The organism is Streptomyces sp. NPDC025273, assembly GCF_040638585.1.
Lineage (GTDB): Bacteria > Actinomycetota > Actinomycetes > Streptomycetales > Streptomycetaceae > Streptomyces > Streptomyces cinereorectus.
The window spans coordinates 171,883-228,286 of record NZ_JBEZYP010000009.1 but is presented as its reverse complement, the minus strand read 5'-3'; the positions used below and the strand labels follow the sequence as shown (position 1 = coordinate 228,286).

Annotated in this window: 51 protein-coding genes and 5 pseudogenes (2 of these 56 running past the window's edge); 38 read left to right on the top strand and 18 right to left on the bottom strand. The window is 71.7% G+C overall.

Features of this window, described 5'->3' with window-relative positions; genetic code table 11:
• Positions 1-994 carry the 5' portion of an amino acid deaminase/aldolase gene (locus AB0F38_RS17585; protein ID WP_361893445.1) on the bottom strand. Its footprint begins 209 nt before the window's first position, so the window shows 994 of its 1,203 coding nt (coding positions 1-994); its start codon is at positions 992-994; its stop codon lies beyond the left edge, outside the window.
• A 301-nt stretch (positions 995-1,295) separates the two neighbouring features.
• Here AB0F38_RS17585 and AB0F38_RS17580 point away from each other — a divergent pair, with 301 nt between their 5' ends.
• Entirely contained in the window at positions 1,296-2,159 is an 864-nt protein-coding gene (locus tag AB0F38_RS17580; RefSeq protein WP_361893636.1) for a hypothetical protein, read from the top strand.
• Positions 2,156-3,376, top strand: a complete 1,221-nt coding sequence (mycP, locus tag AB0F38_RS17575) for a type VII secretion-associated serine protease mycosin (RefSeq protein WP_361893442.1) — start codon at positions 2,156-2,158, stop codon at positions 3,374-3,376. Before AB0F38_RS17580 ends, mycP begins: the two co-directional genes overlap by 4 nt.
• A 62-nt stretch (positions 3,377-3,438) precedes the next feature.
• Here mycP and AB0F38_RS17570 read toward each other — a convergent pair.
• A pseudogene (locus AB0F38_RS17570) lies at positions 3,439-4,342 on the bottom strand (serine hydrolase).
• Positions 4,343-4,428: 86 nt separating this feature from the next.
• Here AB0F38_RS17570 and AB0F38_RS17565 point away from each other — a divergent pair.
• Positions 4,429-5,157 carry an SseB family protein gene (locus tag AB0F38_RS17565; protein WP_361893439.1) on the top strand — a complete coding sequence of 243 codons (729 nt, stop codon included), beginning with the start codon at positions 4,429-4,431 and terminating at the stop codon, positions 5,155-5,157.
• Between the two features lie 47 nt (positions 5,158-5,204).
• Here the strand turns inward: AB0F38_RS17565 and AB0F38_RS17560 are convergent, their stop codons facing one another.
• Positions 5,205-5,570: a DUF1844 domain-containing protein gene (locus tag AB0F38_RS17560; protein WP_361893436.1), complete on the bottom strand. Its 366-nt coding sequence runs from the start codon at positions 5,568-5,570 to the stop codon at positions 5,205-5,207.
• A 364-nt stretch (positions 5,571-5,934) separates the two neighbouring features.
• Between AB0F38_RS17560 and infC the strand changes: the two genes are divergently transcribed.
• The 9 genes from infC to AB0F38_RS17515 all read left to right on the top strand — a co-directional run bounded on the left by infC (position 5,935) and on the right by AB0F38_RS17515 (position 15,897).
• Positions 5,935-6,642, top strand: a complete 708-nt coding sequence (gene infC, locus AB0F38_RS17555; RefSeq protein ID WP_361893433.1) for a translation initiation factor IF-3 — start codon at positions 5,935-5,937, stop codon at positions 6,640-6,642.
• Between the two features lie 120 nt (positions 6,643-6,762).
• A complete protein-coding gene (gene rpmI / locus AB0F38_RS17550) occupies positions 6,763-6,957 on the top strand; it encodes a 50S ribosomal protein L35 (RefSeq protein WP_031097481.1) in 195 nt (64 codons plus the stop codon).
• A 114-nt stretch (positions 6,958-7,071) separates the two neighbouring features.
• Positions 7,072-7,455 (top strand): 50S ribosomal protein L20, encoded by a 384-nt coding sequence (gene rplT / locus AB0F38_RS17545; protein ID WP_007457565.1) that lies wholly within the window; start codon positions 7,072-7,074, stop codon positions 7,453-7,455.
• Positions 7,456-7,610: 155 nt separating this feature from the next.
• Complete coding sequence (locus AB0F38_RS17540; RefSeq protein ID WP_361893430.1) at positions 7,611-8,450, top strand: RNA methyltransferase; 840 nt, start codon at positions 7,611-7,613, stop codon at positions 8,448-8,450.
• A gap of 143 nt (positions 8,451-8,593) precedes the next feature.
• The gene (locus AB0F38_RS17535; RefSeq protein WP_361893428.1) at positions 8,594-9,751 is read left to right on the top strand and encodes an ATP-binding protein; all 1,158 of its coding nucleotides are present in this window, start codon (positions 8,594-8,596) and stop codon (positions 9,749-9,751) included.
• 113 nt (positions 9,752-9,864) lie between these two features.
• Entirely contained in the window at positions 9,865-11,004 is a 1,140-nt protein-coding gene (gene pheS / locus AB0F38_RS17530; protein ID WP_361893425.1) for a phenylalanine--tRNA ligase subunit alpha, read from the top strand.
• Positions 11,004-13,517, top strand: coding sequence for a phenylalanine--tRNA ligase subunit beta (gene pheT / locus AB0F38_RS17525; RefSeq protein WP_361893422.1), 2,514 nt, complete (start codon positions 11,004-11,006; stop codon positions 13,515-13,517). Before pheS ends, pheT begins: the two co-directional genes overlap by 1 nt.
• A 421-nt stretch (positions 13,518-13,938) precedes the next feature.
• Positions 13,939-15,279, top strand: coding sequence for a transcriptional regulator (locus tag AB0F38_RS17520; RefSeq protein WP_361893419.1), 1,341 nt, complete (start codon positions 13,939-13,941; stop codon positions 15,277-15,279).
• Positions 15,280-15,366: 87 nt separating this feature from the next.
• Positions 15,367-15,897 carry an NUDIX domain-containing protein gene (locus AB0F38_RS17515; RefSeq protein ID WP_361893416.1) on the top strand — a complete coding sequence of 177 codons (531 nt, stop codon included), beginning with the start codon at positions 15,367-15,369 and terminating at the stop codon, positions 15,895-15,897.
• A 60-nt stretch (positions 15,898-15,957) separates the two neighbouring features.
• Here AB0F38_RS17515 and AB0F38_RS17510 read toward each other — a convergent pair.
• Positions 15,958-16,062: pseudogene (locus AB0F38_RS17510) on the bottom strand (3-hydroxyacyl-CoA dehydrogenase family protein); the annotation flags it as partial.
• A 511-nt stretch (positions 16,063-16,573) separates the two neighbouring features.
• Here AB0F38_RS17510 and AB0F38_RS17505 point away from each other — a divergent pair.
• From AB0F38_RS17505 to AB0F38_RS17490, 4 genes are read left to right on the top strand one after another with little or no spacing between them, the layout of a single operon-like run.
• Positions 16,574-16,978: an SseB family protein gene (locus tag AB0F38_RS17505; protein WP_361893414.1), complete on the top strand. Its 405-nt coding sequence runs from the start codon at positions 16,574-16,576 to the stop codon at positions 16,976-16,978.
• Positions 16,968-17,633 (top strand): hypothetical protein, encoded by a 666-nt coding sequence (locus AB0F38_RS17500; RefSeq protein ID WP_361893411.1) that lies wholly within the window; start codon positions 16,968-16,970, stop codon positions 17,631-17,633. Before AB0F38_RS17505 ends, AB0F38_RS17500 begins: the two co-directional genes overlap by 11 nt.
• Positions 17,634-17,635: 2 nt before the next feature.
• The gene (locus tag AB0F38_RS17495) at positions 17,636-22,432 is read left to right on the top strand and encodes a putative T7SS-secreted protein (protein ID WP_361893409.1); all 4,797 of its coding nucleotides are present in this window, start codon (positions 17,636-17,638) and stop codon (positions 22,430-22,432) included.
• Entirely contained in the window at positions 22,420-22,896 is a 477-nt protein-coding gene (locus tag AB0F38_RS17490; protein WP_361893406.1) for a hypothetical protein, read from the top strand. Before AB0F38_RS17495 ends, AB0F38_RS17490 begins: the two co-directional genes overlap by 13 nt.
• Positions 22,897-23,113: 217 nt before the next feature.
• On the opposite strand, the pseudogene AB0F38_RS17485 reads toward AB0F38_RS17490, so the two are convergent.
• A pseudogene (locus AB0F38_RS17485) lies at positions 23,114-23,605 on the bottom strand (3'-5' exonuclease); the annotation flags it as partial.
• Positions 23,603-23,892, bottom strand: a pseudogene (locus AB0F38_RS17480) (IS630 family transposase); the annotation flags it as partial. The pseudogenes AB0F38_RS17480 and AB0F38_RS17485, both read right to left, overlap by 3 nt.
• Positions 23,893-24,255: 363 nt before the next feature.
• Between AB0F38_RS17480 and AB0F38_RS17475 the strand changes: the two are divergent.
• Positions 24,256-25,584, top strand: a complete 1,329-nt coding sequence (locus AB0F38_RS17475) for a PQQ-binding-like beta-propeller repeat protein (protein WP_361893404.1) — start codon at positions 24,256-24,258, stop codon at positions 25,582-25,584.
• Between the two features lie 184 nt (positions 25,585-25,768).
• Here the strand turns inward: AB0F38_RS17475 and AB0F38_RS17470 are convergent.
• A pseudogene (locus AB0F38_RS17470) lies at positions 25,769-26,145 on the bottom strand (hypothetical protein); the annotation flags it as partial.
• Positions 26,146-26,744: 599 nt separating this feature from the next.
• Complete coding sequence (locus tag AB0F38_RS17465) at positions 26,745-27,602, bottom strand: 3-hydroxybutyryl-CoA dehydrogenase (RefSeq protein WP_361893401.1); 858 nt, start codon at positions 27,600-27,602, stop codon at positions 26,745-26,747.
• A 228-nt stretch (positions 27,603-27,830) separates the two neighbouring features.
• On the opposite strand from AB0F38_RS17465, the gene AB0F38_RS17460 reads away from it, so the two are divergent.
• A complete protein-coding gene (locus AB0F38_RS17460) occupies positions 27,831-29,054 on the top strand; it encodes a family 10 glycosylhydrolase (protein ID WP_361893398.1) in 1,224 nt (407 codons plus the stop codon).
• Positions 29,055-29,104: 50 nt separating this feature from the next.
• Here the strand turns inward: AB0F38_RS17460 and AB0F38_RS17455 are convergent, their stop codons facing one another.
• Together AB0F38_RS17455 and AB0F38_RS17450 are read right to left on the bottom strand one after the other, a co-directional pair.
• Positions 29,105-29,308, bottom strand: a complete 204-nt coding sequence (locus AB0F38_RS17455) for a DUF1918 domain-containing protein (protein WP_361893395.1) — start codon at positions 29,306-29,308, stop codon at positions 29,105-29,107.
• A 42-nt stretch (positions 29,309-29,350) separates the two neighbouring features.
• Complete coding sequence (locus AB0F38_RS17450; RefSeq protein ID WP_361893392.1) at positions 29,351-30,310, bottom strand: DMT family transporter; 960 nt, start codon at positions 30,308-30,310, stop codon at positions 29,351-29,353.
• On the opposite strand from AB0F38_RS17450, the gene AB0F38_RS17445 reads away from it, so the two are divergent.
• From AB0F38_RS17445 to AB0F38_RS17430, 4 genes are all read left to right on the top strand, one after another.
• Positions 30,309-31,778 (top strand): PLP-dependent aminotransferase family protein, encoded by a 1,470-nt coding sequence (locus tag AB0F38_RS17445; RefSeq protein WP_361893389.1) that lies wholly within the window; start codon positions 30,309-30,311, stop codon positions 31,776-31,778. The genes AB0F38_RS17450 and AB0F38_RS17445 overlap by 2 nt on opposite strands.
• Positions 31,775-32,212 (top strand): GNAT family N-acetyltransferase, encoded by a 438-nt coding sequence (locus AB0F38_RS17440; RefSeq protein ID WP_361893386.1) that lies wholly within the window; start codon positions 31,775-31,777, stop codon positions 32,210-32,212. The genes AB0F38_RS17445 and AB0F38_RS17440 overlap by 4 nt, the downstream gene beginning before the upstream one ends.
• Before the next feature lie 64 nt (positions 32,213-32,276).
• Entirely contained in the window at positions 32,277-32,852 is a 576-nt protein-coding gene (locus AB0F38_RS17435; RefSeq protein WP_361893383.1) for a histidine phosphatase family protein, read from the top strand.
• Positions 32,853-32,951: 99 nt separating this feature from the next.
• Entirely contained in the window at positions 32,952-34,115 is a 1,164-nt protein-coding gene (locus tag AB0F38_RS17430; protein ID WP_361893380.1) for a serine hydrolase domain-containing protein, read from the top strand.
• A gap of 69 nt (positions 34,116-34,184) precedes the next feature.
• Here the strand turns inward: AB0F38_RS17430 and AB0F38_RS17425 are convergent, their stop codons facing one another.
• Positions 34,185-34,943 carry a LysR family substrate-binding domain-containing protein gene (locus AB0F38_RS17425; protein ID WP_361893377.1) on the bottom strand — a complete coding sequence of 253 codons (759 nt, stop codon included), beginning with the start codon at positions 34,941-34,943 and terminating at the stop codon, positions 34,185-34,187.
• A 58-nt stretch (positions 34,944-35,001) separates the two neighbouring features.
• On the opposite strand from AB0F38_RS17425, the gene AB0F38_RS17420 reads away from it, so the two are divergent.
• The 6 genes from AB0F38_RS17420 (at position 35,002) to AB0F38_RS17395 (ending at position 40,756) form a co-directional block, all read left to right on the top strand.
• On the top strand, positions 35,002-35,406 hold the full coding sequence (locus tag AB0F38_RS17420; protein WP_361893374.1) for a DUF5997 family protein: 405 nt from the start codon (positions 35,002-35,004) through the stop codon (positions 35,404-35,406).
• A gap of 507 nt (positions 35,407-35,913) precedes the next feature.
• Positions 35,914-36,942 carry an N-acetyl-gamma-glutamyl-phosphate reductase gene (gene argC / locus AB0F38_RS17415; RefSeq protein ID WP_361893372.1) on the top strand — a complete coding sequence of 343 codons (1,029 nt, stop codon included), beginning with the start codon at positions 35,914-35,916 and terminating at the stop codon, positions 36,940-36,942.
• Complete coding sequence (gene argJ / locus AB0F38_RS17410) at positions 36,939-38,093, top strand: bifunctional glutamate N-acetyltransferase/amino-acid acetyltransferase ArgJ (protein ID WP_361893369.1); 1,155 nt, start codon at positions 36,939-36,941, stop codon at positions 38,091-38,093. Before argC ends, argJ begins: the two co-directional genes overlap by 4 nt.
• Entirely contained in the window at positions 38,090-39,001 is a 912-nt protein-coding gene (gene argB, locus AB0F38_RS17405; protein ID WP_361893366.1) for an acetylglutamate kinase, read from the top strand. Before argJ ends, argB begins: the two co-directional genes overlap by 4 nt.
• The gene (locus tag AB0F38_RS17400) at positions 38,998-40,194 is read left to right on the top strand and encodes an acetylornithine transaminase (protein WP_361893363.1); all 1,197 of its coding nucleotides are present in this window, start codon (positions 38,998-39,000) and stop codon (positions 40,192-40,194) included. Before argB ends, AB0F38_RS17400 begins: the two co-directional genes overlap by 4 nt.
• Positions 40,195-40,219: 25 nt before the next feature.
• Positions 40,220-40,756: an arginine repressor gene (locus AB0F38_RS17395; RefSeq protein ID WP_056786755.1), complete on the top strand. Its 537-nt coding sequence runs from the start codon at positions 40,220-40,222 to the stop codon at positions 40,754-40,756.
• A 9-nt stretch (positions 40,757-40,765) separates the two neighbouring features.
• Here AB0F38_RS17395 and AB0F38_RS17390 read toward each other — a convergent pair whose 3' ends face one another.
• The 3 genes from AB0F38_RS17390 to AB0F38_RS17380 all read right to left on the bottom strand — a co-directional run bounded on the left by AB0F38_RS17390 (position 40,766) and on the right by AB0F38_RS17380 (position 43,585).
• Positions 40,766-41,464 (bottom strand): L,D-transpeptidase family protein, encoded by a 699-nt coding sequence (locus AB0F38_RS17390; RefSeq protein WP_361893360.1) that lies wholly within the window; start codon positions 41,462-41,464, stop codon positions 40,766-40,768.
• Between the two features lie 64 nt (positions 41,465-41,528).
• Positions 41,529-42,131: a pyridoxamine 5'-phosphate oxidase family protein gene (locus AB0F38_RS17385; RefSeq protein WP_361893357.1), complete on the bottom strand. Its 603-nt coding sequence runs from the start codon at positions 42,129-42,131 to the stop codon at positions 41,529-41,531.
• 44 nt (positions 42,132-42,175) lie between these two features.
• The gene (locus AB0F38_RS17380; RefSeq protein ID WP_361893354.1) at positions 42,176-43,585 is read right to left on the bottom strand and encodes a HEAT repeat domain-containing protein; all 1,410 of its coding nucleotides are present in this window, start codon (positions 43,583-43,585) and stop codon (positions 42,176-42,178) included.
• Positions 43,586-43,785: 200 nt separating this feature from the next.
• Here AB0F38_RS17380 and argH point away from each other — a divergent pair, with 200 nt between their 5' ends.
• Both argH and AB0F38_RS17370 read left to right on the top strand, forming a co-directional pair.
• On the top strand, positions 43,786-45,219 hold the full coding sequence (gene argH, locus AB0F38_RS17375) for an argininosuccinate lyase (protein WP_361893352.1): 1,434 nt from the start codon (positions 43,786-43,788) through the stop codon (positions 45,217-45,219).
• A gap of 63 nt (positions 45,220-45,282) precedes the next feature.
• Complete coding sequence (locus tag AB0F38_RS17370; RefSeq protein WP_361893349.1) at positions 45,283-46,263, top strand: aldo/keto reductase; 981 nt, start codon at positions 45,283-45,285, stop codon at positions 46,261-46,263.
• 7 nt (positions 46,264-46,270) lie between these two features.
• On the opposite strand, the gene AB0F38_RS17365 is transcribed toward AB0F38_RS17370, so the two are convergent.
• Positions 46,271-46,771 (bottom strand): hypothetical protein, encoded by a 501-nt coding sequence (locus AB0F38_RS17365; RefSeq protein WP_361893347.1) that lies wholly within the window; start codon positions 46,769-46,771, stop codon positions 46,271-46,273.
• 124 nt (positions 46,772-46,895) lie between these two features.
• On the opposite strand from AB0F38_RS17365, the gene AB0F38_RS17360 reads away from it, so the two are divergent.
• Both AB0F38_RS17360 and AB0F38_RS17355 read left to right on the top strand, forming a co-directional pair.
• Complete coding sequence (locus tag AB0F38_RS17360) at positions 46,896-47,447, top strand: helix-turn-helix domain-containing protein (protein WP_361893345.1); 552 nt, start codon at positions 46,896-46,898, stop codon at positions 47,445-47,447.
• Complete coding sequence (locus tag AB0F38_RS17355) at positions 47,444-48,988, top strand: MFS transporter (protein WP_361893342.1); 1,545 nt, start codon at positions 47,444-47,446, stop codon at positions 48,986-48,988. Before AB0F38_RS17360 ends, AB0F38_RS17355 begins: the two co-directional genes overlap by 4 nt.
• A gap of 85 nt (positions 48,989-49,073) precedes the next feature.
• Here the strand turns inward: AB0F38_RS17355 and AB0F38_RS17350 are convergent, their stop codons facing one another.
• Entirely contained in the window at positions 49,074-49,745 is a 672-nt protein-coding gene (locus AB0F38_RS17350; protein ID WP_361893339.1) for a lysophospholipid acyltransferase family protein, read from the bottom strand.
• Between the two features lie 392 nt (positions 49,746-50,137).
• On the opposite strand from AB0F38_RS17350, the gene AB0F38_RS17345 reads away from it, so the two are divergent.
• The 3 genes from AB0F38_RS17345 (at position 50,138) to AB0F38_RS17335 (ending at position 52,484) form a co-directional block, all read left to right on the top strand.
• Positions 50,138-51,292, top strand: coding sequence for a glycerophosphodiester phosphodiesterase (locus AB0F38_RS17345; protein WP_361893336.1), 1,155 nt, complete (start codon positions 50,138-50,140; stop codon positions 51,290-51,292).
• 93 nt (positions 51,293-51,385) lie between these two features.
• A complete protein-coding gene (locus AB0F38_RS17340) occupies positions 51,386-51,943 on the top strand; it encodes a sigma-70 family RNA polymerase sigma factor (protein WP_361893334.1) in 558 nt (185 codons plus the stop codon).
• A gap of 37 nt (positions 51,944-51,980) precedes the next feature.
• Positions 51,981-52,484, top strand: a complete 504-nt coding sequence (locus AB0F38_RS17335; RefSeq protein ID WP_361893331.1) for a GNAT family N-acetyltransferase — start codon at positions 51,981-51,983, stop codon at positions 52,482-52,484.
• A 22-nt stretch (positions 52,485-52,506) separates the two neighbouring features.
• On the opposite strand, the gene AB0F38_RS17330 is transcribed toward AB0F38_RS17335, so the two are convergent.
• Together AB0F38_RS17330 and AB0F38_RS17325 are read right to left on the bottom strand one after the other, a co-directional pair.
• Complete coding sequence (locus AB0F38_RS17330) at positions 52,507-52,950, bottom strand: hypothetical protein (protein ID WP_361893328.1); 444 nt, start codon at positions 52,948-52,950, stop codon at positions 52,507-52,509.
• Between the two features lie 2 nt (positions 52,951-52,952).
• Positions 52,953-53,312, bottom strand: coding sequence for a hypothetical protein (locus AB0F38_RS17325; RefSeq protein ID WP_361893325.1), 360 nt, complete (start codon positions 53,310-53,312; stop codon positions 52,953-52,955).
• 612 nt (positions 53,313-53,924) lie between these two features.
• Here AB0F38_RS17325 and AB0F38_RS17320 point away from each other — a divergent pair.
• From AB0F38_RS17320 to AB0F38_RS17310, 3 genes are all read left to right on the top strand, one after another.
• Complete coding sequence (locus tag AB0F38_RS17320) at positions 53,925-54,995, top strand: ATP-binding cassette domain-containing protein (RefSeq protein ID WP_361893323.1); 1,071 nt, start codon at positions 53,925-53,927, stop codon at positions 54,993-54,995.
• The gene (locus AB0F38_RS17315) at positions 54,992-55,663 is read left to right on the top strand and encodes a methionine ABC transporter permease (protein ID WP_361893320.1); all 672 of its coding nucleotides are present in this window, start codon (positions 54,992-54,994) and stop codon (positions 55,661-55,663) included. The genes AB0F38_RS17320 and AB0F38_RS17315 overlap by 4 nt, the downstream gene beginning before the upstream one ends.
• A 72-nt stretch (positions 55,664-55,735) precedes the next feature.
• Positions 55,736-56,404, top strand: the 5' portion of a protein-coding gene (locus AB0F38_RS17310) for a MetQ/NlpA family ABC transporter substrate-binding protein (protein WP_361893317.1). 195 nt of this gene lie beyond the right edge of the window; 669 of the gene's 864 nt are visible here — the first part of the coding sequence; it begins with the start codon at positions 55,736-55,738; its stop codon lies off the right edge, out of view.

Sequence of the window (56,404 nt, the reverse complement as noted above, 5' to 3'; positions counted from 1 at the left end):
GCAGTCCCTCGGGCAGGTACGGGACCGGCAGCCGGTCCGGACCCGCCGCCCCGGACGCCGGATACCCGCCGCCCAGCACCGTCACCACGCCCACGCCCGGCCGCCGGACCACGGGCTGCGCGAACAGGGCGGCCGGACGGCCCGCGAACGAGGTGTAGTTGTCGAACAGCCGCGGGACGTACAGTCCGGACCCGGCCGCGATCTCGGTCACCGCGGCCTCCGCCGCCGTGTGCTGCACACTGCCGGTGCCGCCCCCGTTCACGAACTCCAGATCCGGCGTCACCGCCCGGACCGCGCGCACGACTTCCGCCCGCCGGACCGCCAGCTCCCTGCGGGCCGTCGCCTGCATCAGCCGGACCGCCCGCGACCTCAGCGGCCGGCCGGCCACCGAGTCGCCCACACCGGCGACATGGCCCTCGTACGCCATCAGCCCCACCAGCCGGAAGCCCGGCCTGCGGGCCACCGAGCGGGCCAGGTCGGCCAGCTGGGCGGGGGAGCGCAGCGGAGAGCGCAGCGCGCCGATCCTGACCCGGCCGCCGAACAGTCGCAGCGAGGTGTCCAGCTCCAGGCAGACCCGGATCTCCTCCGTCCCGCCGGCCCGCGCCGCGTCGATCAGCTCCAGCTGCGCGTGGTCGTCCACCATCACGGTCACGGACGCCGCCGACCCGGGATCGGCCGCCAGCTCGGCGTACGCGGCCCGGTCGGCCGACGGATAGGCCAGCAGGACGTCATCGAAACCGGCCCTGGCCAGCCACAGCGACTCCGCCAGGGTGAACGACATGATCCCGGCGAACCCCGGGCGTGCGAGGACCCGCTCCAGCAGGGCACGGCAGCGTACCGACTTGCTCGCCACCCGGACCGGCTTTCCGCCCGCCCGGCGTACGAGGTCGTCGGCGTTGGCGTCGAAAGCCTCCAGATCGACCACCGCCACAGGGGCGTCGAGATGGGCGGTGGCCCGGTCGTACCGGGTCCGGTCAGCGGCGCGGGCAGTCATGGCCGCAGCCTGCCAGACGGCCGTACCGCTGGGTAGGGGGACGTTCGGTGCAGATCCCCCGAGGCCCTCCGTCCGTTCCCACGGGGCGCCCCCCACCCCGTAGAGTGACGGTCACGCGGATGACCGGCGGCCTGTCCGGGACGGTGATCCGCAGGTGGTACGGGGACGTGGACCAGGGGGCCGGATGAGTACCGAAGCGCAGCGCGCTCCCGTGCCGCCCCGCCCGGCCACCCCACCGCCCGTCCCCGCCCTCCCCCTCGCACCTCCGCCGCCCGCCACCCGGCGCAGGCCCGTCGGCGCGGTGGACCTCACCCCGCGCCCCGGTGCGGCCCCCGCCCCTCCAGGCGCGTACTACGCGTACGCCGAGACGCCCGCGGAGACCACCACCCGCCTGCGCCCCGTGAAGACCCGGCACCCGGCCAGGACGGCGGCCGCGGCGGCCTGCGTCGTGCTCGGCCTCGGGCTGATCGGCGGCGCCGTCACCGGCAGCTGGCTCACCGGGAACTCCGCCGCCGAGCCCGGCGCCGAGGACGCGTACGCCGTGGGCCGATCCGCCTGGCACAGCGTTCCGGTCGACACCCTCTTCCCCCGCGCCCTCAAGGGCGAGGGAGCGGGACCCGGAGCCACCGACCGGGCCTGGACCCGGGTCGCCGTCGCCCCCGACAGCGGTTGCGCGGCGGGCCTGGATCCCCTGCTGCTCAGGACGCTCCGCCCGGTCGGCTGCGCCCGCATGGTGCGGGCCACCTACACCGACGCCACGCGCAGCAGCGTCACCACCGTCGGCCTGGTCTTCACCGAGGCGGACGCCGCGAAGACGACCGCGCTCAGCACCCGGTTCACCGAACAGCGTCTGGGCGCGCGGGCCGACCTCATGCCCCGTACCTACCCGGCCGAGGGCACCGTCGCCGAGGGCTTCGGTGACCGGCAGCGCGCCAGCTGGACGGTCCACGTACTGACCGAGGTGCCCGTCATCGTGGTCGCCGTCTCCGGTTTTGCCGACGGACGCGGCGTCGCCGAGCCGCAGCCCGCCGCCGCGGCCATGGCTCCCGGTGCGACGACGACCCCCGCCCAGGCCGGACTCGGACACGAGGCCGAGGGGGTCGCCGACCGGGTGGAACGCACACTGCGCAGGACGGTCACCGACCTCACGGAGAAGCCGGAGTGACCCGGCCCCGCCGCTACCGCGCCCTCGTCGCGGCGGCCATGGCCGCCGCCTTCACCCTGCTGCCCGCCGTACCCGCCCACGCGGACGCCATCCGCGACCAGCAGTGGGGCCTGGAGGCCCTCCACACCGACCGGGCCTGGCAGACCACGAGGGGCGAGGGCATCACCGTCGCCGTCCTGGACACCGGGGTCGACGGCAGCCATCCCGACCTCGAAGGCCAGGTGCTCCCCGGCAAGGACCTCATCGGCTTCGGCGCCGGACGCGGCGACCGGTCCTGGGCCCTGCACGGCACCGCGATGGCCGGAATCATCGCGGGCCGCGGCAGCGGCCCCGGGCGGGGCGACGGCGTGCTCGGCGTGGCACCGGGAGCGAAGATCCTGCCGGGCCGGGTGATCCTCGAGTCCAACGACCCGTCCCGCACCAAGGCCCGCGCTTCGCGCGGCACCGCCCTGGCCGAGGGCATCCGCTGGGCCACCGACCAGGGCGCCGACGTCATCAACCTCTCCCTCGGCGACGACAGCAAGTCCGCCCACCCCGAGCCCGGCGAGGACGCCGCCGTCCAGTACGCCCTGGCCAAGGGCGTGTCCGTCGTCGCCTCGGCGGGCAACAGCGGGGAGAAGGGCGACCGTGTCTCGTACCCCGCCGCCTACCCCGGTGTGATCGCGGTCGCCGCCGTCGACAAGTACGGCACGCACGCCGCGTTCTCCACCCGCCGCTGGTACGCCACGGTCAGCGCGCCCGGCGTCGACATCGTCGTCGCCAACCCCGACCGCAACTACTACATCGAGTGGGGTACCTCCGCCGCCGCGGCGTTCGTCTCCGGAGCCGTCGCCCTCGTCCGCGCCGCCCACCCGGACCTGTCTCCCGCGCAGATCAAGGCCCTGCTCGCGGACACCGCCCGCAACTCCCCCCCGAGCGGCCGGGACGACGCCCGGGGCTACGGACTGGCCGACCCCGCCGCCGCGATCGAGGCCGGGGCGGACCTGCCTCCCGACGGCCCGGGCGCCACGTCCGCCACGGCGGGTCACCGCAAGCAGTACTTCGGTCCCGGCCCCGCGCCGGAGCGGCAGGACGAGGACCCGGCCGGCTGGCTGGCCCCGGCGGCCGGTGGACTCGGTGCGGTGCTGCTCGCCCTGGCCGTGGTGCTGTGGCGCGGCGGGAACACCACCGGACGCCGGAACAGCGCCTTCGCGACGGGCGTCACCGGACGTCGCTGAACGCCTCGCCGGCCAGGCCCGGCGGCGTCACAGCTCTTCGCCCGGCACGTCCGGCGCGGGCATCAGCGGGTACCGCTCAACGCCTCGCCGGCCACGTCCACAGCGGCCTTCGCCACCGATTCCACCAGCGCGACGCCCGCCTCCTTGGTCGCGTGCCCGCGCGACAGCACCGCCACCAGGTACGCGTGCCCACCGCTCTCCACCCGCCCGATGCTGTTGATGTCCCACAGCCCGGTCGTCGTCCGGGGCATCCAGCCGTTCTTCAGTGCCCAGCCGCCGCCCGCCGCGGACACCCCCCACCGCTGGTCCGCCTCGATCCGCCCCATCAGGTCCGTCAGATACCTGCGGGAGGCCTCCGACAGCTCCGACTCCGCACCGAACACGGCCTGCAGCAGACGCACCTGGTCCACGGCCGTGGTCTGCGTCAGCCCCCACGCGTGCGCGGCCGTCGTCGCGGTCAGCCCCAGCCGTCCGTTCGCCGCGTCCAGCCCCTGCTCGCCGCCCACCACCTTCAGGAGCTCGGTGGCCGAGGTGTTGTCGCTGCGCCTGATCATGGCGTCCGCCCGGGCGTGCTCGGCGCCGCTCAGCTCCCGCCCCTCGTCCTGGGCCAGGAGCAGCAGCGCCGCCAGGATGTCGACCTTGACGATGCTCGCGGTGTCGTACGCCCCGTCCCCGTAGGCCGCGCCCTCCCCGCTCTCCGCGTCCAGCACCGCCACCGACACATCGGCGTCGCCGGCCAGGGGCGCCAGCGCGTCGGCCAGCTCCGCGTCGAGATCCACCTCGGGCTCCTCGCTCGTAGCCGCCGGGACCGGCGGGCTCGATGCGGAGGATACGGATGCCGCGGCGGCGGGCGCGGGATCCGGCGGGCGACCCACCAGGCTTCCGCCGCCGGCGGCGGAAGCCCAGCAGTGCGACGGCCGTCACCGAGGCGGACAGCGCGGAACCGCTCGTTCTGTGCCGGGGCATGCTCCGGAGGCCAGGAACCGCAGCCGGCAGCGGCCTGTGCCCGACCTGTCGCCCGGACGGGAGAACCGGTCCACTACGCTCCTCGTGTGGCGCTCAAGAACATTCCGGACCCCGGTTACTCCGACGACGACGGCACGGCCGCTCCCGAACTGACGGCGGCACTCGCCGCGTGGTCCGGGGACCGCACGGCCGTCGGCCCCGTCCTGGCGGCGCTGCGCGGCGCCAGGCTGCTGGTCCCGGTCGTCGCCGTCCTCGGCGAGGTGGAGGAGGACGAGAACGGGCTGCGCCGTGAGAAGACCAGCGACATGGCGGTGCCGACCCTGCAGGCCGGTGACCGGCGTGCGCTGCCCGCCTTCACCTCCACCGCCTCGCTGGCCAGGTGGGACCCGCAGGCCCGCCCCGTCGCCGTACCCCTGCATCAGGCCCTGCAGGCCGCCGCGCACGAGAAGGCCGACACCGTGGTGCTCGACCTCGCGGGGCCGGTGGCCTTCGAGCTGACCGGTCCGGTGCTGCTGGCCCTGGCCGAGAACCGCACCAGCGCCGACCCGCTCGACGACCCTGCCGTGGTCGCGGCCGTCCGGGAGGCCGTCGCCGCGGAACCCGCGGTGCTCCGCGCCCACCTCGGCCCCGGCCGGGCCGACGGCACGCTGGCCCTGGTCCTCGCCCCGGACGCGGTGGTGGCCGAGGCCGCCCGCCGGGTCGCCGGCGCCCTGTCGGCCAGCGAGGTGCTCCGCGCCAGACTTGTGCGCGGCATCGACCTCGCACTGCTGCCCGCCGACGCCGAAGCCCCGGGCGAGCCGGTCTTCACCCGCTGAGACATGCGGGAGCCCGCCGCCTGTGGCAGGCGGCGGGCTCGGGGGCACTAGCCGTAGACGGGCCCCGTGTACTTCTCGCCGGGGCCCTGGCCGGGCTCGTCCGGTACGAGGGAGGCCTCACGGAAGGCCAGCTGGAGCGACTTCAGACCGTCGCGCAGCGGCGAGGCGTGGAAGGTGCTGATCTCGGTGGTGCTCGCGTCGAGCAGGCCGGCCAGGGCCTGGACCAGCTTGCGGGCCTCGTCCAGGTCCTTGTGCTGCTCGCCCTCCTCGGTCAGGCCGAGCTTCACGGCGGCGGCGCTCATCAGATTGACGGCGACGGTCACGATCACCTCGACCGCGGGGACCTCCGCGATGTCGCGGGCCATGTCGTCGAAGCCGGGGGTCTCGGGGCTGGGGGTGGTCGCGTCACTCATGCCCCACACGATAAGGCCACGTCCGGACGCCTCCGTGTGCGGGAGCGGGCAAGGGGCGGGCCTGGATCGCGGTGGGACGGCGCGTTGGCCGCCGGTCTCCGGAGCTGCTAACCTTGTGTAACGACCGGCCGGACACCTATGTGCTCGGCCCGCAAGTGGAGGCTCCGATCTCCCACCTGACTGTCCTCACGGACGGCAGGTCACCGGTCAGGTGGCGACCATCGTTCCGTACGGACGATGGAGCCGCTCGATGCGCCCCGCGGTTGACCGCGGCGGTGTTCCGGTATTTCCAGGAGCCCCGCCTGTGTCCCGTCCGGGGCTTTTTCCGTTCCCGGCTCGGTTGGTCATTCGAAACAGACGTTACGTGGCTGCCCGCCAGGCGGTCGCGTGGTGCTACCGAGGAGGATCCATCAGCGCCGAGCCCCGCATCAACGACCGGATTCGCGTTCCCGAGGTGCGACTTGTCGGTCCCAGCGGCGAGCAGGTCGGGATTGTTCCGCTTGCCAAGGCCCTGGAGCTCGCACAGGAGTACGACCTCGACCTGGTCGAGGTGGCGGCGACAGCCCGTCCCCCCGTGTGCAAGCTCATGGACTACGGGAAGTTCAAGTACGAGTCGGCCATGAAGGCCCGTGAGGCGCGCAAGAACCAGGCGCACACGGTCATCAAGGAAATGAAGCTCCGGCCGAAGATCGACCCGCACGACTACGACACCAAGAAGGGTCACGTCGTCCGGTTCCTCAAGCAGGGGGACAAGGTCAAGATCACGATCATGTTCCGTGGCCGTGAGCAGTCCCGCCCCGAGCTGGGCTTCCGACTGCTCCAGCGTCTCGCTTCGGACGTCGAGGACCTCGGCTTCATCGAGTCGAACCCGAAGCAGGACGGCCGGAACATGATCATGGTTCTGGGCCCGCACAAGAAGAAGACCGAAGCCATGGCCGAAGCCCGCGAGGCACAGGCCGCCCGCAAGGCGGAGCGTCAGGGGCTCACCCCGGACGCCGAGTCCGAGGGTGACACCGCTGAGGCCCCGGCCGCAGCGGCCGAGGCTCCGGCCGAGACACCTTCCGAGGCGTGACCTCCGGGGGCTGCCATCCAGGCGCCCCCAGGTCCCCCGGGAACCACCCAAAGATCTGACGCCCCTGCAGTCCGGTGCCCGCACCGAGAGGGGCGCCACTGACGAGGAGAGAACGGCGCGATGCCGAAGAACAAGACGCACAGCGGTGCCAGCAAGCGCTTCAAGATCACCGGCTCCGGCAAGGTGCTCCGCGAGAAGGCGGGCAAGCGCCACCTGCTCGAGCACAAGTCGTCCAAGAAGACCCGCTCGCTGACCGGCACGGTCGTCGTGGCTCCGGCCGACGTCAAGAAGGTCAAGAAGCTTCTCGGCAAGTGAGGCGCGGCCTCCGGTGAACCCGGAGGCGCGACCTCGATCCGACCGGGACCAATTCGTTTCCGGGTCGGGTGAGTCTGAACTGCGACCACCCGCCCCCGCTGCAAGGAGTCAAAAGTGGCACGCGTCAAGCGGGCAGTAAACGCACACAAGAAGCGCCGGGCGATCCTCGAGGCCGCCAAGGGCTACCGCGGTCAGCGTTCGCGCCTGTACCGCAAGGCCAAGGAGCAGGTCACCCACTCCCTGGTCTACAACTACAACGACCGCAAGAAGCGCAAGGGCGACTTCCGTCAGCTCTGGATCCAGCGCATCAACGCGGCTGCCCGCCAGAACGGCATGACGTACAACCGCCTCATCCAGGGTCTGAAGGCCGCCAACATCGAGGTGGACCGCAAGATCCTGGCCGAGCTCGCGGTCAACGACGCCAACGCGTTCGCCGCTCTCGTCGAGGTCGCTCAGAAGGCCCTCCCGAGCGACGTCAACGCCCCGAAGGCCGCCTGATCCGGGCAGCTCTTCCCCAGGTAGTCAGCCGGACCCGCAGGCGCAAGCCGTCTGCGGGTCCGGTGCGTTGCAGGACGCTCTGCGTACGTGGCCACCCGTACGCAGAGAAACGTACGCAGAGAAGCAGAGTTACGCAGAGAGGCTCGCCGCCGACCATGGGCACCCCCGAAGTGATCTCCGCGCGGTCGCCGCGCGTCGCCGCCGCACGACGGCTGGCCAGGCGCAACTTCCGCGGCAAGGAGCGCAGGTTCCTCGCCGAGGGGCCGCAGGCCGTGCGGGAGGCCGCGGGACACCGGGGGAGCGACGGCGAGCCCACGCTGATCGAGCTGTTCACCACCGCCGAAGCGGCCGACCGGTACGCCGACATCATCGACACCGCACAGGCGGCGGGCGCCCGGGTGCATCTCGCGGACGGCGACGTGCTCGCCGACGTCTCGCAGACCGTGACCCCACAGGGTCTGATCGGTGTCTGCCGCTTCCTGGACGCGCCCTTCGAGCAGATCCTCGCGGCGAAGCCCAGGCTGGTCGCCGTGCTCGCCCACGTCCGGGACCCGGGGAACGCCGGCACGGTGCTGCGCTGCGCCGATGCCGCGGGCGCCGACGCGGTCGTGCTCACCGACGCGTCCGTGGACCTCTACAACCCCAAGTCGGTCCGCGCCTCGGTCGGTTCGCTGTTCCATCTGCCGGTGGCCGTCGGGGTGCCCGTCGAACAGGCCGTGCGGGGACTGCGCGACGCCGGTGTGCGCATCCTGGCGGCGGACGGCGCGGGCACCGACGACCTCGACGACGAACTCGACGCGGGCACCATGGGCGGGCCCACCGCCTGGGTGTTCGGCAACGAGGCCTGGGGCCTGCCCGAGGAGACGCGGGCGCTGGCCGACGCCGTCGTCCGGGTTCCGATCCACGGCAAGGCGGAGAGTCTCAACCTCGCCACCGCGGCTGCCGTGTGCCTCTACGCCTCCGCACGGGCCCAGCGCCCGCGGCGCACCGGCTGAGACACCCTCCCGGGCCGCCGGCCGATCGATACCGGCCACACCGCCCGGTGCGCTCCCGCAGGGTGTCGCTCGCCGTCCGACGCCTAGTAGGGTGGCGAACTCGGGGGCCCACTGCACCGGTTCGAGAGGTGGGGTACGGGAATATGGCTGTCAGCATGAGCAGGCCGGGCGGGACACACACGGCCGCTGTGCGCGCCATCGAAGACGCGGCCCGCACGAGCCCGGTCATCGGCCCGGACCCGGCCACGGGCCTCGACCCTGACGACCTGCCCGACGGACTCGTCGTGGCCGACGAGACCGGCCGCGTCATCTGCTTCAACAGGGCCGCGGCCAGGATCACCGCAACCCCCCGGGCCGCCGCCCTCGGCCGGTCCCTGGAACACGCGCTGCCCCTCGAAGACCTCAAGGGCCGCCGCTGGTGGGACCTGACCGACCCGTACGGCGGGCTCGCCACCCGCGTCGGCCAGCCCGAGCGGAATCTGCTGCTTCCCGGCGGCCGTGAGGTCCTGGTCTCCGCACGCTACGTACGCGACACCCCGGCCGGCCCGGTCCGCCGGCTCGTCGTCTCTCTGCGTGGCACCGAGGCACGCCGCCGTACCGAGCGCAGTCACGCCGAGCTGATCGCCATCGTCGCCCACGAGCTGCGCTCCCCGCTGACCTCCGTCAAGGGGTTCACCGCGACGCTGCTGGCCAAATGGGAGCGGTTCACGGACGACCAGAAGCGGCTCATGCTGGAGACCGTCGACGCCGACGCGAACCGCGTCAACCGGCTCATCGCCGAGCTCCTCGACATCTCCCGCATCGACTCCGGCCGGCTGGAACTGCGCCGCCAGCCCGTGGACGTGTCCGCCGCCGTCGAACGCCACGTCCAGGCCCTCACCGCGAACGGCCAGGCACCCGACCGCTTCCTCGTACGCACCCGGCAGCCGCTGCCCGACCTGTGGGCCGACCCCGACAAGGTCGACCAGGTCCTCGGCAACCTCCTGGAAAACGCGGTGCGCCACGGCGAGGGAACCGTCACCATCGAGGTGGCCCCCGCGCCCGCGCCGGGCAAGAGCGACGAGATCGGAACGGCAGTCACCGTGAGCGACGAAGGTCCTGGCATCCCCGAGGAGTCGATGGGCCGTGTCTTCACCCGCTTCTGGCGGGGGAGCAAGCGCGGCGGTACCGGCCTGGGCCTCTACATCGTCAAGGGCATCGTCGAGGCGCACGGCGGCACGATCACCGTGGACCGGGGGCCCGCCGGCGGCGCCGAGTTCCGATTTATCCTGCCCGTGAGCGCCCCGGCCTACCTGGTCTGAGCGGCCCACGGGCTTCTTCGCCTCCCGGCGGCCCGTAGACTCGACTTTTGGCACCTTTGCGTCCTCAGTCGTCGAGCCAGGTCGCCACCAGCCAATCGGAAGCACGGGAAGAGATGTCGGCACCGAACAAGTCGTACGACCCAGTCGAGGTCGAGGCACTGAAACCGGAAGAGATCGAGCGCATGCGGGACGAGGCGTTCGCCGCCTTCGCCGCCGCGGGCGACCTCGACGCGCTCGCCCAGGCGAAGACCGCGCACACCGGTGGTACCTCGCCCCTGTCGCTCGCCAACCGCGAGATCGGCGCCCTGCCGCCGCAGGCCAAGGCCGAGGCGGGTAAGCGCGTGGGCCAGGCCCGCGGCGCCGTCTCCAAGGCCCTGGCCGCCCGCCAGACGGAGCTGGAGGCCGAGCGGGACGCCCGCGTGCTGGTCGAGGAGGCGGTGGACGTCACGCTGCCCTACGACCGCACCCCGGCAGGTGCGCGCCACCCCCTGACGACCATCATGGAGCGCGTCGCCGACGTCTTCGTCGCCATGGGCTACGAGATCGCGGAAGGCCCCGAGGCCGAGGCGGAGTGGTTCAACTTCGACGCCCTGAACTTCGTGCCCGACCACCCGGCCCGGCAGATGCAGGACACCTTCTTCGTCCAGGGCACCACCCCCGACGGGAAGCCCACCACGGGCGACGAGTCCGGCATCGTGCTGCGTACGCACACCTCGCCGGTCCAGGCCCGCTCCCTGCTCAGCCGCAGGCCCCCCGTCTACGTGGTGTGCCCCGGTCGGGTCTACCGCACCGACGAGCTCGACGCCACACACACCCCGGTCTTCCACCAGATCGAGCTGCTCGCCGTCGACGAGGGCCTCACCATGGCCGACCTCAAGGGCACCCTCGACCACATGGTCCAGGCACTCTTCGGCCCGGACATGAAGACCCGGCTGCGGCCGAACTTCTTCCCGTTCACCGAGCCGTCCGCCGAGATGGACATGGTCTGCTACGTCTGCCGCGGCGAGTCCGTCGGCAACCCCGACCGCCCCTGTCGCACCTGCGGCAGCGAGGGCTGGATCGAGCTCGGCGGCTGCGGCATGGTCAACCCCAAGGTGCTCGTCGCCTGCGGCGTCGACCCCGAGAAGTACAGCGGATTCGCCTTCGGGTTCGGCATCGAGCGGATGCTGATGTTCCGCCACAACGTCGAAGACATGCGAGACATGGTCGAGGGTGACGTCCGGTTCACCCGGCCGTTCGGGATGGAGATCTGATGCGCGTCCCGCTTTCCTGGCTGCGGGAATACGTCGACCTGCCGGCGGGTGAGACCGGCCGTGACGTACAGGCCAAGCTCGTCGCCGTGGGCCTCGAGGTCGAGACCGTCGAGCGGACCGGCGCGGGCCTCAAGGGTCCCTTGGTCGTCGGACAGGTCCTGACCATCGAGGAGCTGGAGGGCTTCAAGAAGCCCATCCGCTTCTGCACCGTCGACGTCGGCACCGCCAACGGCACCGGAGAACCGCAGGAGATCGTCTGCGGCGCCCGCAACTTCTCCGTCGGCGACAAGGTCGTCGTGGTCCTCCCGGGCGCCGTCCTGCCCGGTGACTTCGCGATCGCCGCGCGCAAGACGTACGGCAAGACCTCGCACGGCATGATCTGCTCGACCGACGAGCTCGGCATGGGCGACGACGGCACACACGGGATCATCGTGCTGCCGCCCGAGTACGAGCCCGGGACCGACGCGATCGAGCTCCTGGAGCTCGTCGACGAGGTCCTCGACATCGCCGTCACCCCCGACCGCGGCTACTGCCTGTCGATGCGCGGCGTCGCCCGTGAGACCGCCGTCGCGTACGGGCTGCCGCTGCGCGACCCCGCGCTCCTGGACGTGCCCGCACCGAACGCCTACGGCTACCCGGTGGAGGTGTCCGACCCGATCGGCTGCGGCCGCTTCACCGCGCGCACCGTCGTCGGACTGCAGCCGGAGGCCCGCTCCCCGATCTGGATGCAGCGCAGGCTGCAGAAGGCCGGGATGCGCCCGATCTCGCTCGCCGTCGACATCACCAACTACGTGATGCTCGAACTCGGCCAGCCGCTGCACGCCTACGACCGCACCCGGGTCGACGGGCCGATCGGGGTGCGCCGCGCCGAGCAGGGCGAGAAGCTCACCACGCTCGACGGCACCGTGCGCGTCCTGGACGCCGAGGACCTGGTCATCACCGACAACCGCGGGCCGATCGGCCTCGCGGGCGTCATGGGCGGCGCCCACACCGAGATCGCCGACGTGCAGGCCGAGGAATCCGGCACCACCGAGGTCGTCATCGAGGCCGCGCACTTCGACGCGATCTCCATCGCCCGCACGGCGCGCCGGCACAAGCTGAGCTCCGAGGCGTCCAAGCGCTTCGAGCGCGGCGTCGACCCGCAGGCCGCGGCCGCCGCCGCGCAGCGCACCGTCGACCTGCTGGTCCTCCTCGCGGGAGGCACGGCGGAGGCGGGCGTCACCGAGTTCAGCGCCCCGTCCGCGCCCCGCACCATCGCGATGCCCGCGGACCACCCGGACAGGGTGGCCGGTGTCCCCTACGGCCGCGAGACCGTCGTGCGCCGGCTCCAGCAGGTCGGCTGCGACGTCTACGGGCAGGACGAGCTGATCGTCACGGTGCCGTCCTGGCGCCCCGACCTCGCCGCGCCGAACGATCTGGCCGAAGAGGTCATCCGGCTGGAGGGGTACGAGAATCTCCCCTCCACCCTCCCGACGCCGCCGTCCGGCCGTGGGCTCACCGACCGCCAGCGGCTGCACCGCCGCATCGGCCGGGCACTCGCCGGCGCCGGGTACGTCGAGGCGCTCAGCTACCCGTTCATCGGCGACGCCGTCCTGGACCAGCTCGGCCTGGACGAGGACGACGCCCGCCGCCGTACGGTCACGCTCGTCAACCCGCTCTCCGACGAGGAGCCCGCGCTGCGCACCACGCTGCTGCCGGGCCTGCTCGGCGCACTGCGGCGCAACGACGGCCGCGGCAGCCACGACCTCGCGCTCTTCGAGACCGGGCTGGTCTTCAGGCCCACGGGCGAGGAGACCAGGGCCGTGCGGCTGCCCGTCGACCGCCGTCCCACCGACGAGGAGATCGCCGGTCTGGACGCGGCGCTCCCGCGCCAGCCGCGCCGCGCCGCAGTCGTCCTCGCGGGCGCCCGCGAGCAGGCAGGCTGGTGGGGCAGGGGCCGCCCCGCCGACTGGGCGGACTCCGTCGAGGCGGCCCGCACGATCGCCCGCGAGGCGGGGGTCGAGCTGACGGTCCGCGCCGACCGGCACGCGCCGTGGCACCCCGGCCGCTGCGCCGCGCTGTACGTCACGGTGAACGGCGAGGAGACGCTCTTCGGACACGCGGGCGAACTGCACCCGCGGGTCATCAAGGACCTCCACCTGCCCGAGCGGAGCTGCGCCATGGAGGTCGAGCTCGACGTCCTGGAGCAGGCCGTCGACGGCGTGCTCCAGGCGCCCCGGATCTCCGCCTTCCCGGTGGCGACCCAGGACGTCGCGCTCGTTGTCGCCGCGGACGTTCCCGCCGACGCGGTGGAGACGGCCCTGCGCGCCGGCGCCGGTGACCTCCTCGAATCGCTGAGGCTGTTCGACGTCTTCACCGGCGATCAGATCGGCGAGGGCAGGAAGTCCCTGGCGTACGCGCTGCGGTTCCGCGCCGCGGACCGGACGCTGACCGTCGAGGAGGCATCGGCCGCCCGTGACGCCGCGGTCGTCCTGGCCACCGAGCGCACCGGCGCGGTGCTGCGCGGCGCGTAGGAGGCCGGGTACCTCGCGTACACCGAGAAGGGGCGTGTCCGGCCACCGGACACGCCCCTTCCTCCTGTCCCGCCGGACGGCCCTGGGACCGCACACGGGCCCCGGAGCGGCGCCGGGGGAACCCGGTCCCGGCCCGGACCCGTAGCCACCCTCCTGTCACAGGGGCAGTGGGTCGTGCGATCCGGCGCCGTCCGCCCTGCCACGGAGTGTCGGGCAGGTCGGCAGGACGGACGGCGCGGGTGCGGGTCGTCGAACTGTACGAGGGGGAGCCGACGACCCGGCCGCCTCTTGCGAGGCACTCATTCAAGCGAAGGGCGCCCCGGCGCGGCAGAGCGCACAGCCGGACGGTTCGGGCATTCCGTTCACACCCCGTGTGAATCGTGCTCCACTAGGGTCATTGCGACGCGCACATGGGGGGGCAATGGAGCCCAACGTCCTGCTCGAATCCCTGATCGACGAGGCGGGTGTGTCCCGTGCGGGGCTCGCCGGCCACGTCAACCGGGCGGGCCGCTGCCGCGGTCTGTGCCTGCGGTACGAACACACGGCGGTCGCACGCTGGCTCAAGGGCCAGCGCCCACGCGGTCAGGTGCCGGACCTGATCTGCGAGGTCCTCGGGAGCCGGCTGCGCCGGGCGGTGACGCTCGACGACATCGGCATGGGGACCTCCGGCGCGCACACGGCGACGCACGGTGCCGGTCTCTCCGGCTTCGTCGAGCACGCCACGGCGCTCTGGCGCTCCGACGAGCAGCAGCGCCCGCACCTCGCCGCGATTCCCGCAGTCACCGGTACGTCGGCGGTGATGCCGGTCTGGGAATGGGAGAACCCGCCCGAAGACGCCGATGTGTCCCGCCCGGGGCCGTCCCGGGCCGGCCCGGCCGACATCGCGATGCTCCGCGAGGCCCGTGCCCACTACGAACTGATGTACCGGAGGACGGGCGGCATCGCGACCAGGGCCCGCATCATCGGGTTCCTCAACGCCGAGACCGCCCCGCTGCTGCGCGGCGGGTACGGCGACGCCGCGGGCCGCCGCCTGCACCGGGCGGCGGGCGGGCTGGTGGCCGTCGCCGGCATCTGCGCCTACGACTCCGACGCCCACGGGCTCGCCCAGCGCTACTTCCACCAGGCACTGCGCCTCGCCAAGGCCAGCGGGGACCGAGGGCTCGGCGGCTATGTGATCGCGCTGCTGGTCAACCAGTCGCTGCACCTGGCCGACCACCGCCGGTCCGTCGCCTTCGCCGAGGCGGCCCTGCGCGCCGCGGGACCGCACATCTCCCCGGCCCTGGCCGCCGATCTGTACGCGATGCAGGCCAAGGCCTACGCCCGGCTCGGCGATCCCCGCAGCGCCCTGGAGCGCATCCGCCGCGCCGAGTCGGAGGCGGGCCGGATCCATCCCGGCCGTGAGCCCGACGAGACGGGCTACGTCCAGCCGGGCCTCGTCGACGTCCAGGTGGCGGAGGCACTGCTCAGTCTCGGGGATCTCACCGGGGCCCGGGAGCACGCGGCGGCGGCCGTACGCTCCCCGGCGCACGACCGCGGCAGGGTGCACCGGCTGGCCATGCTCACCCATCTCGAACTGCTCCAGGGAGAGGCGGACAGGGCGGCCGGCACGGCCTCGGAAATGGCCGAACGCGCCCGCGGCATGGAGTCCCGGCGGCTGCGGGACCGGCTGCGCTCCGTACGCGAACACCTGGCCGCGAGTGGCTCCACCGACGCACGAGCGGCGGCCGGCCGCATCGACGAGGCGCTGCGCGTGCCTCTGTGAGCCTCACCCGACCTGCCGTCGCACGTTCCGCTACGGGGTCGGCCCTGCTCCGATGTTGCCATCAACCAGTCGGAAGGTGGCAGAACTGTGCAGTGGGTGAACTTAAACGAGCAGACCGTCTACGAGAATCGCTGGTTCCGGGTCAATCTGGCGGATGTCGTCCTCCCTGACGGCAGGCGCCTCGACCACTTCGTCATCCGGCTCCGGCCCGTGGCCGCGGCGACGGTCGTCAACGAGGCCAACGAGGTGCTGCTGCTGTGGCGCCACCGGTTCATCACGGACAGCTGGGGCTGGGAGCTCGCCGCGGGGGTGGTCGAGGACGGTGAGGACATCGCCGCGGCGGCTGCCCGGGAGATGGAGGAGGAGACGGGCTGGCGCCCCGGCGAGCTGAGTCCGCTGATGACCGTCGAACCGGCCAACGGACTCATCGACGCCCGGCACCACCTCTTCTGGGCGCGGGAGGCGACGTGCACCGGACCTCCGACGGACGGCTTCGAGTCCTCGCGGCGGGAGTGGATACCGCTCAAGCTCGTGCCCGACATGATCGCGCGCGGCGAGATCCCGGCGGCCAACATGGCGGCCGGTCTCCTGATGCTCCGTCATATGCAGCTGGGCTGAGCGCGCGCAGGGAGGGCCGGCCGGGATCCCCGGCCGGCCCTCCGCCGGCGCCGGTCCGGATCAGCCGTACGGGTAGAACCCCGACCCCGTCTTGCGGCCGAGCCGGCCCGCGTCCACCATCCGCTGGAGCAGCGGGGGAGCGGCGTACAGGGGCTCCTTGTACTCGCGTTCAACTGGTCGGCGCTGGGCGCCCTGGTCGGTGCTCGGGGAAAGACTACCTACCCAAGCGTCGAGGACCGCCTGATCGCGCTCGGTTCGACGGCGTCTTCGCCGGCATCTGTCTGGAGCAGGCGACCAAGGGACGGTTCAGCCGCGTTCGGTGTTCTTGGGCAGCCTGCCCCGGAAGTCGCGCCCGGGGCGTTCGTCCTCACCTTGGACATGGCCTTCATACCGGCCGTGGACGGCAGCGTGGAGGATTGCTTACCCCGCCCTGGCTCGCCGGTGGACACGGCCCGGGCTCCCTTCGTACTCAAGGGGACGGGACGTTCCGTCGCCGGAGGCTGGTGACGCTCCCGCTCGACGGTCTCGGCGGGATATACAGGAGGTGCCCGGCCCATGAGGCGAAGGGGCGGGGGCGCTTGGACCTGCGAGAACCGGCCCACCCACATACTTGTTCTGCTTTACGGTGCCATCAGCCGACCAGGACGAGGGGGAACCCGTGGGACAGCCGAGGACGATGCTCGCCCAACGAATATCCGAGCAACGGGCGGGGGTTGGTGATCCACGGGCGTTGGTGGGTGAGATGCGGCGCACGGTTCTTCTGGTTCCATCGGCGGAGCCCGGCCTGTGGAGTGCCCGATCGGGCGGTGTTCGGTGGATCTGCGCGTTCACGGACGAGACGGCGCTGGCCCGCTTCGCTGTTCACCACGGCCCGGCTGATCGTCTGATGGACTACGTCGCGCTGCTCGGGGCGCGGATCGTGGATGAGATCGTGCCGACTTTGGGCGAACCCGCCGGGCTCGCGGTGGACATCGCCGACGAGGACGGGGCGATGTTCTTCCCGCCGGTCACCGGCGTTGTCCCGGACGGCGTCGCGGTCGACTCCGGCGCGGCGCAGGAGGGGGGCGGCCGTGAGCGGTGACGGATCGGACCTCGCCTTCGATCAGACGTCGGTGGCGAAGTTCACGCAGGGTGTGGGCGCGACCATTGATCAACTCGGCGAACTCGGCGGTGCCACCGGGTCGGTGATGGGCAAGGGGTTCTCGGGTCTGGCCATGACGGGCATGGAGGCAGGGCATCGAGGGCTGTCGGTGGATTTCGAGGACTTCTGCGAACGGTGGGAGTGGGGAGTACGCGCCCTCGCGAGCGACGCGAGCGCGCTCGCGGACCGTCTCGGGCTGGCGGCGGGCACGCAGTGGGAGCACGACCAGTACGTTGAGGGCTCCTTCAAGGTCGGTATCAGCGCAGCGATGGGTGGCAACCCACACGCCAGCGAGGAGGACATCTCCCAGCAGGGCTGGGGCGACATCCTCACTCCCGACTACCTGGACCCAGACTGGAGTGCCGAGTCGTTCGAGAAGGCCGGCCAGGACGTGGAGCAGACCTGGAAGGACACCGGCCGCACTGTTCTCACCGAGGGACAGGGCGGTCGGGAGTCGGAGAGGCTCAAGACCGAGCTCGGCCTCAGCGACGGTCAGTGGGACCGGGCACTGGACGACACGTTCGGGCCGTCGCCCGAGGAACGCGCCCAGCAGGCACAGCAACAGGGCGACACGAACACAGGCGGGGGCGGTTGAGCGTGGGCGTCGAGGATTTCATCAGGGACATCACGCCCGACTCGGTCGAGGGCGTGGTTGAAGACGGTGTGGAGTGGGCCGGCAACCGGGTCGAGGGCGCCGGGAACTGGACGGCGGGCCGGCTGGACGACGTGGGCTGGGAATCCGGTTCGGACTGGGTGCGGGAGAAGTCGCGCTCGGTTGCGAACCGCATGGGCGCCGATGTCGAGGAAATGGACCTCGGGCAGACCGAGGACAAGGCCAAGCTGGTGTACGGCAGCCCCAGCAAGCTCCACGCCACGGCGGAACAACTCCGTTCCTTTCAAAAGGCGTTCGACGACGCCGGGGGCGGGTTGAAGGGCCTCGACTCCTCGCGGCTGAAGGGTGAGACGGCCAATGCGCTGCGCACCGCGGTGAGTACCCAGCCGCCGAAGTGGTTCACCGGTGCCGATGCCTGTGAGAAGGCGGCTGCCGCGCTGGAGGCGTTCGCCTACACCGTCACCTGGGCACAGAACCAGGCGCAGACGGCTATCGACATGTGGAAGGAAGGCGTCAAAGCCTCCCAGAGCGCGGCCGACGGACACCGCAAGCGGATCGACGACTACAACAAGGCCGTGAACCGCTACAACGCACAGGCCCCCGAGGAGCGCAACCCCGGCGCTCTGCCGCCCTGCCCCGCGCCGACGTTCGACGACCCCGGCAAATCGATCATGCAGGACGCGCAGGAACTCCTCGCCCAGGCCCGCGAACAGCGGAACACTGCCGCGGAGACCGCCCGCAGCGCCGTCCGCGCCGCCCGAGACAAGGCCCCTGAGAAGCCCACGTACGCACAACAGGTGGCCAGCGGTCTGCAGGAACTGCAGATCATCAACGACCACGTCCGCGGTGGCGTCATCAAGGGCACCGCAGGGCTGCTGAACTTCGTCCGGGGGATCAACCCGCTGGACCCGTACAACATCACCCACCCCGCCGAGTACGCCACCAGCCTCAACAGCCTGGCCGCCGGACTGGTCGTCACCGCCAACGACCCGGTCGGCACCAGCAAGCAGATGATCAGCGACTTCATGAAGGACCCCGCGGAAGGGTTCGGCCGGCTGCTGCCCGACGCGGCACTGACCGCGGCCACCGGCGGGGGCGGCGCCGTCGCCAAGGGTGTCCGCCTTGCCGCGGATATGGCGAAGGCCGCCCGCGCCCGCCGGTTGCTCGACAACGCCCCCAACGGCACCCACAACCGTCCCGACGGGCGCCGCGTCGTCGCCAACACCGATCCGGTCGACCTCGCATCGGGACGGATGTTCCTGCCCCAGACCGACCTGGTGCTGCCGGGAACCCTGCCGCTGGTCTTCACCCGCCGCACCGAGTCCGGTCTGCTGGCAGGCCGGTTCCTCGGCCCCTCTTGGACCTCCACCGTCGACGAGCGCCTGGAGATCGACGCTGCCGGCGTCGTCCACGTCACCGCCGACGGCCTCCTGATTCCCTATCCGCACCCCGCCCCAGGCACCCCGACCGATCCGGAGTCCGGGACCGCCCGCACACTGCTGGCCCGTGACGTGACCGGCGATTACACCGTCACCGATCCCGGCACGGGCTTGGTCTGTCACTTCACCGCCCCGGCCGACAGCGAACCGGGCGGCGACGGCGACGCCTGGCTGGACCGGGTCGAGGACCGCCACGGCAACTGGTGGGCCGTGGAACGTACCGAAAACGGCACCCCGCTCGCCCTGACCTGCTCTGCCGGCCGCCGGGTGGCTGTCACGGCGAGCGACGGTCGGGTCGCGGCCCTGGCCCTGGCGGGAGCGGGAAAGAACGGGGCGGACCTGCCTCTGATGCGCTACGGCTACGAGGACGGAAACCTCACCACCGTAGTCAAACCGTCCGGCGCCACCACCACCTTCGTCCACGACGACCGCTGCCGCGTCACCGCCTGGATCGACTCCAACAACAGCCGCTACGACTACACATACGACGACCGAGACCGCGTCATCGACGAGGGCGGTCAGGCCGGCCACATCCAGATCACCCTCACTTACACCGAACCCGATCCGGACACCGGTCTTCGCACCACCACCCTCACCACGGCCGGCGGACACACGACCCGGCACCGGATCGATCGCCACTGCCGGGTGGTGGCCACCACCGATCCGCTCGGCCACACCACCCGCTTCACCTACGACAACCGCGGAAACACCCTGGCCCGTACTGATCCGCTGGGCCGCACCACCGCCTTCACCCACGACGAGGACGGCCGCCTGCTCGCCGTCACCCGTCCCGACGGGAGCGAACTACGCACCGTGCGCGACCCGTCGGGTGCGTCCACGGAATTCCGCGGGCCGGACGGCGCCCGCTGGCTCCAGGAATTCGACGAGCACGGCAGCCGCACCGCCGTCACCGACCCGGCCGGCGCCACCACCCGGTACGCCTACGACGGCCGGGGCAGGCTGACCACCGTCACTGACGCCCTCGGCGCCACCACCACCGTGCGCTGCGACGCGGCGGGGCTGCCGGTGGCAGTGACCGACCCGGCCGGTGGCACCACCCGCCTGGAGCGTGATGCTCTGGGCCGGATCGTGCGCACCGTCGACCCGATGGGCAGCGTGACCCGGGTCGTCCTGGACGAGGACGGTAATCTCACCCGCCGTGTCGCCCCGGACGGTGCCGCCGAGTCGTGGACGTACGACGGCGAGGGCAACCCCCTCAGCCACACCGGCCTGGCCGGCGGCATATCACGCTTCGAGTACACGCACTTTGATCTGCTCACCACCCGCACCGGACACGACGGCAGCCGCCACACGTTCGAGCACGACGCGGATCTGCGGTTGATCCGGGTGACCGGCCCACACGGCACCTGGTCCTATACGTACGACGCCGCCGGCCGGCTCGCTTCCGAGACGGACTTCGACGGCCGCACTCTCAGCTACCGGTACGACGCCGCCGGGCAGCTCACCGCCCGGTCCGACGCCCTCGGCCGGACCGTGTCCTGCATCTACGACCAGCTCGGCCAAGCGGTCCGCAAGGACGTGGCGGGCAAGGTGACCACCTACGCGTACGACCGGGCCGGACGCCTGCTGCACGCGGCCGGACCGGACAGCGAGATCGTCTACGCGTACGACCGGCGTGGCCGGACCAAGACCGAACTGGTCGACGGCCGCGCCATGAACTACGCCTACGACACCCTGGGCCGCCGGGCCCGCCGCATCACCCCCACCGGCGCGATCACCGAGTACGGCTACGACGCCGCCGGCCGTGCCGCCCGGATAACCAGCGGCGGACGCGAGATAGCCTTCACCCACGACGCGGCCGGCCGGGAACTCGAGCGTGTCTTCGGTGGATCCCTCACTCTGGCCTCCGCCTGGGACGAGGCCGGAAGGATCTGCGCGCAGCACCTGACGGTCGGGGGCCGTTCCCTCAACCGCCGGCACTACGCCCACCGCGCCGACGGCCACCTCACCTCCGTGACCGACGATCTGTCAGGCGCCCGCACCTTCGATCTGGACGCGTCCGGACGGGTCACCGGGATCCATGCCGAGGGGTGGACCGAGCGTTATGCCTACGACGCCGCCGGCAACCAGACGGCGGCCTCCTGGCCTGATTCACACCCCGGCCACGACGCCACCGGCCCCCGCTCCTACACCGGAACCTCCGTCACCAGGGCGGGCAAGGTCCGCTTCGAACACGACGCCCTCGGGCGCGTGACCTTGCGCCAAAGAACCCGTCTGTCACGTAAGCCCGACACCTGGCGCTATGAATGGGATGCGGAGGATCGTCTCGCCGCCGTGGTCACACCCGACGGCACCCGCTGGCGCTACCTCTACGACCCCTTGGGTCGCCGCACCGCAAAACAGCGCCTCGCCGACGACGGCGAGAGCGTCGCAGAGGAGGTCCGCTTCTCCTGGGACGGCACGACCCTGTGCGAACAGACCGTCCACACACAGGGCCAGCCACACATGGTCGCCCTCACCTGGGACCACCGCGGCCTGGTCCCGCTGTCCCAGACGGAACGCCTCCTCACCCCGGACACTCGGCGGGAGGAGATCGACCGCCGGTTCTTCGCCATTGCCACCGACCTCGTGGGAACGCCCACCGAATTGGTCGACGAATCCGGCGAGATAGCCTGGCGGGCCAGGAGCACCCTCTGGGGCACCACCGCCTGGGCCCGATCCAACACGGCCTATACCCCGCTGCGTTTCCCCGGCCAGTACTACGACCCGGAGACCGGTCTCCACTACAACCTCTTCCGCCACTACGACCCGGAGACCGGTCGCTACACCTCCCCGGACCCGCTCGGCCTCGGCCCCGCGCCGAATCCGGTTGCCTATGTGCACAATCCGTTCACGGTCTGCGACCCCCTCGGGCTGTCGCCGTACTCGCGGTTCAAAGGCCTGGGCTGGCTGACGGACAAGCTGCTTGAGCGCCCGTCATACCGGTACCAGCGGCTCGTCACCGACCAGAGCTACGAGCAGCAGTGGATCCTGCCGGACGGCCGGGAGGTCCACGTCGACGGAGGCCCGCGGGACGGCTGGATCACGGAGGCGAAGTGGACCGGCGGTGACAACCTCGGTGAATGGAAGAAGTCCCCGTACAACCCCGATTTCAAGCATTACAACGAGAGCCGGCTCGTCGCGCAGGCAGACAAGCTGCTCGCCCTCGACGAGGATCTAGGAGGCAAGGGAGTCCGCTATATGGTGTCCAATGAATGGGGTGCCGCGCATGTGAACGAAGTGCTGTCCAAGGCCTTCCCCGAGGCCTACGCCAGCGGGCAGCTGAAGGCGTATCACGTGCCCGGCAACGGCATGAGTGGAATGAGTTCATGGCTGAAGTAATCGCAATGCTGGAAGAGCTCAGGGACATCACCCCGCTGACCGCTGAGGCTGCGGCGGCGCGGTTCGCGGCTCAGGAGTGGACGCCCGGGGGCAAGATCCGTGACGGCGTGGAGACGTCGTGGGACAAGGGCAGCGTCGGGGGCTGGATCCAGACGTTCGACGGTGAGGCGGTCAGCGTCTCGTTCTTCGTCTGGATCCGCGACGTCGACGAGTCGGGCTACTTCGACGACGTGGAAGCCGTCTACGAACAGGGGGAGCAGGCGCTGACCGACTTCCTCCCCGAGATCGAGGAGTCCCCGCTTGCCGGCCACCTCATTGAGGCCGAGGTGACGGAGGCGGACAGGGACGAGTTCATCAAGCTGAAGAAGTGGACCCTCGACGGCCGGATTCTGACCGCCGGCGTGATCCAGCATGACACCGATCTTCCGGTGATGGTCATGGTGGTTCTGGAGAGCCCGGCCTGACTGAGCCCGTACGCCAGGGCGCCCGCGCCTCCATCCGATGCCGGGCGTGCCCTGGCGTACGCGAATAGGGACGGCGTCGGAGAGTCGGACGTCGTAGCTGCAGCCTGCGGGCGGATACGGGTGCGGGCGTAGGTCATCCAGACGGAGGCCTTTGGCGTCCTCTACCAGTAGGACTTCATCTTTCGCTATCGGGAAATATAGGGCTCGGCGCCCCGTGTCAGCTGATGCGAAGGGTGTCGCGGGCGCGGGTGGCGGCGACGAAGAGGAGGGAGCGGGCCTTGCGTTCCTCGCGGGCGTAGCGCTGGGGGTCGGATTCGCGGTAGCGGTCGATGACTGCGGTGCGGGGGATGCCACCGTCGCGGGCGCCGACGATGGCGAGTTTCTGGTATTCGAGGCCCTTGAACCGGTGCATGGTGCCGACGTGAACTTCGCCGTCGCTCTTGACGCCGTCCTTGGTGAGCTCGGCTACCGTGTTGCCGGGCTCGGTGGCGAGGTCGAACATGACCTGGTTAACGGAGTCACGGTCGGCGACGCAGACGGCGATATTGCCGCGAGGGTCGCGGCGCGGGTTCTTGCCACCGTCGCCGGAGGTGAGTTCCTCGCGCCAGGCGTGGAGGGTGGCGGCGAGTTGGGTGAGTTCGTCGTCCCAGGTGTCGCAGGGGGCGAGTTCGGGGATGGGGCCTCGAAGGACTGAGCGGTAGCCGGTGATGACGGCGCGTAAGTGCTGGTCGTCAGCGTGGCGGTTTCGCCAGGTGATGTAGCGGCGGATCATGCCGCCCTGTTCCTTGTGGGTGGCGTGGTCGGTGCCATCGAGGGTGGAGTAGCGCAGGGCCGTGAACTGCGCCTCTATACGGTTGAGCCAGGAGCTGTTGGTCGAGGTGTAGGCGATCTCGACGTTGTTCGCGGCGGCCCAAGTGCCGACCCGCTGGCATTTTCTCGTGGTCAGGTGCGGCGAGAAGTTGTCGCAACGATCGCGATGCGGACCTCGGGCGGGAATTCGGCGGCGAGGTTGCGGCCGCTGCGGACTGCAGGATGACGCCGTCGTCCTCGATGAAGGACAGGGCCCGGAATCCGTCCAATTTCGGGGTGTACTGCGCTCCGCCTGGCAGGGCGTCAGGGCCGGGGATGTCCGTGGCCGGCTGGGGCGCATCACGTTCAGGGGCGGGTGAGGGCGATCGGGGACCGAGAAGGGGGTGCCATGGGCGTCAGCTTCGCCCGCGACAGCGATCTGGGCGGGCAGTGCTTCCACCGGCGTGTCCCAGTCGGCGTCCTGTGCGGGGCACGCGGCTCGTCCGTCGGCTTTCGGTCAGTGTCCGAGCACCCGCATCCGACCGTGTGCGGGGCGTGACATGCTGCGGTTTGATCATCAGCGGCAGCGTTGCCTCGCTGCGGGTGGAAAGGGAGTTCATGCGCGCGCGGCGGTTCTGTTTCGTTGCACTTCTCGCCATTGGCCTGTCGGCCTGCGGTTCGCCGGCGGACAGGGGTCCGGCAGACGGGGTGCCGTCGGATTCTTCCTCGAAGGGGCCCGCAGAAAAGGGGAAGCCGGAGCGCGTTCCGCACGATCCGCCGGAGTCGTTCACGGCCCGGGGAGCGGTGGCCCTGCCGCCGGAGGCGACGGCGGGCCGGACCAATCTGCTGGGCGATGTGCGTGACCTCGCGGTGGCCCTGCATCGTACGTCGGCGTATGTGGCCTCCGCCGACCGGATGCAGACCGTGGACCTGACCACCGGGAAGGTGGTGGCGGTGGCGCGCCCGCGCGCGGAGGCCCTGGGCGAGGACGATGATGCGACCGCGCCGCTCGTGTCGGCCGACGGCTCCCTGGTCGTGACGCCGTTCGTCACCAGACAGCCCGGCGCTGGAACGCAGTCTCCCTCGATGGAGCTCGAGGTCGTCGCCACCACGCCAGAGACAGGAAAGGCCGCCTGGAGCACATCGCTCAAAATCCCGCGAGCATGGGCACAGCGGGACAACTCCACGCCCGAGGCTCACGTGGTCGGCTTCGCGGGCGGCAACGTCATCGTGACCGTGTACACCGGCTACAACGCGGCGACGGCCGGTATCGACATTGCCACCCACCAGGTGCGGTGGACAGCACAGAACATCCGGACGCGGGCCGTCACCGCCGAGGCCGCGGTAGGCGTCGACATTCTCGGGGGATTCGGCCCCGACCAGCTGGTCGGGGCCGACCCGGCCACCGGCAAGGAGAAGTGGCGGACAGAGAAGAGCATCGGCGATACCACCGTCGAATCTGCCGGCCCGTCCCTCGTCCGGGTGCGGGGCTACGCCGACGACGGCGGGGCGCGCTTCGACCGGCTCCTGAAGCCTGGCACCGGCAAGGTACAGGCGGACGTGCCTGAGGGCCTGGACAATTTGAGCTGCCCATTCGACCAGGCCAAGACTCTTGTCTGCGCGTCTCAGAACCGCCTCGTTGCTCTGGACTCCACCAGCGGCAAGGAACTCTGGCGGCTGGAGGACGACCAGGCCGACGGCCGTTTCGCCCCGGATGTCACAGCATCCTGGCACGGCAGGATCTACGCCCGGGCCTCGTCGACCACCGCGGTGGCCCTTGACGCCCGGACCGGCAAGGACAGGCCCGCCGGGCTCGACGTCGCTCCGGTATTGGTAAACGAGTACCAGGGCCTGGTCCTGGTGGACCGTGAGCTCCTCGCCTACCCCACCGGGGGCTGAGCACCGCACAACAGGCAGACAACCTCGTGGTCGGGGGGTGGTGAAGGGGCGGGTGCCGGTCAGCTCGTCATGGACCGACGACGGACGGCGGCCGACCTCCATAGTGGACACGTCAGCCGCCTGACGGTCTCCCACTCACCTCCGCAGGCGCCGGTGAACTGGCCCTTACGGTTGGGGTCACTGCCCCCACTTCGGCCCACTGGCGTCCGGGATGGGGCTGGAGGTTGAGCGGGCCGAATTCGTGCTCGACTGGCTTGGGCTTGGCGATCTTCTTGATCTCCCGGCGCTCGGGCAGGGTGAACGTCTTCGGCCGGCCGCCCCTGTACTTCGGGTAGAGCGATGCGAACCCGTCGGTGTTGAGATTGTGGATCACGTCCCGGACTCGGTCCGCGCTGGTGAATGTGACCTCGGCGATCTTCACCACGGGCATGCTCTGCGCGGACGGCAGCACCATCTGGGCCCGGCGCCAGGTCACCACCGACCCTGTGCCGCGGCGGACGATCCGCAACAACCGTCGGCCTCATCGTCATCGATCTCACGGACGCGTACTCGTTCAGCCACCCGCACAGCTTGACGGCCGCACGCCGACCAGGACCCAAACGGCGCGTCACGTCACACGAGGCAAACGTTGCCTGAGGCGGCACTAGCTATCCCACTTGGCGTCGTCCTGGTTGGCTGCCCTGGGGCGCAACAGCGCTCCGCTCGCCACGGCGCCACGCGAGTGGGCGCTGGTCCCACTTGCGGTCTCGGTTGGCGCCAGATCCGGGAAAGTCTGAGGTCGTCCGCGTGAGTCCAGATTCGCCGCTGACCTGCGGTGGAGGATGCGTGACGGATGTACATGGACGGCTGCGGACCAAGATCGGACAACTCGCAATGCGTAGGTCCCGGGTCCGAGTCGCCAGGGACTTTTCAGGGACTTTCAGCTCTGTCGGAGGGACATCCGAGGGAGTTTTCGCAGTACAAGCACGGAAGGCTGCGACAGTCCTGAAAGGCTCAGGGGCTTCGGGCTCACGCATCCGTGCCGTCGCTTCGTAGTTCTCCGGCACGGCGTCGGGTCGGCAGCATGTAACGAGGCTCTTCGGGCCGCACGCGGTCCTGACCTCGGGGAACGTGCGCCGGCGGGCCCGGCGGCGTGAGTGCCGGGCCCGTCAGCAGGACGGTCAGTAGGCGTAGAACCCCGACCCCGTCTTGCGGCCAAGCCTGCCCGCGTCCACCATCCGCTGGAGCAGCGGGGGAGCGGCGTACAGGGGCTCCTTGTACTCCGCGTACATGGAGTCGGCGACCGAGGCCACGGTGTCCAGGCCGATCAGGTCGGCGAGCTTCAGCGGGCCCATCGGGTGGGCGCAGCCCATCTCCATGCCGTTGTCGATGTCCTCGCGGCTGGCGATGCCCGACTCGAACATCCGGATCGCCGAGAGCAGGTACGGGATCAGGAGGGCGTTGACCACGAACCCCGACCGGTCCTGGGCGCGGATCGGGTGCTTGCCGAGCACGTCCTGCACCAGGGCCTCGGCGCGCTTTATCGTCTCGTCGGACGTCGTCAGCGCGGGGATCAGCTCGACGAGCCTCTGCACCGGGGCCGGGTTGAAGAAGTGGATGCCGATGACCTGGTCCGGCCGGGAGGTCGCCACGGCCAGCTTCACCAGCGGGATGGAGGAGGTGTTCGAGGCGAGGATCGCGTCCGGCCGGGTCACCACCTGGTCGAGTACCTGGAAGATCTCGGTCTTGACCTGCTCGTTCTCCACGACGGCCTCGATGACGAGATCGCGGTCGGCGAACTCGCCGAGGTCGGTGGTGAAGCTGAGGCGGCCGAGTGTCTCGTCGCGCTCCTCCTCGGTGATCTTGCCGCGTTCGGCGGCCTTGGAGAGGGAGTTGTGCAGCCGGGTGCGGCCGATCTCCAGCGCCTCGCCGGTGGTCTCGGCCACCTTGACCTCGAGGCCGCTGCGGGCGCACACCTCTGCGATGCCTGCGCCCATTTGGCCACAGCCCACCACTCCGACGCGTGCAATGTCGGCCATAGAGTCCGTCACCTCGTGCCTTTCGCTGATCTCCGTGCGGCAGTTCCCGTTTGATTCCGGTGCCCGCCTCGACCCCACGACGTTACTCCGCGATCCGGCCCCGGTGACCTGCGGGTCGTGCGGTCGCGGGGTGGGCATGATCCGTGTCACGCACCGCAGCCGGAGTGGCACACAAGGGCAGAGAGACGAAAGGTGTAAAAGATGCGGCGATACTGCCGAAGGTCGTTTGTGCTGAGCGCGGCCGCCACGGTGGCCGCCCTGATGACGACGGGTGACGCCGTCGCGGCGCCCCGGCGGCGTGTCCCCCGGCGCCGAGGGGCCAGGGTGGCCGAGCTGCGGGGCGTATGGATCTCCACGGTCGCCAACGTGGACTGGCCGTCGGCGCCGGGCCTGAGCGCGGCGGCTCAGCAGGCGGAGCTGCTGGACCATCTGGACCGGGCCGTCGAGCTCCGGCTGAACGCCGTGATCCTCCAGGTCCGGCCGACCGCGGACGCCCTGTGGCCCTCCCCGTACGAGCCGTGGGCGCAGTACCTCACCGGTGTGCAGGGCAAGGACCCCGGCTGGGACCCGCTGGGTACCGCGGTGCGCGAGGCGCACGCCCGCGGTCTGGAGCTGCACGCCTGGTTCAACCCGTACCGGGTGGCGAACCACACGGACCCCTCACGGCTCGTCGCCGCCCATCCCGCCAGGCTCCACCCGGAATGGGTGCTGCCGTACGGCGGGAAGCTCTACTACAACCCGGGTCTGCCCGAGGTCAGGGAGTTCGTCCAGGACGCGATGCTCGACGCGGTCACCCGCTACGACATCGACGCGGTCCACTGGGACGACTACTTCTACCCCTACCCGGTGGCCGGCCAGGTCTTCGCCGACGACGACGCGTACGCGCGGTACGGGGCGGGCTTCCCCGACCGGGCGGCCTGGCGCCGCGACAACATCGACCGGCTCGTGCGGGAGACCGCCGCACGGATCAAGGAGGTCAAGCCGGGGGTCCGGTTCGGGATCAGCCCCTTCGGGGTGTGGCGCAACGTTGCGACCGATCCGCTCGGCTCGGACACCCGGGCCGGTGTGCAGACGTACGACGACCTCCACGCCGACACCCGGAAGTGGGTGAAGGAGGGCTGGATCGACTACATCTGCCCGCAGCTCTACTGGAACATCGGCCTCGCCGCCGCCGACTACGCCGAACTGCTGCCCTGGTGGGCCGAGACCGTCCGGGGCACCGGCGTCGACCTGTACGCCGGGGAGGCGCTCTACAAAGCAGGCGACCCGGCCCAGCCGGCCGCCTGGCAGGACCCGGCCGAACTCTCCCGCCACCTCGACCTCGCGGCCGCCCACCCGGAGGTGGGCGGCCATGCCTTCTTCTCCGCGAAGCATGTGAAGGCCGACCGGATCGGGGCCATGGCCCGGGTGGTGGCCGATCACTACCAGGTGCGGGTCCGCACCCCGCGCTGAGCGCACGGCCGCGCCGGAGACCCGTGGAGGGTCTCCGGCGCGGGCGCGCGCTACCGGTTCCGGTCCTCGGGGGCGGTGTGCCGGACGACGCTGTCGGGGCCGGGGGCCATGATCGATTCGTGCCCGTCCTTGAAGCGCAGGCGGTACGGGGGGCTGCCCCCGTCGCCGAGCACCTCGATGATCTCTGCGACCCGGTCGTGCTGACCCACGGTCCTGCCGTGTGTCAGCAGCTGGTCGCCCGCGTGTGCCTCCATCTGGAGTGACCTCCTCACGGGTGGCGGTCCATGTCGACAAGTCTATGACTCGATGCCCGCACCGTCTCCTGTGCGCCCGCCGTCCCGCTCCCTCCGCCCCGCGCGCTGGGTGACGGCGATGCACACCAGCACGGCCACGGCCGCCGCGGGAGCCGCCGCGGACACCCGCTCGCCGAGCGCCAGGAACGACCAGACCAGGGTGAGCAGCGGCTGTGCCAGCTGGAGCTGACTGGCCCGCGCGACCCCGATCTCCGCCATTCCGCGGTACCAGACGTACAGGCCGAGGAAGGTGGACCCCGCCGCGACCCAGACCAGTCCGGCGATCCCGTGCGCGGTGAGGTGCACCGGCTCGGAGGGCAGCGCCAGGGCGGTGCCCGCCACGGCGAGCGGGAGGCAGAGGACCAGGGCCCAGCCGATCACCTGCCAGCCCGGCATCACCGAGGCCAGCCTGCCGCCCTCGGTGTACCCCGCCGCACAGACCAGCAGCGCACCGAACAGGTACAGATCCCCGCCGGACAGGGCGCCGCCGCTCTGCTGCACCGTGAAGAGGATCACCACGGCGGCCCCGGCCAGTGCCGCGGCCCAGAACGCGCGGGGCGGGCGGGAGCCGGTGCGCAGTGCCGCGAGGAGGGCGGTCGTCAGGGGCAGCAGGCCGACCACCACGGCCGCGTGCGAGCTCGTGGAGGTCCGCAGGGCGAGCGTCGTCAGCAGGGGGAACCCCACCACGACCCCGCCCGCGACGACCGCGAGACCGCCCCAGTGGCGGCGATCCGGCACCGGGACCCGGCCCGCGAGGAGGAAGCAGCCCGCCAGCAGCGCGGCGAGCAGGCTGCGCAGCGCCACCAGGGACCAGGGGCCGAAGCTCTCCAGCCCCCACACGGTGGACGGGAAGGTCAGCGAGAAGGCGACGACGCCGAGCCCGGCGAGCAGGACGCCGCCACGGTCTGCCCGCCTGTCGACCGCTATCGCACGGAGTGGAATAGCGCTATCCTGTGCTGTCATGAATGAGCGTACCAGTGTGGGGGAACTGGCGGACTCTCTCCGCAATGAGCTGAATCGCTACTCTCCAGGTGGAAAGCTGCCGTCCAGTCGCGCTCTCATCGAACGCTTCCGGGTGAGCCCCGTGACCGTCTCCCGGGCCCTCGCGCAACTCGCCGCCGAAGGTCTGGTCGTGACCCGGCCCGGCTCCGGCGCCTTCCGGGCCGAGCCCCGCACCCACGTCCCCGAACCCGGTGACACCTCCTGGCAGGAGGTCTCGCTCAGCGGCGACAGCGGGCCCGAGGTGGTGCCGCGCACCGTCGACGCCTCCGGGGTCCTGGTGACACTCGCCGCACCGCCGCCCGGAGTCGTCGAATTCAACGGCGGCTACCTCCATCCCTCGCTCCAGCCCGAGCGGGCCATGGCCGCCGCACTGGCCCGGGCCGGCCGCCGTCCCGGAGCGTGGGGGAGGCCGCCCACCGACGGCCTGAGCGAGCTCCGCGCCTGGTTCGCCCGCGAGATCGGCGGCACACTCACCGGCGACGACGTCCTGATCACCGCGGGCGGCCAGAGCGCCCTGGCCACCGCGCTGCGGGCCCTCGCCCCGCCCGGCGCACCCGTGCTCGTCGAATCCCCCACCTATCCGGGCATGCTGGCGGCGGCCCGCGCCACCGGACTGCGGCCGGTACCCGTGCCGGTGGACACCGGAGGCGTACGCCCCGACCTGCTCGCCGAGGCCTTCCGGGCCACCGGGGCGCGGGTGTTCGTCTGCCAGCCGCTCTTCCAGAACCCGACCGGCGCGGTCCTCGCACCGGACCGGCGCGCCCAGGTCGTGCGGACCGCCCGGGAGGCGGGTGCCTTCGTCGTCGAGGACGACTTCGCCCGCCGGCTCGTCCACGAGGACGCCGGACCGCTGCCCGCACCCCTGGTGGCGCACGACCGGGACGGCGTCGTCGTCCACGTCTGCTCCCTCACCAAGGCCACGTCCCCGAGCCTCCGCGTCGGCGCGCTGGCCGCCCGCGGACCCGTCCTGGAACGCCTGCGCGCCATCCAGGTCGTCGACAGCTTCTTCGTGCCCCGACCGCTCCAGGAGGCCGCGCTCGAACTCGTCGGATCCCCCGCCTGGGGGCGCCATCTGCGCGCCGTGGCCGCCGAACTCGCCGGCCGACGCACCGCGATCACCGTCGCGGTCCGCAGCCGGCTGCCCGAACTCACCCTCCCCCACGTGCCGTCGGGCGGCGGCAGCCTCTGGCTCCGGCTCCCGGGGCCCGGGGCCGACGAGCCCGCCCTGGTCTCCGCGGCCCTGCGGGCCGGTGTCGCCGTCGCACCCGGCCGCCCGTACCACTGCGCCGAACCCCCGGCCGGTCACATCCGGCTGAGCTTCGCCGCGGTCGCCGGACCTGCCGAGATCGCCGAGGGCGTCCACCGGCTGCGCACCGCCTGCGACGAGGTGTCCGGCCGCCCGGCCCCGGCCGATAACCTGCGCGCATGAGCGATACCGACGCCTTCGAGCAGCGCTACGAGATCTCCAGCGACCCGTCCCGGCTGGACCCCGCCCGCATTCACCACTGGCTCTCCACGGACGCCTACTGGGCCCTCGGCCGCAGCCGTGAGCACCAGGACCGCGCGATAGCCGGCTCCCTCAACTTCGGCGCGTACGACCGCGCGTCCGGTGAACAGCTCGCCTACGCCCGGGTGGTGACCGACCATGCCACCTTCGCCTGGCTCTGCGACGTGTACGTCGACCGGCCGGCCCGCGGTCTCGGCCTCGGCACCCGGCTGGTCACCGCGGTCCGGGACCTGCTGGCCCCGACGGGCGTGTACAGGTTCCTCCTGGCCACGGAAGACGCCCACGGGGTGTACGCCGAGGTCGGCTTCCAGCCGCTCGAAGCCCCCGCGAAGTGGATGTGCCTCCAGCTGGGCTGATCCGGAAGACGACCGCCGTGCCGCCCTCTTGACCGGCGCGGCGGTCGGCTCCACGATCGCGCCCATGAGTGTTCGCGTCTCACTGGTCGCCGCAGCACGCAGTTCCGCCCTGCTCGCCGAGCGCTTCGACGACGACCGGCCGCTCGACCACACGGGCCGGCACGAGGTGCGGCTCGCCGCGCACGCCCTGGTCCCACTCGCCGCCGCCGAACTGCGCTACTGCTCGCCCACGCCCCGCAGCCGCGCCACCGGTGACGCGCTCGGCTTCGCGCCCATGGCCCAGCCCGCCCTGCGCGACTGCGACATGGGCCGCTGGCGCGGCCTGACCCTCGCCGATGTCGCCGCCCGCGAACCGGCCTCCGTCGACGCCTGGCTCGCCGACCCCCGCTCCGCCCCGCACGGCGGCGAACCGCTGCTCGCCTTCATCTCGCGGATAGGGGGCTGGCTCGACACCCGCCCCGCCTGTGACGGCTTCATCGTCGCCGTCGCCGAACCCGCCGTCGTCCGCGCCGCCCTCGTCTACGCCCTGAAGGCCCCGCCGTCGGCGTACTGGAACGTGGACGTCCGCCCGCTCTCGACCATCACGCTCACCGGCCTGCGGGGCCGCTGGAGCCTGAGCCTCGAAGCGCTTCCCCGCTGATCGGTGGCGGCCCTGACCGAAGGAACCGCGCGTACGGCACCTTCCCGCCGGTCCGACCAGTCGGTACGGTGCGTACTCCCGAGGCGAGGAGCGAGAACCGTGCCGCATATCCATGGCCACTGCGACGACCGGTTCGCGGCGGTGCGCGACGCCTTCGCGGCGAACTTCGCGGAGCGCGACGAACTGGGCGCGGCCGTCACCGTCCTCCTCGACGGTTCCCCCGTGGTGGATCTCTGGGGCGGCTGGGCGGACAAGGACCGGACCCGCCCGTGGGAACGGGACACCGTGGTCAACGTCTGGTCCACGACCAAGGGCCCGACCGCGCTCTGCGCCCACGTCCTCGCCGACCGCGGCCTCCTCGACCTGGACGCCCCCGTCGCCGTGTACTGGCCCGAATTCGCCGCCGCGGGCAAGGGATCCGTACGCGTACGCCATCTGCTCTCGCACCGGTCGGGCCTGGCCGGCCTGCGGGATCCGCACACCCTGGCCGAGCTGTACGACTGGGAGCTGACCACCGCCCGTCTCGCGGCGACCACGCCGTGGTGGGAGCCGGGCACCCGCTCCGGGTACCACGCGATCACGTACGGCTTCCTCGTCGGCGAGGTCGTCCGCCGCATCACCGGCCTGCTGCCCGGGGAGTTCCTGCGCCAGGAGATCACCGGGCCCCTGGACATCGACTTCACCGTCGGCCTCCCGGAGAAGGACGTTGGCCGGGTCGCCGAGCTCGTCCAGCCCAGGACCGACGCCCGCGAACAGGCCGCCCTCCTCGCCCGGATGGAACCGGTGGCCATCGCCTCGATCCTCAACCCCGTCACGGGCACGGCCGCCGCCAACACCCCCGAGTGGCGGGCCGCCGAGATCCCCGCCGCCAACGGTCACGGCACCGCCCGCGCCGTCGCCGCGCTCTACGGCATCGTCGCCGGACGCGGCAGCCTCCACGGCCGGCGCGTCCTGTCCGAGGAGGCTGCCGAACGGATCCGCGAAGGACAGGGCAGCTGCCGGGACCTGGTGCTCGGCGCGGGCTTCACCCATGACACCGAGCTGGGCCTCGGCCTCTGGCTGAGCGGCCCCAACGGCTCGTACGGCCCCAACCCGCGCGCGGTGGGCCACGACGGGGCGGGCGGTTCCTGCGGCCTGGCCGACCCCGAGGCCGGGGTGTCACTCGGATACGTCATGAACCGCATGGGCCCGAACATCGCCGACGACCCACGCAAGATGGCCCTGATCGACGCCCTGTACGAAGCCCTCCCGCCCGTTCGCTAACCGGCCGGGCGCACCGGGCCCCGACTCGTACGCGAACACGGCGGCCTGGGTGCGTCGCCCGCCGGTCGGCTAAGGGCGGCGGGGCTTGCCGCGCTTGCCGCCGCCGGACGCGCCGCGGGGGTTCTTGCCGCCCACAGCCTTGCCGCCGGCGGGCTTGCGCGGTGCGCCGCCCCCCTTACGCTCCGGGCGCTTGGCCTTCGGCTGCGGGGGAGTCGGGGCCCGCCCGCGGGTGCTGTTGACCGTGCGCCCGCGGACGATCCCGATGAACTCCTCCACCAGGTCGGTGGTCTTCTCCTCCGGCCACGACAGCGCGATGCGCGACTCGGGGACGTCCGAGAGCGGCCGGTAGGTGAGGTCCTTGCGGTGATACAGACGGGCCAGCGACTGGGGGACGACGAGCAGCCCCACCCCCGCGGCCACCAGCTCGACGGCGTCCTCCGTCGTCGCGGGGCGCTCCAGCGCGGGCAGGCCCGGCGGGCGGTCCCACTCCAGGGTGTCGTCGAGGGGGTGCAGCACGATCTCGTCGGCGAGATCGGCGGCCGACACCTCGTCGACGGCTGCCACGAGGTGGTCCTTGGGGACCACGACGACCGTCGTCTCGGTGTAGAGGGGGATGGCGCTGAGACCCGTACGGTCGACCGGGAGGCGCACGAAGCCGGCGTCGGCGCCGCCGCCGCGCAGCATGGCGGCCGCCCCGGCGGCGGGTACGCCCACGAGGGTCAGCGGGATTCCGGGCAGCCGTTCGTTCCAGATCCGTACCCACTTGGTCGGGGTCACGCCCGGGACGTAGGCGAGCCGGAACGGAGGAGGGGTTTCCGGGCCTGTCACTCCGCCAGGTTACCGGGCGTGGTCGGAGGGGGCGCACATGCTCGATACCCTTGACACCATGACGTCGCACCAGACCACCCAGACCATGAAGCCCGCCACCGCGGCGAAGAAGCTGGGTGTGTACCTCGAAGCCACCCCCGCCGAGTTCCAGGAGGGCGTCGTCTCGCGCGGCGAGCTGAACGCGCTGCAGGCCGACCCGCCCGCGTGGCTGCAGGAGCTGCGGCGCACCGGCCCGCACCCCAGGCCGGTGGTCGCGGCCAAGCTGGGCATCTCCATCGCCGGCCTCGCCCGCGGCGGAGTCACCGAGCCCCTGACCACCGAGCAGATCGACGAGCTCAAGAAGGACAGCCCCGAGTGGCTGCAGAAGGAGCGCGCCACCCAGGCCGAGGTCCGCAAGGAAGCGGTGCGCATCAAGGAGAAGAACGCGGCCCGCGCCGAGCAGTCCGGCGACACCCCTTCCTGACACGCTCCGGGTCAACGCCCGGCCCGGCCGTCGGGGAGAGGGGCGCAGACGCAGCCCTCAGCCGGCCGCCGACTCCGTGCGGCGTCTCTTCGACGCCCAGCTCCACAGGCGCATCGCCGCCGGAAGGCAGGTCCCCCGCGCGCCCGCCGCGCGTACGGACCACCTCGGCGAACAGCGTGCCCGGAACGCAGCCGCGAACAGCGCCGGGCCGAGAGAGCCGCCCGTACGCCTTCAGGCCCGCACGCCCCGCCCCGGCGGGAAAGCCGCGCCGGGCGCGGTCGCGTTCAGGGCCGCGGCGCCTGCGTCCCCGCCCCCGTCAGGTGGACGACCGTCCTGTCCCCGCCTCGCGGCGTCCGACAGGCAGTGACCGAGCCGGTACCTCCGCATGCCTGGACGCCGGCCGGGGGCGGCGTGCGCGGGCGCACGAGCCAACTCCCGCAGAGCGAAAATCCTTTGCATAAAAGTGCATAGCTGCGTATAGTCATGCCATCGACGAGGAGGATATCGATGGTGGTACGTGCGGCAGTGGCAGGGGCGAGCGGATACGCCGGCGGGGAACTGCTCCGTCTGCTCCTCACCCACCCCAGGGTCGAGATCGGTGCCCTCACCGGCCACTCCAACGCGGGGCAGAAGCTCGGCGCGCTCCAACCGCACCTGAGGCCGCTCGCGGACCGGGTGCTCCGGCCGACCACGGCGGAGGTCCTCGCCGGGCACGACGTCGTCTTCCTGGCCCTGCCCCACGGGCAGTCCGCCGCCGTCGCCGAGCAGCTCGGCGACGACGTGCTCGTCGTCGACATGGGCGCCGACTTCCGGCTGAAGGACGCCGCCGACTGGGAGAAGTTCTACGGATCGCCGCACGCCGGCACCTGGCCCTACGGCCTCCCTGAGCTGCCCGGTGCCCGCGCCGCGCTGGCGGGGACCAAGCGCATCGCGGTCCCCGGGTGCTACCCGACCGCCGTCTCCCTCGCCCTCTTCCCGGCGTACGAGGCGGGCCTGGCCGAGCCCGAGGCCGTCGTCGTCGCCGCGTCCGGAACCTCCGGTGCGGGCAAGGCGGCCAAGCCGCACCTGCTCGGCTCCGAGGTCATGGGCAACATGTCCCCGTACGGCGTCGGCGGTGTCCACCGGCACACGCCCGAGATGATCCAGAACCTCGGCGCCGCCGCCGGCGAGCCGGTCACCGTGTCCTTCACGCCGACCCTCGCGCCCATGCCCCGCGGCATCCTCGCCACGTGCAGCGCGAAGGCGAAGCCGGGCGTGAGCGCCGAATCGCTCCGCGCCGTCTACGAGAAGGCCTTCGCGGACGAGCCGTTCGTCGATCTGCTGCCCGAGGGCCAGTGGCCCTCCACCGCCGCCGTGTACGGATCCAACGCCGTCCAGGTCCAGGTCGCCCACGACGTGGCAGCCGGCCGGATCATCGTGATCAGCGCCATCGACAACCTCGCCAAGGGCACCGCGTCCGGCGCCCTGCAGAGCATGAACATCGCCCTCGGACTTCCCGAGGACACGGGTCTTTCCACGATCGGAGTCGCACCGTGAGCGTCACGGCAGCCAAGGGATTCACGGCGGCGGGCATCGCCGCCGGGATCAAGGAGAGCGGCGGACCGGACCTGGCCCTCGTGGTCAACAGCGGGCCCCGCCGCGCCGCCGCGGGCGTCTTCACCTCCAACCGCGTCAAGGCGGCACCCGTCCTCTGGTCGGAGCAGGTCCTCAAGGGCGGCGAAGTGACCGCCGTCGTGCTCAACTCCGGTGGTGCCAACGCCTGTACGGGCCCGCGGGGCTTCCAGGACACCCACGCCACCGCCGAGAAGGCCGCCGAGGTCCTCACCGGCCACAGCGCGGGTGAGATCGCGGTCGCGTCGACCGGGCTCATCGGTCTGCCGCTCCCGATGGACAAGCTGCTGCCCGGTATCGAGAAGGCCGCCGCCGCCCTCAGCGAGCACGGCGGAGAGCGTGCCGCCCTCGCCATCAAGACCACCGACACCGTGCACAAGACGGCCGTCGCGGGCGGTGAGGGATGGACCGTCGGCGGGATGGCCAAGGGCGCGGGCATGCTCGCGCCCGGCCTCGCCACCATGCTGGTCGTCCTCACCACCGACGCCGACGTCGAGGCCCCCGCCCTCGACGCCGCACTGCGCGACGCCACCCGCACCACCTTCGACCGGGTCGACTCGGACGGCTGCATGTCGACCAACGACACCGTGCTGCTGCTCGCCTCGGGCGCCGCCGGGATCACCCCGCAGCAGGGGGAGTTCGCCGAAGCCGTGCGGACCGTCTGCGCGGACCTCGCCCGTCAGCTGATCGGTGACGCCGAGGGCTCGACCAAGGACATCCGTATCGAGGTCGTGGGCGCGGCCACCGAGGACGACGCCGTCGAGGTGGGCCGCAGCATCGCCCGCAACAACCTCCTCAAATGCGCCATCCACGGCGAGGACCCCAACTGGGGCCGCGTGCTCTCCGCGATCGGCACCACGAAGGCCGCCTTCGACCCGGACCGGCTCAACGTGGCCATCAACGACGTCTGGGTCTGCAGGAACGGCAGCGTCGGCGAGGACCGCGCGCTCGTCGACATGCGCTACCGGGAGGTCCGGATCACCGCCGACCTCGCCGAGGGCAGCGAGGCGGCCGTCATCTGGGCCAACGACCTCACCGCCGAGTACGTCCACGAGAACAGCGCGTACAGCTCATGAGCGCCGCGAGGAAGCACACCGCGCTGCCGAAGGCACAGATCCTGATCGAGGCACTGCCCTGGCTGACCCGCCACAACGGCAAGACCGTCGTCATCAAGTTCGGCGGCAACGCCATGATCGACGAGGAGCTGAAGGCCGCCTTCGCCCAGGACGTCGTCTTCCTGCGGCACGCCGGCCTCAAGCCCGTCGTCGTGCACGGCGGCGGCCCGCAGATCAGTGCCCAGCTCGACAAGCAGGGCCTGGTCAGCGAGTTCAAGGCCGGTCTCCGCGTCACCACGCCCGAGGCGATGGACGTCGTACGGATGGTGCTGGCCGGACAGGTCCAGCGCGAGCTTGTCGGCCTGCTCAACCAGCACGGCCCGCTCGCCGTCGGCATGACCGGCGAGGACGCCCACACCATCACCGCCACCCAGCACCGCCCGATGATCGACGGCGAGTCGGTCGACATCGGCCGCGTCGGCGAGATCACCGCCATCGAGACCGGGGCCATCCAGGCGCTGCTCGACGACGGCCGGATCCCGGTCATCTCCTCCATCGCCCGCTCGGCCGAGGACAACCACGTCTACAACGTCAACGCCGACACCGCCGCCGCCGCACTCGCCGCCGCGCTGAACGCCGAGACGCTGATGGTCCTCACCGATGTCGAAGGCCTCTACGAGGACTGGCCCAACAGCGACGACGTGATCAGCCGCCTCACCGCCACCCAGCTGGAGAAGCTGCTGCCCGACCTGTCCAGCGGCATGGTCCCCAAGATGCAGGGCTGCCTGCACGCCGTACGCAACGGGGTCGAGACGGCCCGCGTCATCGACGGCCGGGTCCAGCACTCGATCCTGCTGGAGATCTTCACCGACGAGGGAATCGGCACGATGGTCGTGCCCGACGCACGGACCGCCCAGGGGGAGTCATGAGCAACCAGGAGTTCTCGCGGCGCTGGCAGGGCGCGCTGATGGACAACTACGGCACGCCGCAGCTGTCCCTGGTGCGCGGCGCCGGTGCCCGGGTGTGGGACGCGGACGGCACCGAGTACCTCGACTTCGTCGGCGGGATCGCGGTGAACGCCCTCGGCCACGCCCACCCGGCCGTCGTCGAGGCCGTCTCCCGCCAGATCGGCTCCCTCGGCCACGTCTCCAACCTCTTCATCGCCGAACCGCCCCTCGCGCTCGCCGAGCGGCTGCTCCAGCTCTTCGGCCGCACGGGCCGGGTCTACTTCTCCAACTCCGGCGCCGAGGCCAACGAGGCCGCCTTCAAGATCGGCCGGCTCACCGGGCGCGGCCACATGGTCGCCACCGACGGCGGCTTCCACGGCCGGACCATGGGCGCGCTCGCCCTGACCGGCCAGCCCAAGAAGCGCGAGGGCTTCCTGCCGCTGCCCGGCGACGTCACCCACGTGCCGTACGGCGACGCCGAGGCGCTCCGGGCCGCGGTGACCACCGGCACGGCGCTGCTGATCATCGAGCCCGTACAGGGCGAGAACGGCGTGGTCGTCCCGCCCAAGGGTTATCTGGAGGCCGCCCGGGAGATCACCCGGGCGACCGGCACGCTGCTGGTCCTGGACGAGGTGCAGACCGGGATCGGCCGCTGCGGCCACTGGTTCGAGCACCAGGCCCACCAGGGCGTCGAGCCCGACCTCGTCACGCTCGCGAAGGGCCTCGGCGGCGGACTGCCGATCGGCGCCACCGTGGCGTTCGGCGCGGCGGCCGACCTGCTGGAGCCGGGGCAGCACGGCACGACGTTCGGCGGCAACCCCGTCGCCTGCGCCGCCGGTCTCGCCGTCCTGGACACCCTCGCCGCAGACGGTGCCCTCGACAACGTGAAGCGGCTCGGCGAGAAGATCAGGGACGGCGTGCAGGGCCTGGGGCACCCACTGGTCTCCCACGTCCGCGGCTCCGGTCTGCTGCTGGGTATCGTGCTCACCGGGCCCCTCGCACCGCAGGTGCAGCAGGCGGCCCAGGGAGCCGGACTCCTGGTGAACGCGCCCGCCCCCGATGTCGTACGGCTCATGCCACCGCTGATCATCGGTGACGCCGAGGTGGACGCGTTCCTGCGGATTCTGCCGGGAGCTCTCGACGCGGCTCACGGGGACGGACGACCCGCAGAGTGACGATCCGGAGATTGAGGCGACGACGATGACCGAGGCGCAGGAATCCGAGCACGGCGGACCGTCGGTGCCACAGACCCGCACGGCACGCCACCGCAGGATCGTGGACATCCTGAACCGTCAGCCGGTGCGTTCGCAGAGCCAGTTGGCCAAGCTCCTCGCCGACGACGGGCTGAGCGTCACCCAGGCCACGCTCTCCCGCGACCTGGACGAGCTCGGCGCGGTGAAGATCCGCAACACCGGTGGCGAGCTGATCTACGCGGTGCCCAGCGAGGGCGGCTTCCGTACCCCGCAGGCACCGCTCGGCGGGTCGGCGAAGGAGGAGCGGATGCGCAGGCTCTCCGCCGAGCTGCTCATCTCCGCGGAGGCCTCGGCCAACCTGGTGGTGCTGCGTACGCCGCCGGGAGCCGCCCAGTTCCTCGCCTCGGCCATCGACCAGGCCGAACTCCGCGCGATCCTCGGCACGATCGCGGGCGACGACACGCTGATGCTGATCAGCCGCGACCCGAACGGCGGCCAGGCCCTGGCCGACCACCTGCTGCGGCTCGCCCAGAACGACCGCTGAGCGCGCCCGTCAGTAGCGCGTGATCGCGGTCGGGCCGGACTCGGTCCCGACCGCGATGTGCGGCCGCCGGGCCGGGTCCGCCCAGATGAGGATCCGGTCCATGACGGCGGCCGGCACGGAGACGCAACCGGCGGTCGCCCCCTTGCCGTTGACGTGCAGGAAGATCCCGGCGCCCCGGCCCCGGACCGGCCGGTCGTAGTTGAAGCCGATCACGAGCGCGCGGGCGTACTGCGTGCGGTACGCGACCAGGTGCTCGGCCTCACCCGCCCGGCAGTGCGCCGGGCGCGGCTCCACCCAGCGGTTGTACGCACGGGACGCGTTGTCCTGGCACCACCACGAACGGTCGTTGACCCGGCGGTACGGATAGCGGGTCCCGGCCGGGGCGGCCGCGGTGCCGAAGGCGTACGGCAGGTCGTACAGGCCGGTGGGCGTGGTGTCCGTGCCCTGCGTACGGGTGGCGCCCTCGGCCAGGCCGTTCGCGCCGAAACGGGCCGGGGCCGAACCCGCCGCCACCCACGCCCCCCGCCGCCGGTCCCACCAGGTGATCGTGCCCGTGGTGGAGTCCGGGCCGGGGGCCTCGGCGGTGATCAGCTGGCTGCCGCCGCCCGTGTCGGCCAGCCGGTCCGGGAGGGGCGGCGGGTCCGCCGGCCGCGCCGCGAGCGATGCCAGCACGAGCAGAACCGACGCGGTCACCAGAGATCTGCGCATGCTCCGGACCGTACGGCCCGTGCCGGAACCGCCCCACCGCGCCTGCTCCGTACGGCCCAGCGCCTCACCCCCCGGACGCCGGCGCGGGCAGGCCGGGCAGCGGCAGGGGGAGACCCGGCAGTCCGTCGATGCTGGTGGCGATGTCCTCCTTCTTCCCGAAGTACGCGCTCAGGCTCGCGTCGTCCTCGCGCCGGAAGCGGTCGGCGTGCAGGGTCCGGTCCTCGTCGTACGCCATGAAGGGCACTCCGTATCCGCAGGTGTCGCGGATCAGTCCGGCCGTCACGACGATGATCGCGCGCAGCCCGTGCGACGTGGGGTCGACCGCGGGGAAGTGGCCGAGGAGGGCGGGGAACCGGGGGTCGTCACGGAAGACCGGCTCACCGCGGCCGTGCACCCGGACGATGTTCGGCGGCCCCTGGAAGGCGCACCACATCAGGGTGATGCGGCCGTTCTCACGGAGATGGGCGATGGTCTCCGCATTGCTCCCGGCGAAGTCCAGGTAGGCCACGGTCTGTTCGTCGAGGACGGCGAACGAACCGCTGACGCCCTTGGGCGAGAGGTTGACCGTGCCGTCGGCGTCCAGGGGCGAGGTGGCGGTGAAGAAGACGTGCTGCTCCTCGATGAAGGTGCGCAGCCGTCCGTCAATACGCTCGTACGTTTTTCCCATGGGGTGCAGTCTCCGTCGGTGAACGCCCTTGCGGGTAGTGCGTTTCAGCCACTGGAACCGGCGGGCGGCAGAGGCTCGTAGCGGGCGCGCTGTGCCTCGTGGGCGACCTCGGGGTCCTCGTCCTCCTCCAGCTCGGCCAGCACGCGTTTGCGCAGGGCGAGGCTGTGGGCGCAGAGCAGGCGCAGGCCGGACCGCCGCACGTGCCGGGGGCGGCCCGGGGCCACCAGGGCGGTCAGCCATTCCTCGGGGACGAGCAGGACGTACGGCACGAGCGCCGTGCGGGCGGTGCGCACGACCGGTGGGTGCGGATCGTCCATGGCGGCCATGAGCTCGTCGGGGGAGACCGCGTCCCGCATGCGCAGCGCGGCCAGTGCCGCGGCCCGCACCCGGCCTTCCGGGTGTGCCGCCAGTGGCCTCAGCAGGGCCGCCGCATCCGGCGCTCCGGACTCGGCCAGGCCGAACAGCGCCCCCGGCGAGAGGCCGGGCGCGACGGGGTCCGCGCACAGCGCCCGGTAGAGGTCCTGCGTGTCCTGGCCCTCCAGCCGCAGGACCAGGCGGGCGGCGGAACGCACCCTGGCCGACGGGTCCGCCAGGTGGAACGCGGCTTCCCCGCCACGGCCCGCCCGGTGCAGCGCCGTCACCGCGGAGGACCGTGCCACGGCGGAGGGGGCGGCGAGCAGGGGGTCCAGGAGCCGTTCCGGGTCACCTGCCGAGACCCTGGCCAGCAACGCGCCGGTGCACAGGTGGCGGACGGCCCGGTCCGGGGCGGTGAGGGCGAGCTCGGTGAGCCCGGCGGGTGTGAGGAGCCCCCGCTCCAGCGACAGCCGCGCCCCGAGGATCCGGACCCGGGCCAGCGGGCTCGCGCAGAGCCGGGACGGGAGCGCGGACGGCAGGGGTTCGGCCGCGGCCAGCACCCGCTCCAGGGCCCAGCCGCCGTGCGGGCGCAGGCTCAGACGCAGGGCCAGGGGAACCAGCTCCGCCGCCGCTGTCCCCGGTCCGTCCAGGGCCGTCCCCAGTACCCGGCGGGCACGCTCCCGTACCCGTGGCCGGGAGTCGGCGCAGCGGACCAGCAACAGGGGAAGGAGAGCCGGCCGTCCCGGAGCGAAGGCCAGCGCGGCCTCCCTTGCCTGCCAGCGGTCGTGGCAGAGGACGAGTGCGGTCTCCGCCTCGGAGGGCGGGAACCGCGACCAGGTGACGTCGTGGGCCTCCTCGTCCCAGCGGGGAGCGGCGGCCCAGTCGACCGACCCGTGCCCGTCGGCGTGCCGCTCCCGGAGCAGGGAGCGCAGCGGCCCGACCCCCCTGCGCCGCGCGGTCGCCGAGGGTATCCGCCGGTCGAGGTCCACCCAGGCCTCCGGGTCGGCCGTGTCCAGGGCGGTGGCCAGGGGCTTGCCCAGGAGGAGACGGTCCTGGGGCGGGAGGTACAGCGTGGGGGACAGGGGGACGAGGTTCCGCATGGGTCCAGCCTAGGGTTGGCACACCGCTGTGACCAGCATCTTTGACAAACCATACAGAGGAATGCATAGTTATGCCTTGTCCTCGAGGATCGCGGCCGGGCGCGGCCTCGTCCGATCCGCGGCGTCACCACCGCCTCCCCTCCGTACGCGTGCGGGGAGGCGGTCGCACACCCACCCCTTGCACTCCCGAGGAGCACGCAGTGAGCAACGGCAACGGCAACAGCGACGTACGCCTCTGGGGCGGCCGTTTCGCCGACGGCCCCGCCGAGGCGCTGGCCAAGCTGTCCGCCTCCGTCCACTTCGACTGGCGGCTCGCCCCGTACGACATCGCCGGCTCCCGTGCCCACGCGCGCGTGCTCAACAAGGCGGGCCTGCTCACCGAGGACGAGCTGACCCGCATGATCGCCGGACTCGACGCGCTCGAAGCCGCCGTCGCCGACGGTTCGTTCACCGGCACCCTCGCGGACGAGGACGTCCACACCGCGCTGGAGCGCGGTCTCCTGGAGCGCCTCGGCCCGGACCTCGGCGGCAAGCTGCGGGCCGGCCGGTCCCGCAACGACCAGGTCGCCACGCTCTTCCGGATGTACCTGCGCGATCACGCCCGGATCATCGGCGGACTGATCGCCGAGCTCCAGGACGCTCTGGTCGGGCTCGCCGAGGCGCACGCGGACGTGGCCATGCCGGGCCGCACGCACCTCCAGCACGCCCAGCCCGTCCTGTTCGCCCACCACGTCCTGGCCCATGTGCAGCCTCTGATCCGGGACGCCGAGCGGCTGCGGCAGTGGGACGAGCGGACCGCCGTGTCCCCGTACGGTTCCGGAGCGCTGGCCGGGTCGTCCCTCGGGCTCGACCCGGAGGCCGTCGCGGCCGACCTCGGCTTCGAGCACGGCTCCGTCGCCAACTCCATCGACGGCACCGCGTCCCGGGACTTCGTGGCCGAGTTCGCGTTCATCACCGCGATGATCGGCGTCAACCTCTCCCGGATCGCGGAGGAGGTCATCATCTGGAACACGAAGGAGTTCTCCTTCGTCACCCTGCACGACGCCTTCTCCACCGGCTCCTCGATCATGCCGCAGAAGAAGAACCCGGACGTCGCCGAGCTCGCCCGCGGCAAGTCCGGACGTCTCATCGGCAATCTGACCGGGCTGATGGCGACGCTCAAGGCCCTCCCGCTCGCGTACAACCGCGACCTGCAGGAGGACAAGGAGCCCGTCTTCGACTCCTGTGACCAGCTGGAGGTCCTGCTTCCCGCCTTCACCGGCATGATGGCCACGCTCACCGTCCACCGGGAGCGCATGGAGGAGCTGGCCCCGGCCGGCTTCTCGCTCGCCACGGACATCGCCGAGTGGCTGGTCAGGCAGGGCGTCCCGTTCCGGGTGGCCCACGAGGTCGCGGGCGAGTGCGTCAAGGTGTGCGAGCAGCAGGGCATCGAGCTCGACGAGCTGACGGACGAGCAGTTCGCCAGGATCTCCGAGCACCTCACCCCCGAGGTGCGCACGGTGCTCGACGTGCCCGGCGCGCTGGCCTCCCGCAACGGCCGCGGCGGCACGGCGCCGTCGGCCGTCGCCGTCCAGCTGGCCGAGGTGAAGGCCGACCTGGTGACGCAGCACGCCTGGGCGACCGCGCGGCGGTGATTCGCGGGCATCGCGGGCTACGTTGACGGGAAGGCGTTCGGAACCGACCCAGAGGAGCCCGCGATGCCCTTCGCCCGCCTGAACCGAGCGACTACCCCGACCGCCCACATCGGGCTGGGCCTGGCCGCCGTAGGCAGGCCCGGCTACATCAATCTGCACCGCGTCCGGGACCTCCCGGCCGGCCGCAGCGCGGACGCGCTGCGCGCCCGCACCCATGAACTCCTGGACGCGGCCTACGCGCAGGGTGTCCGCTACTTCGACACCGCCCGCTCCTACGGCCGTGCCGAGGAGTTCCTCGCCGACTGGCTGACGGCCCGCCCCGACGCGACGGACGTGGTCGTCGGCAGCAAGTGGGGCTACACCTACACCGCCGACTGGCGCGTCGACGCCGAGGACCACGAGGTGAAGGACCACAGCCTGGCCACGTTCGAGCGGCAGCGGGCGGAGACGGCCGGACTGCTCGGTGAACGGCTCGACCTCTACCAGATCCACTCGGTGACGGCCGACAGCCCGGCGCTGGGCGACAAGGACCTGCACGCACGTCTGGCCGGGCTGGCCGCGGAGGGCACCACCGTCGGGATCTCCACGAGCGGCCCCGCCCAGGCCGACGCCATCCGGGCCGCCCTGGCCGTGACGGTGGACGGCGAGCCCCTCTTCCGTACCGTCCAGGCCACCTACAACGCCCTGGAGACCTCCGCGGGACCGGCACTCGCCGAGGCGCACGACGCCGGGCTCACCGTCATCGTCAAGGAGGCCATGGCCAACGGCAGGCTCGCCGGCTCCGAAGCTCCCGCCGTCGTCCAGGAGATCGCCGCCGATGCGGAACTGGGCGCGGACGCCGTCGCCCTGGCCTTCGTGCTCCGCCGGCCGTGGGCGGGCGTCGTCCTGTCCGGGGCGGCCACCGTCACCCAGCTCGCCGGCAATCTGCACGCCCCCCTCCTCGACCTGGACGCGGACCGGCTGGACCGGCTGGACCGGCTGGACGCACTGGTGGAGGAACCGGAGGCGTACTGGCGGCACCGCTCCTCGCTGCCCTGGAGCTGAGTCCGGCTCACGCCCAGGCGGCGAGTGCGTCGAAGTCCGCCCGCACCAGGCCCACCCGGGGGTCGACCGGACGCAGCAGCGCCCGCCCCGGGTGGTGTCCCGCCACCCAGCCCGTGTCGAGGTCCGTGATCTCGTCGTCCACCCAGGCGAACGGTCTCCCGGCCGCGTACTCGACGACGTACCTCGTCTTCCAGTACGTCCCGTCCCCGGTGTCGGCGTGCATCGCCGGCCAGTCGACGTACGGCAGCGGCGGCAGGCCCAGGTGCGGGCCGATCCACTCGTTGGCCTCGTTCTTCCAGGTGGTCGCCCAGACGAGTGCGTACCGGTCGGTGAGGGCCAGCAGCTCGTCACCGTGTCCCGGGTTGAGCAGGACCGGCAGCGCCGGCCCCGCCGTCCACCCCGTCGGCCGCATGCGGTGCCGCCGGTAGCCCTCCGGCGGCCGGCGACGGGACAGCGCCACGTACGGATTGAGCGGGCCGTCGATGTCGATCAGCAGCAGCGGCTTCATCGCCTCATGGTGCCCGCCGCCACTCTCCGACGGGACGGGACGGGACGGGACGGCGTCGGGTGTCCGGCCGCCGTGAACCGCAGCGAATGAGACGATTACGTATCACCTGAGATATGTTCGTCTCATGACTCTCGACCGTGAGCAGGTGCTGCGCAGCGCCGCCGCCCTGCTGACCCGCAGATCCACCGCGACCATGGACGAGGTCGCCAGAGCCGCAGGCATCGGCCGTGCCACCCTGCACCGTCACTTCGCCGGGCGCGACGCCCTGGTCAGGGCTCTGGAAGACCTCGGTATCCAGGAATTCGAGGCGGCGCTGGACACCGCGGCCCTCGACGAGGGAACCGCGGAGGAAGGCCTGCGGCGGCTCGTCGCCGCCGTCGAGCCGAGTGCCGGGCTGCTGTCCTTCCTCGTCACCGAGAACCAGCTCTTCGAGGGCGACCAGGTGAACGACGGCTGGGACCGGCTCGACGCGCGGGTCTCCGCCTTCTTCAGGCGCGGACAGGAACGTGGCGAATTCCGGATCGACCTCACTCCCGCCTGGCTGACCGAGGCCCTGTACGGGCTGATCGGCACCGGAGCGTGGGCCGTGCAGGTCGGGCGGGTCGCCGGACAGGACTTCCAGTACATGATCGTCGAGTTGCTGCTCGGCGGAGCACGCCGGAGCGTGGAGAAATGAGCAGTACCCACGAGCAGGCCGACACCTCGGACGACCTGTACCACCCGGGCCGGTGGATCGCCCTCACCGTCCTCGTCCTGGCCGTTCTGCTGGTGGCCGTCGACGCCACCGTCCTCGGCCTGGCGACCCCCTTCCTCAGCGAGGACCTCGAACCGACCGGCACCCAGCTGCTCTGGATCGGAGACGTCTACTCCTTCGTCATCGCAGGACTCCTGGTCTCCATGGGCAGCCTCGGGGACCGCATCGGCCGCAAGAGGCTGCTGCTGTGCGGTGCCGTCGCGTTCGGTGGCGTCTCGGTCCTCAACGCCTACGCGAACAGCCCCGAGATGATGATCGTGGCCCGGGCCCTGCTGGGCGTCGCGGGCGCCACCCTCATGCCGTCCACCCTCGCGCTGATCCGCAACCTCTTCCACGATCCGCGCGAGCGCAGCCTCGCCATCGGCATCTGGGGCGCCATGGCCTCCGCCGGCGCCGCGGTCGGCCCCGTCGTCGGCGGTGTCCTCCTGGAGCACTTCTGGTGGGGCTCCGTCTTCCTGATCAACCTGCCCGTCATGGCGGTGCTCGTGGCCGTCGGCATCAAGATGATCCCGGAGTCCAAGGACCCCGCCCCCGGGCCCTGGGACCTCCCCAGCGTCGGTCTCTCCCTCGTCGGCATGATCGGCGTCGTGTACGCCATCAAGGACCTGGCGGCACACGGGGCCGGCTGGCCCGTCGCCCTCGCGGCCGTCGGCGGCGTCCTCGCGCTCGTCTGGTTCGTACGGCGGCAGTTCCGGCTGCCCGCGCCCCTGCTGGACATGAGGCTCTTCCACCACCGGGGCTTCTCGGGCGCGGTACTCGCCGATCTGCTGACCATCCTCGGCCTGTCCGGCCTGGTCTTCTTCCTCTCCCAGTTCCTGCAGCTGGTCCAGGGCCGCGGACCGCTGGAGGCCGGACTCGCCGAACTGCCCGCGGCGATCGGCGCGGTGACCGCCGGCCTGATGGCGGGTGTGGCAGCCCGCCGCTTCTCGGTGCGCTCCGTGGTGGCCGGCGGACTCGGGGCGATCGGCCTGGCACTGGCCACGGTCACCCTCGTACACAAGGAGACCGGCTATCCGCTGCTCGGCGCCCTGCTCCTGGTCGTCGGCGTCGGCGCGGGCTTCTCCTTCACCGTCACCGCCGACGTGATCCTCTCCAGCGTCCCCAAGCACCACGCGGGCTCCGCGTCCGCGGTCTCCGAGACGGCGTACGAGCTCGGCGCGGCCCTCGGCATCGCGCTGCTCGGCTCCATCGTCACCGGCGTCTACCAGGGCTTCGCCACCCCGGACGGCGTACCGCCGGCCACCTCCGCGGCTGCCCACGAATCGCTCGGCGGCGCCGTCGAAGCGGCCGATGGGCTCCCGGCCCAGCAGGCGGAGGCACTGGTCTGGGCCGCGCAGGAGGCGTTCGTCAACGGGCTGAGGGTCGCCGCGGGCGTCGGCGCCCTGGTGCTGCTCGCGACCGCCGTCGCCGCCTGGTTCCTGCTGCGCGGCCAGAAGCTGGAGGACGGCGTCGAACACGGGTAGGTCCATCCGGACGGCGGGCGTACGAAAGGGCCCGTACCCCGCCATCCGGGGTACGGGCCCTCTCACGCCGCGTGCGGCCCGATGCTCAGGCGGCCTTGGCCTTCGTTGCGTACATGTCGACGTACTCCTGGCCGGACAGCCGCATCACCTCGGCCATCACCGAGTCCGTCACCGCCCGCAGCACGTAGCGGTCACGGTCCATGCCCTCGTAGCGGGAGAACTCCATCGGCTCGCCGAAGCGGACCGTGACCTTGCCCGGACGGGGCAGACCGGCGCCGCCCGGCTGCAGCTTGTCGGTGCCGATCATCGCGAACGGCACGACCGGCGCACCCGTCATCAGCGTCAGCCGCGCGATGCCCGTACGGCCCCGGTAGAGACGTCCGTCGGGGGAGCGGGTGCCCTCGGGGTAGATGGCGAAGGCGTTGCCCCCCTCCAGCACCCGGCGGCCCGTCATGAGCGCCGCGACGCCGCCGCGGCCCCCGTCCCGGTCCACCGGGATCATCCCGCAGCCCGTGAAGAACCAGGCCATCAGACGGCCCTTGAGGCCCTTGCCGGTCACGTACTCGTCCTTGCCGATGTAGAACACCGGCCGGTCGCAGCAGATCGGCATGATCATCGAGTCGATGAACGTCAGATGGTTGCCCGCGAGAATCACCGGCCCGGTTCCCGGAATGTTCTGGGCGCCTTCCACCTGGGGGCGGAACAGCAGGCGCAGGATCGGTCCGAGCACTGCCTTGATGACGGTGAGTCGGGACAACGCATCCTCCGGTGTCGTGGCCGGGCCGGCCGGGTCGGGATCTCGTAAGGGTCTGTGCAGGTGAGGACGATACTCGCGGGTCCTGCCTGATCGCACATCGGGTTCACGAACCGGATACGCAGTGTTGACGTGTGTTTCCGCCATGTTCGTCCACGAGCCGCCCCTCCGATGGCGTAGCTGCCTACGATCACGCTCTGGGGCTACCCGCCCGGCCCGGGCAGGGCCGGCCTGCCCCGGTGTCGTGCTCCGCCGCGTCGCCGTCCGGCCGGCACGGCTCCGCCGTGCTCCTCCGTCCGGCGTCGCACGACACCGGACCCGCTCCCCGATCCTGCCCGGTCCGGACGGAAGAACCCCGCTCGACACGTGCCAGACATCACATGCGAGGAGCATTCATGACAGAGCGTGCGCAGACGAGCCCCGGCCGCCGGACCCTCCTGGGGGCGGCCGTGCTCGGCACGGCGGCCCTCGGACTGACCGGAACGGCGAACGCGGCCGGGCGGAGCCGCGGTGGCAGCGGCCACGGCTCCTACCGGGACCTGCCCGTGCCGACCGTCATCGGCCACCGCGGCGCCAGCGGCTACCGGCCCGAGCACACCCTCGGCGCCTACGAGCTGGCCCTGGACATGGGCGCGCACATCGTCGAGCAGGACCTGGTGCCGACCAAGGACGGACACCTGGTCTGCCGCCACGAGAACGACATCACCGGCACCACCGACGTGGCCGACCACCCCGAGTTCGCGGGCCGCAGGACCACCAAGAAGGTCGACGGCGTCGCGCTCACCGGCTGGTTCACCGAGGACTTCACCCTCGCCGAGCTGAAGACCCTCCGCGCCAAGGAGCGCATCCCCGGCAACCGCCAGGAGAACACCCTCTACGACGGACGCTGGGAGATCCCCACCTTCGAGGAGGTCCTGCGCTGGGCCGACCAGGAGGGACGCCGGCGCAACAGGCCCGTCTGGCTCTACGTCGAGACCAAGCACCCCTCCTACTTCCGGGGTCTCGGTCTCGGCCTGGAGGAGCCCCTGGCCCGGCTGCTGCGACGCTACGGGCGGCACCGCGCGAACTCCCCGCTGATCCTGCAGTCCTTCGAGCCGGGCTCCATGCTGCGGCTGTCGAAGCTCGTCGCCACCCCGCGGGTCGTCCTGCTGTCCGGACCCACGTCCCGGCCGTGGGACTTCGTGGAGTCCGGCGACCCGCGCACCGTCGCCGACCTGGTGAAGCCCGCGGGGCTGAAGTGGATCGCCTCCTTCGCGCAGGGCATCGGCCCGACCCTCGATCTCGTCATCCCCAAGGACGGCACGGGCCGGCTGACGACGCCCACCACGCTGGTCGCGGACGCGCACGCGCGGGGCCTCGTCCTGCACCCGTACACGATGCGCAACGAGAACGCCTTCCTGCCCGCGGAGTTCCGGCGCGGTACCGACCCGAACGCCTACGGCGACGTGTTCGGTGCCCTCCGTACGTACTTCGAGGCGGGCATCGACGGGATCTTCTCCGACAACCCGGACACCGCCCTGCTCGCGGCGGCCGACTTCGCGAAGGACTGACACACCGTCGTCAGCGGCCCTGCCGGGATGCCCCGGTCGGGTGGAGCTCCCCGCGCAGGGCAACCGGCCGGGCGCGGGGAGCGTTGACGGGGCATGACGTTTCCCGATCATGCTCCCTGGGCTTCGGACGCCGCCCGGCGAGCCGTCGTCCGCGCCCTGAGCCGGCTGGTACACGCGGAGGCGACGGCAGAGGCCCCGGCCGCCGGGATCGACGCCGCGGACCTGGAACAAGCCGTGTGGCTGCGGCTGCTGGAGCGTCCCGCCGGCCAGGGCCCGCCCGCGGACCCCGCCCGCTGGGTCCGCACCGTCGTCCGGGCCGAGGCGCGCCACGCCCGTCGCCGGGCCCGGCGCGAGCAGACGTACGCCGCCGGCGGGCCCGTGGACGAGTGGACCGGCTGCCCCGAGCGGATCGCCGTGGGCGCCGACGAACGCCGGACGCTGCGCGCCGCGGTGGGCCGGCTCCCCGGCAGATGTCCCCGGCTGCTGGCGGCGATGCTGGCCCCCCACGATCCGACGTACCGGGAGATCGCGGGGGAGTTGGGTATGTCACAGGGCAGTTTGGGACCGATGCGTTCCCGATGCCTCGGATGTCTGCGCAGAATGCTCGCGGCGGAGGTTGTGGCTCCTGAACCGCGGGGAAAGGAGCGGTAGACAACCGGCGGACCAGGTGAGCGGGAGGCATGCACACATGGGCATGAGTGTGACCATCTCGGCGGCGACGGCACAGGACGTCGAGCAGATCTTCAGGCTCCAGTACCTCTGTTTCCAGAGCGAGGCGGAGCTGTACGGGAATTACCGGATCGATCCACTCGTCCAGAGCCTCGAATCCGTCCGCGGCGAAGTCGCCACGGACCTGGTGTTCGTGGCGCGGCTCGGCGAGGAAGTCGTCGGTTCGGTACGCGGCTTCACCGACGCGGACGGCACCGGGCGGATCGGCAAACTCTGTGTCCACCCCCGCCTGCGCGGGCACGGTCTGGGCACCCGCCTCCTGCGCGCCGCCGAATCGGGCCTGGCGGACGGGCGTTCGGCCACCCGCTTCCGGCTGCACACGGGGGAGCGCGGCAAAGGCGGTCTGGGGCTCTACCGCAAGGCGGGCTACGCCCGGGTGGGCGACGCCACCGGCGAGGACGGCGTCCGTCTGATCCTGCTGGAGAAGGACGCCGCGGCACCGGCCTACGTCGCCAGTGCCTGAAGGACGGCCGTAGGCCGAAGGGTCACACGCTCCGTGCGCGGCGCAGCCAGATCATCCCGGTGACCGGCAGGATCACCGGGATGAACAGGTAACCCATGCCGAAGTCCGACCACACCGTGGCGTCCGGGAAGGCGGACGGTTCCGCCAGCGTCCAGGCGCCGACGAACAGCACGCCCGCGAGCTCGGCGGCACAGCACACCAGCGCGGCCCTGCGCGCCTTTTCCCCGCCCCGCACCAGCGAGTACGTGATGAAGCCGTAGACGAGGGCGGCCGCGGCGGACAGTACGTACGCCAGCGGAGCCCTGCCGAAATCCATGATCATCTCGACGATCGAGCGGGACGCGGCGGCCACGGTGAACACCCCGTAGAACCAGACCAGCACCCGCCCGGGCCCGGAGCCCAGCTCGAACTGCTGCTTCCGCGGAGCGGCCGGGGCGGGGGCCCCGGCGCGGTCGGTGTCGGTCACGGTCAGCTTCCCCAGATGTCGTAGAGCCGCACTTCGAGCACGGCCAGCACGACCGCGCCCGCCGCCACCGTCACCGAACCCCAGCGGGTCCGCTCCGTCAGCGACAGGAAACCCGCCGCCGGCACGGCTGCGAAGGATCCGATGAGATAGGCGATGAAGACCGTCATGCCCTGTTCCGGCCGCTCGCCCCGGGCCAGCTGCACGATTCCCACCAGCAGCTGCGCCAGCGCCAGGACGGAGACGACCGCCATGCCGATGAAGTGCCAGTCCTTCGTGGGCTGGTCCCGGTAGGCGGCGAGTCCGCACCAGGCGGCGAGGGCGAGCGCGGTCACGGCGACCGCGATCGTCAGGGCGTCAAGCATGCAGTGAGGGTATTACGGGCCCGGGGACACGCCGCGTGCGGGCCCGGCGCCGGCCGTTCGGAGACGGCGCCGGGACGGATGCGGGGGCGGGGCGGCAATCGTGGCCTTGGCCACAGCGCCCGCGCCCTGAGGGACGGTCGAGTGCCGGGCAGGCGAGGCGAACCCCCCGTGTCGCCGCAGGTCACAGCGGTGCGGAGGGTGGCGGTCCTGGAACGGCGGGACGGGCGGCACCCCCATCCACGGCTGTCCGCTATACGGACAGCCGGGATGGCCGGAACGAGACGTCTGTTTTACTGGGGCCCATGACCACGACGAGCTACCGCAGCCCTGCGACCGAGGCGATCACGACGCCCGGTGCTCGTTGTATGTGTCGAATGCGCGCCTTCTGAGGGTCCCCGCCAGAGCCTCGCGCCCCGAAGCGAGAACGTGCCCGCGCCGTCCGCCACCAGCGGATCGAGCCTGACCGGGCATGCGCCGATCCCTGCGCCGATCGCGCCGGGACTCCCACCGGTCGGTCACCGAGACCGTGGGAACCAGCCTCTTCCGACGAAGACGAATGCCCCGTGCCCGGCGGACACCGCGCCGCGCACTCGAAAGTGACGGAAACCCCCTGTGATCACCACTTCGGGCCTCACGAAGGTCTACCAGTCACGCGGCCGCGAGGTCACCGCCCTGGACGGCGTGGACCTGCACGTCCGCGAGGGCGAGGTCTACGGCGTCATCGGACGGAGCGGCGCCGGGAAGTCCTCCCTCATCCGCTGCGTCAACCTGCTCGAACGCCCCACCGCGGGCACCGTGACGGTCGCCGGCCAGGACCTCACCGCCCTCGCGGGCCGGGGCAGGCGCGCCGGCAAGGAACTCCGCGAGGCACGCAGCCGTATCGGCATGGTCTTCCAGCACTTCAACCTGCTGGCCGCGCGCACCGTCCAGGGCAACGTCGAGCTGCCCCTGGAGATCCTCGGTGTCTCCGGGCAGGCCCGCACCCGCAAGGCACTCGAACTCCTCGACCTGGTCGGTCTCGCCGACAAGGCGAAGGCCTACCCCGGCCAGCTCTCCGGCGGGCAGAAGCAGCGCGTCGGCATCGCCCGCGCCCTGGCCGGCGACCCGAAGGTGCTGCTCTCCGACGAGGCGACCTCCGCACTCGACCCCGAGACCACCCGCTCCATCCTCCAACTGCTGCGCGACCTCAACCAGGAGCTCGGCCTGACCGTCCTGCTCATCACGCACGAGATGGACGTCGTCAAGACCGTCTGCGACTCGGCCGCGCTGATGAAGAAGGGCCGCATCGTCGAGTCCGGCACGGTCGGCAGCCTGCTGGCCACCCCCGGTTCCGAACTGGCCCACGAACTGTTCCCCGTCGGCGGTACGGCCTCCGGCCCCGACCGTACGGTCGTCGACGTCACCTTCCACGGTGAGGCCGCCGCCCGCCCGGTGATCTCGCAGCTCTCCCGCACGTACAACATCGACATCTCGATCCTGGGCGCCGCGATGGACACCGTCGGCGGCAATCAGATCGGCCGCATGCGCATCGAGCTGCCCGGCCGCTTCGAGGAGAACGTCGTGCCGATCGGCTTCCTGCGCGAGCAGGGCCTGCAGGCCGAGGTCGTGGACGGCGAACCCGCCGGCACCACCGGCATCCCCGCCCCGACTACCGCCCCGCTCAGCAAGGAGGCGGCGAAGTGACCTGGTCCGAAATGCAGCCACTGCTCACCCAGGGAACCATCGACACCCTGTACATGGTGCTCTGGTCCGCAGTGGTCACCGTCGTCGGCGGACTGCCGCTCGGCATCCTGCTCGTCCTCACAGACAAGGGCGGGCTGCTCCGGAACGTCCTGGTGAACAAGGTCATCGGCGCGATCGTGAACATCGGCCGCTCGCTGCCGTTCATCATCCTGCTGATCGCCCTGATCCCCTTCACCACCTGGGTCGTCGGCACCTTCATCGGCCCGTCCGCGATGATCGTGCCGCTGGCCGTCGGCGCCATCCCGTTCTTCGCGCGGCTCGTCGAGACGGCGGTCCGCGAGGTCGACCACGGACTCGTCGAGGCCGTCCAGTCCATGGGCGGATCCATCCCCACGATCGTCCGCAAGGTCCTGCTGCCGCAGGCGCTGCCCTCGATCGTCTCCGGCGTCACCACGACCGTCATCGTGCTCATCGGCTACTCCGCGATGGCCGGCGCGGTCGGTGGCGAAGGGCTGGGCTCCAAGGCCGTCACCTACGGATTCCAGCGCTTCGACAACCAGTTCATGCTCATCACCGTCGTGCTGCTGATCGTCATCGTGACCGTGATCCAGCTGATCGGCGACGGAGCCGTACGCCTGCTGGCCCGACGGGGCCGCACCACCTCCTGAGACCGTCCCCCTCACGAGCCCGAACTCCTTGTCCGGGCGCACCACCATCACCATCGGAAAGAGGCACTCTTCGTGCGCAAGAACATCAAGATCACCGCTGCCGCCGCCACCGCCGCCCTCGCCTTCGGCCTCACCGCCTGCGGCACGGACTCCGACCCGGCAGCCAAGAACGAGACCGGCGCCGCTGCCGACACCTCCAAGGCACTCGTCGTCGCCGCGTCCCCGACGCCGCACGCCGACATCCTGAACTACGTCAGGAAGAACCTCGCGGACAAGGCGGGCCTCAAGCTGGAGGTCAAGGAGTTCACGGACTACGTCCTGCCGAACACCGCCACCGAGAGCGGCCAGGTCGACGCCAACTTCTTCCAGCACAAGCCGTACCTGGACGACTTCAACAAGAAGAACAGCACCCACATCGTCCCGGTCGTCAACGTGCACCTGGAGCCCCTCGGCCTCTACTCCAAGAAGGTCAAGGACATCAAGGACCTCAAGGCGGGCCAGACCGTCGCGGTGCCCAACGACACCACCAACGAGGGCCGCGCGCTCCAGCTCCTCGCCGAGAACGGGCTGATCACGCTCAAGGACGGCGTCGGCACCGACGCCAAGCTCAGCGACATCACGGACAAGAAGGGTCTGGAGTTCAAGGAGCTGGAGGCCGCGACCGTGCCCCGCGCCCTGAACGACGTCGACGCCGCGGTCATCAACGGCAACTACGCCATCGAGGCCGACCTCCAGCCGGGC

Bases quoted from the DNA above. Each gene is read 5' to 3' on its own strand.
- AB0F38_RS17560 (WP_361893436.1), bottom strand. From the start codon at position 5,570: ATGAGTGACGCGACCACCCCCAGCCCCGAGACCCCCGGCTTCGACGAC.
- rpmI (WP_031097481.1), top strand. From the start codon at position 6,763: ATGCCGAAGAACAAGACGCACAGCGGTGCCAGCAAGCGCTTCAAGATC.
- AB0F38_RS17540 (WP_361893430.1), top strand. From the start codon at position 7,611: ATGGGCACCCCCGAAGTGATCTCCGCGCGGTCGCCGCGCGTCGCCGCC.
- AB0F38_RS17535 (WP_361893428.1), top strand. From the start codon at position 8,594: ATGGCTGTCAGCATGAGCAGGCCGGGCGGGACACACACGGCCGCTGTG.
- pheS (WP_361893425.1), top strand. From the start codon at position 9,865: ATGTCGGCACCGAACAAGTCGTACGACCCAGTCGAGGTCGAGGCACTG.
- pheT (WP_361893422.1), top strand. From the start codon at position 11,004: ATGCGCGTCCCGCTTTCCTGGCTGCGGGAATACGTCGACCTGCCGGCG.
- AB0F38_RS17520 (WP_361893419.1), top strand. From the start codon at position 13,939: ATGGAGCCCAACGTCCTGCTCGAATCCCTGATCGACGAGGCGGGTGTG.
- AB0F38_RS17505 (WP_361893414.1), top strand. From the start codon at position 16,574: ATGCTCGCCCAACGAATATCCGAGCAACGGGCGGGGGTTGGTGATCCA.
- AB0F38_RS17490 (WP_361893406.1), top strand. From the start codon at position 22,420: ATGGCTGAAGTAATCGCAATGCTGGAAGAGCTCAGGGACATCACCCCG.
- AB0F38_RS17465 (WP_361893401.1), bottom strand. From the start codon at position 27,602: ATGGCCGACATTGCACGCGTCGGAGTGGTGGGCTGTGGCCAAATGGGC.
- AB0F38_RS17455 (WP_361893395.1), bottom strand. From the start codon at position 29,308: ATGGAGGCACACGCGGGCGACCAGCTGCTGACACACGGCAGGACCGTG.
- AB0F38_RS17445 (WP_361893389.1), top strand. From the start codon at position 30,309: ATGAATGAGCGTACCAGTGTGGGGGAACTGGCGGACTCTCTCCGCAAT.
- AB0F38_RS17450 (WP_361893392.1), bottom strand. From the start codon at position 30,310: ATGACAGCACAGGATAGCGCTATTCCACTCCGTGCGATAGCGGTCGAC.
- AB0F38_RS17440 (WP_361893386.1), top strand. From the start codon at position 31,775: ATGAGCGATACCGACGCCTTCGAGCAGCGCTACGAGATCTCCAGCGAC.
- AB0F38_RS17435 (WP_361893383.1), top strand. From the start codon at position 32,277: ATGAGTGTTCGCGTCTCACTGGTCGCCGCAGCACGCAGTTCCGCCCTG.
- AB0F38_RS17420 (WP_361893374.1), top strand. From the start codon at position 35,002: ATGACGTCGCACCAGACCACCCAGACCATGAAGCCCGCCACCGCGGCG.
- argC (WP_361893372.1), top strand. From the start codon at position 35,914: ATGGTGGTACGTGCGGCAGTGGCAGGGGCGAGCGGATACGCCGGCGGG.
- argB (WP_361893366.1), top strand. From the start codon at position 38,090: ATGAGCGCCGCGAGGAAGCACACCGCGCTGCCGAAGGCACAGATCCTG.
- AB0F38_RS17400 (WP_361893363.1), top strand. From the start codon at position 38,998: ATGAGCAACCAGGAGTTCTCGCGGCGCTGGCAGGGCGCGCTGATGGAC.
- AB0F38_RS17395 (WP_056786755.1), top strand. From the start codon at position 40,220: ATGACCGAGGCGCAGGAATCCGAGCACGGCGGACCGTCGGTGCCACAG.
- AB0F38_RS17390 (WP_361893360.1), bottom strand. From the start codon at position 41,464: ATGCGCAGATCTCTGGTGACCGCGTCGGTTCTGCTCGTGCTGGCATCG.
- AB0F38_RS17385 (WP_361893357.1), bottom strand. From the start codon at position 42,131: ATGGGAAAAACGTACGAGCGTATTGACGGACGGCTGCGCACCTTCATC.
- AB0F38_RS17380 (WP_361893354.1), bottom strand. From the start codon at position 43,585: ATGCGGAACCTCGTCCCCCTGTCCCCCACGCTGTACCTCCCGCCCCAG.
- AB0F38_RS17370 (WP_361893349.1), top strand. From the start codon at position 45,283: ATGCCCTTCGCCCGCCTGAACCGAGCGACTACCCCGACCGCCCACATC.
- AB0F38_RS17365 (WP_361893347.1), bottom strand. From the start codon at position 46,771: ATGAAGCCGCTGCTGCTGATCGACATCGACGGCCCGCTCAATCCGTAC.
- AB0F38_RS17360 (WP_361893345.1), top strand. From the start codon at position 46,896: ATGACTCTCGACCGTGAGCAGGTGCTGCGCAGCGCCGCCGCCCTGCTG.
- AB0F38_RS17355 (WP_361893342.1), top strand. From the start codon at position 47,444: ATGAGCAGTACCCACGAGCAGGCCGACACCTCGGACGACCTGTACCAC.
- AB0F38_RS17345 (WP_361893336.1), top strand. From the start codon at position 50,138: ATGACAGAGCGTGCGCAGACGAGCCCCGGCCGCCGGACCCTCCTGGGG.
- AB0F38_RS17340 (WP_361893334.1), top strand. From the start codon at position 51,386: ATGACGTTTCCCGATCATGCTCCCTGGGCTTCGGACGCCGCCCGGCGA.
- AB0F38_RS17335 (WP_361893331.1), top strand. From the start codon at position 51,981: ATGGGCATGAGTGTGACCATCTCGGCGGCGACGGCACAGGACGTCGAG.
- AB0F38_RS17325 (WP_361893325.1), bottom strand. From the start codon at position 53,312: ATGCTTGACGCCCTGACGATCGCGGTCGCCGTGACCGCGCTCGCCCTC.